The sequence below is a fragment of the Peribacillus sp. FSL K6-5616 genome (assembly GCF_038008245.1).
GTDB lineage: Bacteria > Bacillota > Bacilli > Bacillales > DSM-1321 > Peribacillus > Peribacillus frigoritolerans.
In genome coordinates this window covers 288358-332500 of record NZ_JBBOYT010000001.1, presented here as the reverse complement: position 1 = coordinate 332500, position 44143 = coordinate 288358, and the positions used below count along the sequence as shown (strand labels likewise).

Here is a 44143-nt window from a genome sequence, read left to right as displayed (position 1 = left end):
AATTCTTTATACAACTTGTAAATTTCAGGTTCCATATGCTTCACTTGGTTCCAGACAGTAACCTCCGGATAAAAGCCTTGTTCTATTATCTCCAAACGGGCCAAATGATGCAGGGAATGAACGATATGATTGTATGCCTCAAGATGATGGCCTTTTTCAAAGAAGCTTTTTCCATCCATGTACCTGCGAATTAACTTCGCGAACTCCATCCCCATCTTTAACTTCCTTCCATAGAAGGGGAACTCCCGGAGTTCGCTTTTCAATCGGTCCAAATATTCATTACGGTCAAAAAGGACCTTCCCGTTATATATCCAGTCAACCACTTTGCGGTTCGTGCCTAATAGGAGCCATTCTTTTAACTGGTCTTCCTTTACGATATGCAGGGCCGCCTTTTTATCCTGGTATGTGTAATGTTTTAAAAACACGGCCTCTTCTGCTTCGTCTGCAATTACAAAAAGGATGTAGTCAAACGTATCGGTAATCGGGCTATTATCATCTCTTTTTTCTACTAACAAGATTCCAAGTGTAGATTTTAAACTTGCTCGCTCTTGATAAATCGGGCGAAGGATATCTTCCATCATAAATTCCTCCAAAACCTTTTTTTTAGATTTTCGACAAAACTCTTCAAATTCCTGCTTAGTTCCCTTACAACCATTTCAATTCAAAAGTAATATGTATCCTTTATTTCTTTTTTGTTCCATCCATTGTTTATGTTATAGTTAAAGTTATATTTTAGGAGGGACAATCCATGGCTAAATATTCTAGCAAAATCAATAAAATACGCACTTTTGCTTTGAGTTTGATCTTCATTGGCTTTATCGTAATGTACCTTGGGCTTTTCTTCAAAACACATCCTGTTGTCATGACGATTTTCATGGGGCTGGGCCTTTTATTCATAATCGCAAGCACAGGGGTTTATTTCTGGATTGGAATGCTTTCTACAAAATCGATCCAGGTTGTCTGCCCTAACTGCAGCAAACCTACAAAAATACTAGGACGTGTAGATATTTGCATGCATTGTGAAGAACCATTGACACTTGACAAAAAGTTGGAAGGCGAAGAATTCAATGAGAAATATAACCGGAAAAGCCTGCATGACTAAGTCGATTAGCTGAATTCCCTTTCAAGAAGGCTTTAACAATTGTATCATTTCTTCATAACATGAAAAAAAGTTCCAACCAAGTGGAGGAACTTTTTTTAATGCGATTCTTTTTTCGCACAATCCATACAGTCGCCGTAGATTTCCATCCGATGGTGACTAACATTGAAACCAGTGACTTGTGCTGCGAAATGCTCGACTTCATCCAAAGCAGGATAATCGAAGTCAACAATTTTCCCGCAAGTTTGGCAAATTACATGATAATGATTCGTCGTCACAAAATCAAACCTTGCCGAAGAATCACCATACGTAAGTTCTTTTACCAAACCTACCTCACGGAACACACGCAGGTTGTTATAAACCGTTGCCACACTCATATTCGGAAACTTGCCTTCCAGCGCTTTATATATATCATCAGCGGTAGGGTGGGACATGCAGCTTATCAAATACTCAAGTATCGCATGGCGTTGAGGAGTTATTCTTACACCGGTATCTTTTAAGGAATCCAACGCTTCTTTTAACTGAACTTCAGACACCGTCATCCACCTCTTTTTCTCATTAAGTATGCATTCTTAAATTATAATGTTTATAAATAGTGTACCTTTTATACGTTGAATTTGTCAATAATTCAATGGCTTAACCATTTTTTTTAGTTTATTCATGAAGACTTTGATTCTTTCCCATTTTTGCATTGGGTTTAGTATCCCCTAGATAAGTCGATTACGTTGGTGAAGTCTTTTCCAGCTCTCAGGTATTCACGCATATTTTTTTCGAATATGGAAAAGGTCCTTGGTAAATATTCTCCGCTTTTACTTGAAAGATGCGGTGTGACTGTAACATTCTCCATCCTCCAAAACGGATGCCCTTTTCCTAAAGGTTCCGGATCAAATACATCCAAGATGGCATGAGACAATTCCCCGGCATCCAGGGCTTCGATCAGCACTTCATCGTTAATCAGGTCGCCGCGGCCAATATTCACGAATACTGCAGATTCTTTCATGGCTTTGAAGTGTTCTTTTTGCAGAAGGCCCTTCGTTTCATCCGTACTTGGCAGGACGGATACAATATAATCGGCTCCCGGTATGGCTTCCAATAAATGCTCCAGGTCATAAAGGTGATCGATGGATTCCACCGGTTTCCCGCTCCGGTTCATGCCTATCGTCTTCATCCCAAAGGCTTTCCCAAGTCGAGCCACTTCCCCTCCAATTGCACCCACACCCATTACGAGCATAGTCTTGCCATTCAATTCCCCGACTTCAATCTTTCTATCCCATAATTCTTCCTTTTCATTCTTCATAAGCAGCTTCAATTTCTTTTCATATTGCAAAAGCATCCCTATCGTATACTCGGCCATCGGGATTTTATGAATGCCTCTAGCGTTGGTCACCATAATGCCTCGTTCCTCGATGGCTTTAAATGGCATTAGTTCCATCCCTGCACTCATGACCATGATCCATTTCAAGTTCGCTGCTTTCCCAATGATTTCTTCAGTTAAATCTTCACCATATGTAATTAAGATTTCCGCTTCACGAAGCGGCCCATCCTTCCATCCTTTTTGATAAATGAAGTTCAAATCAGGAAAAGCTTTCATCATTTTCGTTTGGATACCTTCATTCGGAATGACAGTCGAAAGTACTAACATGTTTATCTCTCCCTTTTAATTAACATAAAAAAAACACGGGCTCTATGTGTCCCGCGCAACTTTCTCTGAGGAGGTATTCCCTTAATAAAGCATATTCGGGTGTCCCCTTTTTGAGTTGGACAAAAGCCTTACCCTTATTAAAAAAGGCTTTATTTTAAAGAATTTGGGTTTAATGCATGTAATTCCGGCAAAACAAAAAAGCCATCCCTTCTGATCAGGACGTCGTCGAAATAGATGTCACCGCCCCCATATTCCGGGCGCTGGATCAAGACCATATCCCAATGTATCGATGACCGGTTTCCATTATCCGCTTCATCATAGGCAATCCCAAGAGCCAAATGCAGACTCCCGCTTATTTTCTCATCGAACAAAATATCGTCCATAGGTTCCAATATGTATGGATTGATTCCAATAGCGAACTCCCCTATAAACCGGGACCCTTCATCAATATTCAGGATTTGGTTCATTTCAGGATCACGATTGGAAGTCGCTTTAATGATTTTCCCCTTTTTGAAGTTTAATTCTATGTCACTAAAGGTGATTCCTTCATAGGTTGTGGGTGTGTTGAAGGATATCCTTCCATTGAGACTATCTTTTATGGGTGCCGTAAATACTTCCCCATCCGGTAAATTCTTTTTTCCGGCACATATGACGGCTGGCATGCCTTTGATGGAAAAGGTCAAATCTGTCCTTGGTGAAACGATCCTGACTTTGTCAGTACGTTGCATCAATTGTTTTAACGGCTTCAAAGCCGCCTCCATTTTCCCGTAATCCATTGTGCAGACGTTCAAAAGAAAGTCTTCGTATCTATTGAAGGTCATGCCGGCTTTTTGCGCTGATGCCTTGGTGGGGTAATTAAGTAAGACCCAACGTCGGTTGTTTACATAAAAAAGTGTAGGGGAATTCATGGCCTCCCCTTGAAGACGGTGCCTCTCGATGGGAACATCAGTCATTTCCGCATTGTTTTCTTCCCCAGTGATGATGATGACCGCATCGATATCCGTATATTTCTTCAAGGCCCATTGTGAAGCTGTGTCAAGCTGCTCCTTCACATTCCCTAGTAACAGGTGGCGGCTTATCTCATCGTCCTCGAGTTCCACATATGGATAAGCACCCACTCTGTATATTTCATCAATCAACTCTTTCAATAATGGTTTCGTGTTGATATGCCCCCGTATGAGGATTCTCTCTTTAGGCTGTAATTGTATCGAATGATGAATCAGCCTGGCTGCAAGCTTCGTTATCCTCTCATCCTTCATCTGCCTATCCCTTATTTTTCGAGTTCGCGAAGAGTTTCAAGCGCTTCTTCGACGTGGCCTTTAACCTTTACTTTACGCCATTCTTTGACTACATTTCCAACCTTATCAATCAGGAAAGTTGAACGTTCAATGCCCATATACTCCTTGCCGAAGTTCTTTTTCAATTGCCAAACATCAAATGATTCAGCCGCTTCATGATTTTCGTCAGCCAGCAGCAGAAAAGGCAATCCATGTTTTTCGATGAATTTTTCATGACGTGCCGCTGGATCTGGGCTGATACCAAGGATTACCGCGTTCAATTCCTCGAATTGCTCATTATGGTCCCGGAAATTACAGGCCTCCGTCGTGCAACCTGGCGTCATGTCTTTTGGGTAAAAATATAAAACAATGTTTTTCCCCTTAAAATCCGATAGGGAAACCATTTCACCATTGTTTGCAGGGAGTTTGAAATCAGGTGCTTTTTCTCCAATTTTAACAGTCATATTGAACCCTCCATTTCTTTCATTATGGTAAGAGTACCCAATAATCGAAAGAAACACAACTTTCATTTATCCTTCCTATCTTTCTGCTCCAGATCGATCACCGTCCGAATCACGAACGCTGCCGGCAGTGTATACCCAATGAAGGCCTGAATGGTAGCTATCATCCTGCCCATGCCAATCGGGGCTATATCTCCATACCCTACAGAAAACATCGTCATCGCACTAAAATAAAAAGAAGTCTTCAATTGTTCATAGAAAGTCCCATCCAACCGATTGCCCATATCAAGAATCACCGAATGATTCTGAAGCTCGTATAATAAATATATCAGTGCAAATCCAACTAATATCGTCGCATATAAATTGCCAAGCCATAGCATATCCTCAAGAGAAAACTTCTTTCCTCCCGACTCAACAAGAAATAACGTACGAATGCTCATCACCATGCAAAAAATGATTCCTGCAATCAAGATGTAGAAAGTCATCCCCCACGCCCCATTTCAAAACGCCACTCCCTCTATACATACTCCCTGTCCAAACAATATATTCTTTTTTAGGAATCAGCCCTATCACCGACAAACTCATTAAACGGAAACTTTCCCGAATCTTTTTTCCATGTTGACCCTTTTGGTCGGATATGTTAAGATTGTCTAAATTTTTATAATAATTTTTATTTTATAAATATTTGACCTGCAAACAATTAACAAGGCAGGTTTTGCAAAATTTCATATGTGGAAATAGGTTCCTAATTTTCATTAGGATTAATAGGGAAGTCCGGTGTAATTCCGGCACGGTCCCGCCACTGTAATGGGAATGTTAGCGTCAATCAATATGCCACTGATCAACGGATCGGGAAGGCCAGCCGCTAATGATATTCCCTAAGTCAGGAGACCTGCCTATTTCGACAACACTGTTTTAACCTACGGGAGATAGGGAGGTGTTAGGGACCTTATAATTGTAAGGGGCATTTTGCATGCCTCTTTATTTTAAGCATTTCTAACTTTCTTTTTTGACGGTTAGGAATGCTTTTTTATTGTTCGATCAAATGAATGTAGGAGGATGGGAATTTTGAAAAGCAGCAGTTTGGGTTACCCTCGAATCGGGGAAGATCGTGAATGGAAACGTACATTGGAAGCTTACTGGTCCGGTAAAATCGATGAAGCGGAATTTACGTCACAACTAAAAGCCATCCGTTTAGGCAACTTACAAAAACAGAAGAAACAAGGCATTGATATCATCCCTGTCAACGACTTTACTTTTTATGATCAAATGCTCGATATGTCCGTCATGTTCGGTCTTGTTCCTGAACGTTATTCAGCATATGAAGGCGGAAGCGTCCCCCTTTCCGTTTATTATTCAATGGCCCGCGGAAACAATGATGAAGTCGCTTCCGAAATGACGAAATGGTTCAATACGAACTATCACTATATTGTCCCTGAATTAAAACTGGCACAGCTTACTTTAACAGAAAATAAACCACTTACAGCATATCGGGAAGCCAAGGAAAAGCTAGGGATCGAAACGAAGCCCGTTTTGATCGGACCTTATACTTTCCTCTCCCTTTCAAAAGGCTTCAATAAACAAGAAATCCCTGGCATCATCCTGAGCCTGCTTCCCCTATATACGCAAATCCTGCGGGAGTTGGAGCAAGAAGGCGTGAAGTGGGTTCAAATGGACGAACCTTCCCTTGTTTCATCCATTTCCAAGGATGATATGCAAACCGTTACTTACCTCTATGAAAAACTGAATGAAGCAGCACCAAACCTGAACATCATGCTACAAACATACTTTGATGCGGTGGAACATTACCAAGAAGTCATCGAATTACAAGTCCAAGGGATCGGTCTTGATTTTGTACATGATAAAGGGAGGAATTTAAGTAACCTTGAGGCATTCGGTTTCCCGAAGGACAAAGTGCTTGCAGCGGGTGTGATTGACGGAAAAAACATTTGGCTATCTGATTTATCCCAAAAAATCGAATTGATCGAGACACTTAAGAAACAGGTAGCCGAGGACCAAATCTGGCTACAGCCCTCTTGTTCCCTGCTTCATGTCCCGGTGACCGTTCGTAATGAAACCGCCCTTTCAAAAGAAGTGAAAGAGGCCCTTGCTTTCGCTGATGAGAAACTTGAGGAAATCACACTTTTGGTCAAAGGGAATAATCAAGGCATTGAAGCAATCGCCGAAAAAGTCGATGCCAATAAATTTACGATTCAAACGTTAGCCAATTCAAATGTCCGAAATCACGGGTCTGTACAATCCAATGTCGAAAAGGTTAAAACCAGGACCGCCGGCCGTCAGCTTCCATTTAAAGACCGTTACCAAAAACAACAGGAATTTTTCAAATTGCCTTTTCTCCCTTCGACTACGATCGGCAGCTTTCCGCAGACATTTGAAGTTAAACAAGCACGCGGGAAATTCAATAGAGGAGAATGGACAGCCCAGCAATATGAAACATACGTTAACGAAGAAATCGTTAGGTGGATCGAAGTCCAAGAAGAAATCGGTTTGGATGTTCTCGTTCACGGGGAATTCGAACGGACGGATATGGTTGAATACTTCGGCCATAAATTCGGCGGATTCGTCTTTTTAGAAAAGGGTTGGGTACAATCCTATGGATCCCGCTGTGTGAAACCTCCAGTCATCTACGGCGACATCCATTTCATCGAACCGATGACAGTCAAGGAAAGTGTATACGCACAATCACTGACGAAGAAGACGGTGAAGGGAATGCTGACAGGTCCTGTTACGATTTTGAACTGGTCATTTGTCCGTGATGATATTTCCAGGGAGAATGTTTGCTATCAGCTGGCGCTCGCTTTGGAAAAAGAAATCATTGCCTTGGAATCTGCTGGAATTAAAATGATTCAGGTTGATGAACCTGCACTTAGAGAAGGTCTGCCATTGAAAAAAAGCGATCGCGACGAGTATTTGAACTGGGCAGTGAATTCATTCTTGATATCCACATCAAGCGTGGAGGATACAACCCAAATTCACACGCATATGTGCTATTGCGACTTCAACAGTTTCATGGACGTCATCTCCTCCCTCGATGCCGATGTAATTTCCATCGAAACATCCCGCAGTCATGGGGAGCTCGCTTCCGCATTCGAGGAAAAAACATATGAAAAAGGCATTGGCCTGGGGGTGTATGATATTCACAGCCCGCGTGTGCCGGCAGTGGAAGAAATGGTCGATATGATTGAACGGGGCATAAAGGTATTGGATAAAGACCAGTTTTGGATCAATCCCGACTGCGGCCTGAAAACAAGGGGTATCCCGGAAACCGTCGCTTCCCTGAAAAACATGGTCGAAGCAGCAAAAATCGTCCGTGAAAACCTTTTAGTAAACCAACAGGCAAATGATTGAGAAGAACGTTGCCCATCCAACACGGCAGTCACGGACTTTTTTAACCGACCTTGTTTTTCCACCGGATACAAATCATCATAATACCATCTTTGGCGGAAAAGTAATGGCCTATGTAGATAAAATAGCTTGCATTTCCGCTATGCGCCATTGTCGAAAACCCGTTGTGACTGCTTCAAGCGACTCTTTTGATTTTTTGGCTCCCATCAAAACAGGGGACGCGATCAACCTTGAAGCTTATGTCACCTGTGCTCATCGCACATCAATGGAGGTATTCGTGAAAGTGGAACGTGAGAACCTATTAACAGGTGAAAAACAGCTAACGGCACGCGCTTTTTTAACGATGCTGGCCATTGATGAAGAAGGTAAGCCGACAAACGTCCCTCAGGTCATTCCGGAAACGGAAGAGGAAAAACAGCAATATGTTCAAGCCAAAGCTAGATATATCGAAAGAAAGAAAAAAAGGAACTAAACAAAAACCCCTTCAACATGAATGCTGTTGAAGGGGTTCTTTCAGTTCCCTGCCCCGCGGTACCTCTTCACTCCCTGATTCCATATGAAAACGGATATCACGAAAAAGGCAACCCCAATTACAGGTGTGGCAAATGCATAAACATACCACTCTTCTTTTCTTAGGAAATAAGATGCCGGATAGACACCGACAAACGCGAATGGCAGCACCCATGTAAGGACAAAACGGATGACCTTATTATAAATATCAACAGGATAGCGCCCGTAGTTCCCGATATTGTACATCATTGGCATGATGGATGTTTTCGCATCCGACCAGAACCCAATGCTTGCTATCGCAACGAATATGGCTGCATAGGCAAGGGCCCCACCTATTGCAAAAATGATGAAAAGAATCGGGTCATACCACGCAAGCTGCAAATCCAATGAAATCCCCGAATAGAATATGATGATCAAACCGGTCACAACACCAAATAACGCTTCAAGCTCGATTCTTTCTAAAATGACTTGAAACAGGCTATGGATCGGTCTTGTTAATATCCGGTCCATTTCACCTTTGACGATATAGCGGTCATTAAAGTCCCAGATGTTGAAAAAGGCTGAAAAAAGGGCGAATGGGATAAGGAAAAACCCATAAATGAATATAATTTCTTCACGGCTCCAGCCGCTTAAAAATTGGGTATGTCCAAAAACGACTAAGATAAATACCAGATTCACGACCTGATTGAGCAGGTCAGATAGGATTTCCATGAAGAAATCCGCTCTGTATTGCAATCTTGTTTTCATATATTGACTCACATATTGAAAAAACATCGATACATAAAACATCCCGTCAACCTCCTTGAATAATCAGCTGTTTTTTTGCGACTATCCATAAAAGCTGAATCGGTATTATGAGAATGATGCACCAAATTAACTGCTGTAAAAGCGCCATGCCAATTTCGCCTGAACTGTAACCGTTCGTAAAAATCATGCTTGGTACATAGCTGATCCCTTGAAAGGGTAAATATTTCATCACTTCCTGCGCCCATATCGGGTAGAAACTGATGGGCAGCAGCAGACCGGAAAATAAATCAATGATAACCCTTTTAGCGCGGATTAATCCGGCATTATTATATAAGAAAAAGGTAGTGATTCCCGTCAATAAGTTAATTTGTGTATTGATGATGAAGCTGAACAGCAAGGAAATGCCGAACATCCCCCACGTAACCGGCTCATGCGGCAATTCGATAGGAAAAATGAAAGCTACCAGCAGCATCCCCGGAATCGAGAAGAAGAAGAAACGGAATATCCCTTCCCCAAGTCCTTGCATCGTTTTCATGCCTAAATAGTTATAAGGCCGGATCATCTCAATGGCAACCTTGCCGTCTTTAATCTCAGTGGCGATTTCGCGGTCAATATTATTGAAATAAAAAGCGCGCGCCATCCATGCAACTGCGACATAGGTTGTCATCTGCATGCTTGAAAGTCCTTCGATGGAGCTTTTTTCTCCATATATCGCATTCCATAAGAAATAATAAGCACCGATATTAATGCTATAAATTAAAATGCCAGTATAATAATCCGTTCGATACGCAAGCATCATTAAAAAACGCATGCGGATCATGGCAAGATACTTCCCCATGGCCCTCCCCCTTCTTGATAGACACGTTGTTTCTTAATGATAAGAGAGTCAGACAGTGCCTTCTTCGTAAATATTGCGAACGATCTCTTCAATGGACGTTTCATGTATTTTGATGTCTTTTATTTTAAAATGAGATACGACAGCTGAAACAAGCTGTGAAATATGATCACCTTCTTCTTTCAACAAGGCAATGTAAGTTTGACTTTTCTCATCATAAACCCAGTTAGCGGTAAATGGGAGCGCTAATGATTGTAATTCCTTCAATGCGATCGGCTCGATGAATTGAAAATGGATCTGTTTTTCCTCAGCCCAGTTATCTTTCAAACTCTGCAATTCCCCATCATAGATGATTTGCCCTTCATCAAGCATGATTACACGCTCACATAATGCTTCAATGTCCCCCAAATCATGGGTGGTCAAAAGGATTGTCGTATTATATTTCTCATTGATTTCTTTCAGGAATTCACGAATCTTCATTTTCACGAGCACATCAAGTCCAATTGTCGGCTCATCCAGGAACAGCAAAGGCGGATTATGGATCAAGGCTGCCGCAAGTTCGCAGCGCATTCGCTGACCAAGCGATAGTTTACGCACTGGTTTGTCCAGCAAAGGACCGATATCAAGCGTCTTGATGACATGTTCCATATGATCGTTATATTGTTCATCCGTTACCTTATAGACCTTTTTTAGCAGCCTAAACGATTCTTGAACTGCAATATCCCACCAAAGCTGTGAGCGCTGACCGAATACGACTCCGATAGTCTGAGTGAACTTTTCCCTCTCTTTATGTGGATTCATGCCATTGACCGTGATTTCGCCTGCTGTCGGTTCCAAAATACCTGTCAGCATTTTGATCGTGGTCGATTTCCCTGCACCATTTTCCCCGATATAAGCTACCATCTCACCCTTTTTTACAGTAAAATTGATATCATTGACGGCAGGGACGACCTTATAATTTCTGGTAAGTAAATCCCGGAAGGCACCCTTTAGCCCTGAACGGCTTGATGCCGACTTAAATTCCTTCCGAAGCTGTTTCACTTGAATTGCATCACTCATCCTGTTACATCCTCCGTAATCTCTTGTCCTAATGAATTAGTTTATCCAAACCAACCTTTTTAGACAATTAAAATGCTTGGATGCCATCTACCATTTTCAGGGAGGAAATGGCCGTTGTACCAGATACATATATAAAGGAGACGAGTATGCTATGAATATCAAAAAATTATTACTATCCCAAATTGAAAAGGTCGTTTTCGACCTTCGATACGACTTCCTTTATGAAGATGAGTACGGTGAATTATTATGCCAGGTCATCCAAAGGGATTCCAGCGGGTCGATCGAAAGCACACCCATCAGTTTCCACCTTCGCATTAATGAAGAGAAAGGAACCGGGCAGCTAATCTATTACCAAGCCCAGGGCGAAATGAATCGCCAATCCTTCGACATCGAAAATCCTGACACCATCTTGGCCATCCTTACTTTCATAACAGGAGTTTTGGGATCCCCCAAAAAAGATGTTGGCCCGGAATCCTGATTCTTCTGGGGGTGTTGCGTTTCCACCAGGGTACGAATCACATTTCCTAGCCTTCCACCCCAGATTTCCGGAGAGAAAAGTGCTATGATTAAGGGGAAATATGTTTATATTTATAGGAGGTTTTAAGATTGGATTTTAGAAATTCGGAGCTTTTACATAAAGAGGCATTGGAACATATCGTTGGCGGGGTTAACAGCCCATCCCGTTCTTACAAAGCTGTAGGCGGCGGTTCGCCAGTTGCGATGGATCATGCCAAAGGGGCTTATTTCTGGGATGTTGATGGCAATAAATATATCGATTATTTAGCTGCATATGGCCCGATCATCACAGGGCATGCGCATCCACATATTACGGAGGCTATCGTTAAAGCAGCGGAATCCGGCGTTTTATACGGCACTCCGACAAAACATGAAGTCAAATTTGCCAAAATGCTGAAAGAAGCCATACCTTCCATGGATAAAGTCCGCTTCACCAATTCAGGCACCGAATCAGTCATGTCCACCATCCGTGTTGCCCGTGCTTACACAGGGCGCGATAAGATCATCAAATTTGCAGGCTGTTACCATGGACACTCCGACCTTGTTCTCGTCGCTGCAGGTTCCGGCCCGTCCACTCTAGGTACACCGGACTCTGCAGGCGTTCCAAAAAGCATTGCACAAGAAGTCATCACGGTACCTTTCAATGATATCGGTTCATTTAAAGAAGCACTTGATAAATGGGGCAATGAAATTGCAGGCGTGTTGGTAGAACCGATCGTCGGCAACTTTGGAATCGTGGAACCAAGTCCCGGCTTCCTGGAAGAAGTCATTTCATTATCTCACGAAGCCGGATCACTCGTCATTTTCGACGAGGTCATCACAGCGTTCCGATTCATGTATGGAGGGGCACAGGACTACTTGGGAATTCAACCCGATTTGACCGCGCTCGGAAAAATCATCGGGGGCGGGCTTCCCATTGGTGCCTATGGCGGTAAAAAAGAGATCATGGATTCTGTCGCACCTCTGGGACCAGCCTACCAAGCTGGTACGATGGCAGGAAATCCGGCTTCCATGCTTTCCGGGATAGCTTGCTTAGAAGTACTTAGAGAAGAGGGGCTTTACGAAGAGCTTGACCGCCTGGGGAAAATCCTTGAAGAAGGTATCCTGAAAGCGGCTGGCCAATATAATGTTCCGATCACCATCAACCGCCTTAAAGGGGCATTGACGATTTATTTCACGACAGAAAAAATTGAAAACTATGAGCAGGCGGAAAATACGGATGGCGAAATGTTCGCCAAGTTCTTCAAACTCATGCTCAATCAGGGAATCAATTTGGCACCGTCCAAATACGAAGCCTGGTTCTTGACAATCGCTCACACGGATGATGATATCGCTTATACTCTAAAAGCGGTTGAACATGCATTCAAAAACCTAATATAATAAATCGAATCAGCATAATTATGCATTTTTTATACACCCTCAGGATGTACATCTATCTTGAGGGTTTCTTATTTCCCTGTAATAAATCTTTAATATTAGTATTTGAAGCCAATCCTCACAAAAATCCCATCAATCACAGCATCCATCCCATTGTATAAAAAATTGATTTCTGAATATTTAAATGATATGATATGGATACATTTATACACTTTCTTTCAATCTATCAAAACTTGGACTATTGTTCGGGTTTACTAATATTTCCCCCATTAAACACATGCTACAGGAGGTGAAAGGCAGAGAATAAGGATAACCTTATTCAAGCCACAAATATGGCCCAACAATGGACACCTGCTACATTCAATGAATTTCACAAGGAAGAACATGATGCCTGCGGAATCGTTTCCTGCATCGAAAAAAAGAAGATCCCTACTAACGAAAACATCTTTGCCTGTATCGACGCCCTGGTTAAAATGAACCATCGCTGCGGCTTCATCAATGGTGAGGGCGATGGCGCCGGCATCCATATCGATATTCCCCGGGCTCTTTGGAAAAAGAAACTTGAAGCGGCAAATGTCGATTCAGGCATCGTCGATCAAGATACCTTCATAGTCGGCCACTTATTTCTAAGCAAAAAAACAGAAGCGAACGACTTAAAGATCGAAGTTAAGGAGAAACTGCTCCAACATGGTCTCTCATTGATATTCGAAACGGATAAAGCCTACCGTTCCGAGGCATTGGGACCGATTGCCATTCAAGAAGACCCAGTGTTCTGGCAATTTGCCTGTTCCTCAACCATCAATAACAACCAGGAGCTTTCAAATGTTCTTTTTGAGCTGACTTCCGACATCGAAAAAAGCGATTTCATCCATGTTGCCTCTTTAAGCCAGCATCATGCGGTATACAAAGTGATGGGTGCGGGGGATACGCTCCCTGCCTATTATCTTGATCTTGCCGATCCTTTGGCTGCCTCCACCATGACACTGGGACATAATCGGTTTTCAACCAATACTCTATCAAGCTTCTTCCGGGTCCAGCCTTTCAGCGTGCTTGGTCATAATGGCGAAATCAATACCATCGCCAAATTGCGTGATGAAGCGAAAATGATCGGAGTTCCCATCGCTAAAGATGGAAGCGACTCTCAGGATTTAAACAAGACGATCGAAACTTTCATCTGCCGTCATGGCTACTCTTTATTTGAAGCTGTCGATCTTATGTTTCCGCCAATCATCAACGAAATCAAGGAATATCCCGAGCACTTACAAGACTTATATACGTATTTAAGGGAAGCATGGGGTCATTTTGCACAAGGTCCGGCAGGCATCATCTCCCGTTTCGGCGATGAAGCCGTATTCTCTGTCGACTCTCTAGGCTTGCGCCCGTTATGGAATATTGAAACGGAATCATCCTATATGTTCACTTCCGAACCAGGAATCATCCCTTCCAGTGAATATACCGGAGATCCGAAGCCGATGGGTCCAGGGGAGAAAATCGGGTTGAAATGGAACGGCGACCGAATTGAATTGTACACATACAAGGATTACCAGGATAAAGTGTTTGAACTATTCAATGATCGTTTCGTCCTTTCCAATGACCGAGTCCGCTTACAGCCCCAGGCTTTTGAAAAGGTTGTCTCCATGACAAACACGCAAGCCATTCATAATGGTCAGTATAAAGCCTTTGGGTGGGAAAGGGAGCATGTCCAATTAGTGGAGCAGATGGCCGAAAAAGGCGCTGAGCCCATTCGTTCACTTGGTCATGATGCGCCGCTGGCAGCACTTAATCCCCAACGGACCAACATTGCTGATTTCATCAAGGAAAGCGTGGCCGTTGTAACCAACCCGGCGATCGACCGGGACCGGGAAACCGAGCACTTCTCAACAAGGACGATCATAGGAAAGCGCCCTTCCCTATTCGAAGCGAATAAGGCAGGAAAGGTGACGGAGCTGCTGACTCCCTTATTGATCGAAGGATCAACGGGTTATGAGTGCTCATCCATCGTATCGCAGCCAAGCTACGACCAGTTCATTAAATATAACCAAGATCAAAAACTCGTGCACATCATTTCAAGCACATTCAAAGAGGATGAAAACATCACGGATGCCCTGGCCAGGATTACGGATGAAAGTGTCAATGCTGTGGATGAAGGAAAAACGCTGCTCGTTCTGGATGATGCCCTTGCCCATCAAAACGGCAACCTTTGGCTTGATCCACACCTGGTCACTTCAGCCGTCGACCAAGCGTTGGTCCGTACAGGCAAGCGTCGTGATTGTTCCATCCTTTTACGTTCAGCATCGCTAAGGTCACTGCATGATATCATCGTTTCTTATGGTCTTGGGGCCAACTTAATCAGCCCCTATTATATGTTCCTTTCCTTATCTTCAGATGACCATAAGGGGGTTACCAATCTATATAACTCCTTGACGAAAGGGCTTGAGAAAGTCATCTCCACCATTGGCATTCATGAGCTGCGCGGCTATGGAAGACTTTTCTCAAGCATTGGTTTACATGAGGAAATTGCGAAATATCTAAATGTGGCTAATTTTTTCGGATCCAATGATCTGGACTATAATTTTGATAAAATCAAGGCAGATGCCATCCAGCGTGCAGAGGATTACGGCAATGAAAAAGAACGGATGGGCAAGACCTTCCATCTGTTCCCTAGAATCTGGAAATCCATCGGGGAAGTTGCTTCAACCGGGGACTACGATGCTTATCGCGAAAAGATCACTGAACAGGAAGAATCCAATCCGACGACGATCCGCCACTTGACATCATTAAAAACTTCAGATGCTTCCGTCCCTTCTGAAGAAGTCAGCCTTTCGGTCGGTGAACAGGAATTGCCGTTCGTCATAGCCTCCATGTCCTTTGGATCACAAAATGAGATTGCTTTCCGGGCCTATGCAGAAGCTGCCGAGAGGCTAGGCATGATTAGCATGAATGGCGAAGGCGGGGAAATAAAGGATATGCTGGGCAAGTACCCGAAATCCCGCGGACAGCAAATCGCTTCCGGACGTTTCGGTGTCAATGCAGAACTCCTGAACTCTTCAAATCTATTGGAAATTAAAATTGGTCAAGGGGCAAAACCCGGTGAAGGCGGTCACCTTCCCGGTTCCAAGGTCACAGCGAAAATCGCAGAAGCCCGAAATGCAACAATCGGTTCCGATTTGATCTCCCCTTCCAATAACCATGATATATACTCAATTGAAGATTTGGCCCAAATGATCCATGAGCTAAAAACGGCAAATGACAAGGCAAAAGTTGCCGTCAAAGTACCAGTCGTTCCAAACATCGGTACGATTGCTGTCGGTGTCGCAAAAGCCGGGGCCGATATCATAACGCTTTCCGGTTTTGATGGCGGAACGGGTGCTGCCAGGATCCATGCACTCTCACATGTCGGCCTACCGGTTGAGATCGGTGTGAAAGCGGCCCATAATGCACTGCTTGAATCAGGTATCCGGCAGAACGTTGAAATTTGGGCTGACGGTGGGTTAAAAAGCTCGCTGGATGTTTTGAAGGTGATGCTGCTTGGGGCAAATCGTGTAGGCTTTGGGACCCTTTCGATGATTGCAGTCGGCTGCACAACGTGCCGCGGATGTCACCTTGATACTTGCCATGTGGGCATCGCCACCCAAATTGAATCGGAAGCTCAGGCGAAAGAACACGGGCTGCGCCGTTTTGTTCCACGTAAATTTGATTTAGCCGTTCAGGGGTTAACGAATATGTTCAGTGCATTTGCAAAAGAACTCAAATCTTTGACCGGGTCACTTGGGGTGAAGAATCTTCAGGATATCGTCGGGCGTTCTGATTTGCTGCAGCAAGTTAAAGGTCAACAATCATTGGATTTAACCTATTTATTAAAAAATCTGGATATAACACCGTTCTCGCATAAGGAAGCGGCGGCATATTTGAATGAAGGCTCCATGCAGGTAGCCGTTGGCGCCGAATATCTTGATTCGCATGTAGATGACCTGCAGCAATCCCGCAGCTATAGCTCGATCACTTCCGAGCAGCGTGTACTCGGCAGCAGGGTCTCCTGTCACCGCGTTAGGGGCAGATTGGATGGATCATACAAAAAACTTCCTCCCGTTCACCTATCCTACCAGGATGGTTCCATTCCGGGTAATGGACTTGGGGCATACAATACGGAGGGAATTTCAATCAGCGTGAATGGCGGTGCCCAGGATGGTATCGGCAAAACATCGATTGGCGGTAACATTGCCATCTTTAAATCTCCAGGAAAAGATGGGAAGTTTTACAATGGCTCTGTCGGTAAGGGCTTTGGTTACGGTGCACAGCATGGTCTCCTCATTGCCCAGGGAGATGCCGATGCCAGGGCGGGAATCCGGCTTTCCGGTGCGGATATGATCATTGGCGGATTATTGAAACAACCGCTTCCTAAAAAGGAAAACGGTAATATTGCGGTAACATCCAATATTAAGGGATTCGCTTTTGAATACATGACAAATGGAAGAGGTTTAGTTCTTGGTGATCCCGGTCCATGGATTTGCGCAGGGATGACAGGCGGTGTCGTTTATTTACGGCAACAGCCTGAATCTGGATTAACCAAAGAGGTCATTAAGAAACGGGTTGCGAAAGGGGCAAAGATTTCCATTGAGTCCCTATCTGCAAAAGGCCTGCAGGATGTGGCCGAACTCCTTGGCAAATATACGGCCCTTTTGAAAGATCATGGCCAAACCGAAGAAGCGGCCTCTTTAGAGACACTGCTTCAGAATCCTGGAGAGCACTTCCTTCAGGTCGTTCCAGTTAAAGAACAGGCGGATCCTGCTGTATCCACGGAGTGATGCCGAAAATATATATTAAAAAAGGCTGATGCTCTTCAATTCGAGCATCAGCCTTTTCCCGTCATATACCTCTGGGCTCGTCTTCAAACGCTTGAAAAACAATGTTGAAAGCAATCAAGAAATTGCCTATCGTTTCTTTATATATTAAACTTGATTTTAACTATTGTAACTCTTAGGAAAATCCTGTATATTACTTTTTGTTTACATCATCTTATTTTAGTGTAAAGTACTAGCAAATAAGTTAGAATACAACTTTAAGCAAAGGCCTATATATTAATAGAGCCTTTTCTCGCCAGATCCATTACAACACAAAGAAAGGATTAACCCATATATGAAGTTTGGTGCCCGCATTCTCAAAACAGGAATAGCAATTGTTTTAGCGCTTTACCTATCGGAACTGCTTAACCTTCCTGCTCCTGTCCTTTCTGGGATTGCTGCAATTTTTGCAATACAGCCGACCATTTACCGTTCATATCAAACGGTATTGGAGCAAATTCAAGGAAATATCATTGGCGCATTGGTTGCTGTCTCCTTCGTTTTGTTGTTCGGAAATGATATTTTTATGATCGGTCTTGCCGTAATGGTTGTCATAACCATCAATTTAAAACTGAAAATGGATAAAACGATTGTCCTTTCCATCGTGACGGTCATTGCCATCATGGAAAGCCAGGACGGGGAATTCCTTAATTTTGCCTTTATTCGTCTCTCATCCGTTTTGCTTGGAATCGTTTCTTCGTTTATCGTGAATCTTGTTTTCATTCCTCCAAAGTACGAAGCAAAGCTTTATACACGCATTACAGATGTAACGGAAGACATCTTGAAATGGATCAGAATCAGCACAAGACATGCTACAGAACACACTTTATTGAAAAAGGACATCAGCCGATTGAAGGCGGAGTTGCTCGATTTGGAACATATCTATTCCATGTACAAAGAGGAACGGGAATATTTCAAGAAGAACAGTGTTGCTAAAGCACGAAAGCTTGTCGTTTATCGGCAAATGATCATAACGACGAAAAAAGCGTTTGAAACCTTGAAGAGAATCCATAAATTCGAGAATGAAGTATATCAAATGCCTGAAGATTTCCAACGGAGCATCCTACAGCAGCTTGATTCCTTGATTCGCAAGCATGAGCAGTTGATATTACTGCATATCGAAAAAATCAAGTCAATCGAGGAGATTGAAGATTGGGACCAGGATTGTTTAAGTCGTAAAGAGCTGCTCGCCCATTTTTTCGAACAGCAGAATCAAGTGGACGAAATGCATGATAACCTAGGCCACCTCTCTGCCCGCCTTGTTCCATTGATTTCTGCAGTCATAGAATATGACGAACAATTGGAACACCTTGAAAAGCTGATCGTCAGCTTCCAGTCCTTCCATAAGGAAGATAACGAAATATCTGTCCAGTATGAAGAAGATTAAAAAAAGACGGTTCCCGGGAACCGTCTCAGTTTGTCGACAAAAGGGGTTCGGAATTAAAAAATTCTGAACCCCTTTTGAAATTCCCTTTGAATTTTCGCCTAAAGTTTAGAGATTGGGGCTCTACGAGCCCACTATGTTAGGCCATTTTTGGACCTTGCCATGTCCAATTGGCCATCTTCTTTAAATTAATGGCAGCGAAAGTAAGCATCGCCTGCATCGACAATTTTTTAAGTCCCCTTAAAGTAGTCCAACGCATACCATGCTTTTCTTTTGCATCTGCGAATACACGCTCAATCGTTTCTTTACGTTTTGCATATATAGGTTTTACATCTTGATGATGACGCAGATGATCTGCTTCTTCCACATGTGTTTGCCAGATATGCCGTGTCACCACTTTTTGACAGTCTTTGCTTTCTGTACACCGAGATAAAAATGAGCATGTTGTACAAATTTGTTTTGGCGATTTGTACTCGCGATAGCCCTCTTTATTTGTTGTTGAGTACTTTAAAGTTTCGCCCGAAGGGCAAAGGTAACAATCAAAATGTTCATCGTATACATAGTCCTGTTTGCGGAAAAATCCTTCTTTGGTGCGAGGACGTGTATAAGGTAAAGCCGGTATGATTTCTTTGTTAAATAGGTAGCTTGTAATCGCTGGTGTTTTATAAGCTGCATCTGCGGCAACGGCTTCCGGTTTTCCAACTTTCTCAATCACTTGTTCAACTAGTGGCTCTAAGATCTGACTGTCATGTGTATTTCCAGGTGTTACAATCGTTCCCAATACAAAACCGTTGCGGTCTGCGGCCGCGTGGAATGAATAGGCAAACTGTTTTGTTCGTTCATCTTTCACATAGTAGCCACTCTCAGAATCCGTTGTACTTTCTTTAATCTCTTTGGTCTCTTCTTTATCAAATTTATCTGGTGGAAAAGGCTTTTTTCCATGGTTTTCACGATCTTGATTGATTTCTTCTTGAAGACGTCCTTGATACGCTCGTGTTTCTTTACGAACGATTTTCTTTTCAAATTTCCGTTTATTCGCACTGGCTTTCACATGTGTGGAATCCACGAAAACGTGTTCAGCACTTATTAACTTTTTATTAGCAGCTGTCATTAAAATGCGATAGAAAATCTGTTCAAACAGATCTGTATCTTTGAAGCGTCGCTCATAATTTTTCCCGAACGTAGAGAAATGAGGTACTTTATCATGGAAACCATAGCCTAAGAACCAACGGTAAGCCATATTGGTTTCAACTTCTTCAATCGTTTTACGCATGGAACGAATACCGAAGGTATATTGAATGAAAGTCAGTTTAACTAAAATAACTGGATCAATACTTGGGCGTCCTACCTCTGAATACATATCTTTCACCAAGTCATAAATGAAAGTGAAGTCAATGGCAGCCTCCATTTTACGAACCAAATGGTTCGGTGGTACCAGTTGATCTAAAGTAATCATTTCAAGTTGATCTCGCTGAATAGAATCATGTTTAGAAAGCATCCTCATCACCTCAAGTTTTAATACTTCTATTTTAAAACAAACATGACTCCAGGCAAAAGTGTTCTATCTAAAAGGTAAGACAAAGTTGATTGGAACGGAAGGTACGAGACTCCTGCGGGAAAAGCGCGTCTAGGGGAGACCCCGCAGGCGAAAGCCGAGGAGGCTCCCCGACCGCCCGCGGAAAGCGAGTGCCTGGAGTGGAAATCAACGTCCAAATTGTACAAGCCATAAAAATAGACAAACTCGATTTTCATCGAGTTTGTCTACAGTCTGAGACGGTTCCCGGGAACCGTCTTTTTTTCGTCTCTATTTAGAGCATGCCCTCATTCAATCATCCAAAAGGTTCTTATCAGCAGCCTTTTCAATCGTATCCAATTTCTTCAAAAGATCCTGAAGCTCGTCTTCCGAGAATGAATTGAAGTTCTTGCCCATCAATTTGTTATGATCCGCAAGGACTCTCCCCAAAATCGCTTCCCCAGCCTCTTTCAATTCAAGGTTGATGACCCTGCGATCCTTATCAGAGGGCTGCCGTTTCACATAATCCATTTCGACCAACTTATCTACAAAGACGGTAATCGCACTTGGCTTTACGGTTAAGAAGTCAGCCAGCTGGGTCGATTTAATCGACCCCTCTTTTTTCAATATCAATAAAATGAAAAACTGAGGCGATGTTAATCCATAAGGCTGAAGATTTTTTGCTACGATGGCCCTAAGCTTCTTCCTAATCCGAAAAATCTGCATCTCTATACTATTAGTTACTTCCCATTTAAATTCCAGCCTTCTCACTCCTTATATAGGACAATCCTACCTCTTAAATTTAATTAAATGGCATTCCAATGTCAACTTTACTTTCCATATATCCTTAAAACTAAAAAAAATTCAAATTTTTACTATTTCACTGTATTTATTTCCCACCATTATTCCGAATAAATTACATGACAAAAAATAATTAAACTGGTAAACTCTTTACTTAATAATATTAATACTTATAAAAATTAATATTTATTAAAATTAATAAATAACATTTAGAATAGGAGGCGATGTCATTTCTAGCTAATGAACGTAAATCAAAAAAAAGGAACACATCATCAATATATTTTTGGAGGCGAAACAAGTGAATAGAGGACGTTTAGTTTTAATCAATGTCATTGGTTTGATTATTATAATAGCGGCATTGGCCGGTGGGGCTTATTACTATTATGAAAGCACGAATTTCATTAAAACGGATGAAGCGAAAGTGTCAGGTGAGCTATATACCATCGTTGCCCCCGCTGCCGGTAAACTAGCAGATTGGGACTTACACGAAGGAGACAGTGTAAGTAAGGATGACAAAGTTGCCAATGTAACTACCTTAGACGGTAAAGAAGCGGTAAAAACCGCAGCACAAGGTACGATCGTTAAAACACAAGTGCATGATGAGCAGCTTGTTCAAGCAGGTCAAACGCTAGCTCAAACCATCAATATGGAAGATCTGTCCATAACGGCTAATATTGAAGAAAATAAATTGAAGGATATCGAAAAAGGTGACAGCGTCGATATTATCATCGATGGAGATCCCGATACGGTCTTCGAAGGTACATTGGAACAGATCGGTTATGCTACAACGTCTGTCTTTTCAGTGATGGGCAATCAAAACAGCAGCGGAAACTATACGAAAGTCACTCAAAAAGTACCAGTGAAAATTTCCATCAAAGCACCATCCGATAAAGTTCTGCCTGGAATGAACGCAGAAGTGAAAATTTCGACTAAATAAACCGGCTACACAGTTATACAGAAAGGAGGCTTTTCTTTAAATGGCTTCTCAAACCATCACAGTAAATGAAAACAAGGGAATGAAACAGTTTGCCCCCATGTTAATTATCCTAATGCTAGGTTTGTTCATGGTCATTTTGAATCAAACCCTGCTTAGTGTCGCCATGCCTAGGATGATGGCAGAATTCAATGTAGCCGCGACTACGATTCAATGGTTATCAACTGGATTCATGCTCGTGAATGGAGCCTTGATTCCACTTTCCGCTTTTTTAATAGAACGGTTTGGCACGCGCATTTTATTCCTGGCTGCCATGTTTCTATTCACCGTCGGGACATTCATCTGCGGCATCGCACCAAATTTCCCCGTCATCCTTACAGGCCGGCTGATTCAGGCCGCTGGCGGCGGAATCCTGCAGCCCTTGGTCATGACGATCATTCTTTTCATCTTCCCTCCGGAAATGCGCGGGAAAGGTATGGGGATCTTTGGACTTGCCATTATGTTTGCCCCTGCAATCGGCCCGACTTTATCAGGTTGGGTCATTCAGGAATATAGCTGGCGGGTCATGTTCTACGCAATGGTGCCATTAGGCATGATCGTCATGACACTCGCCTTTTTAAGTATGCGTAATGTAGCGGAACCAAAGAAAATCAAATTGGATTTGCTTGGTGCCTCTCTATCCTTGCTAGGTGTTGCATCATTACTATACGGTGTCAGTGAAGCAGGTTCCAAAAGCTGGACGGATCCAATCGTTCTGGGAACGATCATCATTGGGCTGATCCTTTTGACGCTTTTTGTGGTTCAACAGCTAAAATCGGAAACACCCATGCTCGACTTCCGTGTATTTAAGTATGACATGTTCGTATTATCCAATATCATTTCTGCAATCGTCACAGTGGCCATGTTTACCGGGATATTCTTATTGCCTATATATTTGCAGACTTTAAGAGGCTTCACACCAGTTCAATCCGGCCTGTTGATGCTACCCGGAGCCCTTGTGATGATGGTGATGTCACCCATTTCAGGAGCATTATTTGACAAAATCGGACCTCGTCCATTAGCACTGATTGGGTTGGCGATCACTGCCGTCACAACCTTCGAATTCGCTAAATTGACTACGGAAACAACCTATTCGACTTTGGTCATCATCTATGCCATCCGCGCACTTGGAATGTCTTTACTGATGATGCCGATCATGACTGCTGGGATGAATCAACTGCCTAAGCATTTGAATACACATGGTACGGCAATGAGCAATACGCTGAAACAAGTGACCGGTGCCATTGGTACGAGCTTCGTGACGACCATTTATACAACCCGTGCTTCTTTCCATGGAACTGCTTTAGGAACGGAAATGAGTACGAGTGATCCCGGTTTTGTTCAGAATTTCCAAACTATCGTTCAATCCATCATGACTTCGATGAATCAAACTAGTGAACAGGCACAGGAAACTGCCATGTCGCTGATTTCTTCTCAAATCCAGGGTCAAGCAAATGTGATGGGAATCAATGATGCATTCTTTTGGGCAACAGGCTTCGCAATTGCCGGCATCGTTCTCTCACTATTTTTGCGCGACGTTCGGAAGGATAAAGCAATGAAACAAGCTAAACAAGAACCTTTGGATGTACCTTTGCTTCCTTCGCCAGTAAAAAAATCGGTTTAATTGAATGGAGGATTTAAAATGAAGATCTATGTTGTTTACGACAGTGAAGGTAACCATACGAAAGCACTTGCCGAATCAATAGCTCAAGGAGCCGCTGCGGTTCCTGGGGCTGAGGTTCTCATTGACCATGTAAACGAGGCGGATGTTTATAAGCTTCAGGAAATGGATGCGATCATTTGGGGCTGTCCCGGTCATTTCGGAACCATCAGTTCGAGTTTGAAAACATGGATCGATAAACTTGGGTATCTATGGGCGGAAGGTGCGCTGATCAATAAAGTGGGGGCGGTGTTCTGTACCACGGCCACCGTACATGGCGGACTCGAGGCTACCATGCTGAACTTAATCACCCCTATGCTTCATCAGGGCATGATCATTGTCGGCTTGCCCGGCACTGTCCCGGAAAATGCCTTATATGGTTCCTACTATGGAGTAGGGATAAGCTGTCCGCCCGGTGTGGATGACAATATCGCCAAAAATGACTTGAAGCTTGGAGAAGCATTAGGAAAACGGGTAGCCCATGTCACCCGTTCATTTATAAACGGGCTCTAGGAGGCTTGATTCAATGGGCATAATTCTAATTATCATCGTTGCCATATTAGCGGTTACGGGCTTGATCACATTCAATATCAAAGCCCTATCACCTGAAGGTAAGCTGCCTGCAGTCGAGGAAGAGAATTCGTTGGAAGAGTCCGCTTTCCCGACTGCAGATGATTCCATTACCGAAATCATCTCCCCGACAGACAATGATGAATTGAAAATGAAAGATCAGGATTATCGTTTGGCTCTTTCCAAGCTTCATGAACAAAAACCAAATGATGAGCCAACTGCAGAAAAAAAGCCTGATATTCGCAAAATGAAAGACAAGGAATACCGTGGTACATTGGAGGACTTCCGACAGAATGGCGATTGAAATCCCCCCCCATTAGGCTAATTTGCCATTTGGGGGTTTTGTTTTATATGCCATTGAATGGATCTTCCCTTACCTCTGCCACCACCTTCAACTTAGTGATCGATGTTCAGGCTTTAACTTTATTTTCTGGTTGACAAATATTCACAAAGACTTTAAGCTAAGGTAATGCAACGCATACAATTTGTTAAACTCAGCTTTTGTTGAGAGACGGAATTTTAAAAGGATTTCCTTTTTTCGTTCGTCACTTGCCTTTTTGGCAGGTGGCGATTTTTATTTTTATAGGGGTGAAAATATGCAACTTTTGAAGTATTCCATAATGGTCTTAATCGGTTCGATTTCATATGGCACTTTATCCACCATGATGAAGTTTGGATTCATGGATGGCCATTCTTCTGGAGAACTGGTCGGCAGTCAATATCTTGTCGGTTGGCTGATTGTCTCCGTTATATTTCTCTTTTCGTTTAAATATAAAGTTTCATGGAAGAGTGCCGGATTACTTTTAATCACGGGCATGATGTCCACTTTCGTCGGAAAGGCATATGCCGTTTCCGTATCCGAGCTTCCCGCTTCGATTGCCGTTGTCTTTTTATTTCAATTTACCTGGATAGGCGTCCTTATTGAAAGCTTCTTAAATAAAAGACGCCCGGATAAAAATAAACTCATTGCCATTTTCGTTCTTTTCATCGGTACATTATTGGCAGGGGCGATCTTTGGTCAGCCTCTATCTGGCCTAAGCCTAAAAGGTGTATTGTTCGGACTATTGTCTGCATTGCTTTTTGCGCTGTATATGTACTGCAACTCTCAATTCGCTGTTGGGGAATCTTCCATGAAACGGCTGTTTTTCATTGCAACGGGTGGTATGCTGACTGCTGTATTCACGACTAACCCCGTCACACTTGTGACGAATCTTGTCCAGACGAACCTATGGTACTACGGTCTGCTGCTCGGCACATTGGGTGTTTTAGTTCCTTTCTTTTTCTTTGCTGTCAGTTTACCGAAAGTGGGGGTCGGGCTTGGAACGATTCTTTGTGCTGCGGAACTGCCTTCAGCGATGGTCGTTTCCGTCATCTTCTTGAATGAACAGGTTACGTCACTGCAATGGTTCGGGATGTGCTTGATCATCGTCGGCATCGCCTTGCCTGAGGGAATAAAGCATCTGCCGCATTTCCTTCCTGGAAAAAAAACGCTGCATGAAAAAAGGATTTCATAACGTGCATGCACAAGTTCGTTTCAGAATAAAAAAGAAGACCATTCCTTTAGCGGAATGGTCTCAGACTGTAGACAAACTCGATGAAAATCGAGTTTGTCTATTTTTATGGCTTGTACAATTTGGACGTTGATTTCCACTCCAGGCACTCGCTTTCCGCGGGCGGTCGGGGAGCCTCCTCGGCTTTCGCCTGCGGGGTCTCCCCTAGACGCGCTTTTCCCGCAGGAGTCTCGTACCTTCCGTTCCAATCAACTTTGTCTTACCTTTTAGATAGAACACTTTTGCCTGGAGTCATGTTTGTTTTAAAATAGAAGTATTAAAACTTGAGGTGATGAGGATGCTTTCTAAACATGATTCTATTCAGCGAGATCAACTTGAAATGATTACTTTAGATCAATTGGTGCCACCGAACCATTTGGTTCGTAAAATGGAGGCTGCCATTGACTTCACTTTCATTTATGACTTGGTGAAAGATATGTATTCAGAGGTAGGACGCCCAAGTATTGATCCAGTTATTTTAGTTAAACTGACTTTCATTCAATATACCTTCGGTATTCGTTCCATGCGTAAAACGATTGAAGAAGTTGAAACCAATATGGCTTACCGTTGGTTCTTAGGCTATGGTTTCCATGATAAAGTACCTCATTTCTCTACGTTCGGGAAAAATTATGAGCGACGCTTCAAAGATACAGATCTGTTTGAACAGATTTTCTATCGCATTTTAATGACAGCTGCTAATAAAAAGTTAATAAGTGCTGAACACGTTTTCGTGGATTCCACACATGTGAAAGCCAGTGCGAATAAACGGAAATTTGAAAAGAAAATCGTTCGTAAAGAAACACGAGCGTATCAAGGACGTCTTCAAGAAGAAATCAATCAAGATCGTGAAAACCATGGAAAAAAGCCTTTTCCACCAGATAAATTTGATAAAGAAGAGACCAAAGAGATTAAAGAAAGTACAACGGATTCTGAGAGTGGCTACTATGTGAAAGATGAACGAACAAAACAGTTTGCCTATTCATTCCACGCGGCCGCAGACCGCAACGGTTTTGTATTGGGAACGATTGTAACACCTGGAAATACACATGACAGTCAGATCTTAGAGCCACTAGTTGAACAAGTGATTGAGAAAGTTGGAAAACCGGAAGCCGTTGCCGCAGATGCAGCTTATAAAACACCAGCGATTACAAGCTACCTATTTAACAAAGAAATCATACCGGCTTTACCTTATACACGTCCTCGCACCAAAGAAGGATTTTTCCGCAAACAGGACTATGTATACGATGAACATTTTGATTGTTACCTTTGCCCTTCGGGCGAAACTTTAAAGTACTCAACAACAAATAAAGAGGGCTATCGCGAGTACAAATCGCCAAAACAAATTTGTACAACATGCTCATTTTTATCTCGGTGTACAGAAAGCAAAGACTGTCAAAAAGTGGTGACACGGCATATCTGGCAAACACATGTGGAAGAAGCAGATCATCTGCGTCATCATCAAGATGTAAAACCTATATATGCAAAACGTAAAGAAACGATTGAGCGTGTATTCGCAGATGCAAAAGAAAAGCATGGTATGCGTTGGACTACTTTAAGGGGACTTAAAAAATTGTCGATGCAGGCGATGCTTACTTTCGCTGCCATTAATTTAAAGAAGATGGCCAATTGGACATGGCAAGGTCCAAAAATGGCCTAACATAGTGGGCTCGTAGAGCCCCAATCTCTAAACTTTAGGCGAAAATTCAAAGGGAATTTCAAAAGGGGTTCAGAATTTTTTAATTCCGAACCCCTTTTGTCTACAAACTGAGACCATTCCTTTAGCGGAATGGTCTTCTTTTTTATCTTGTATTCCTTAAGAATCCAATTGTTGTACTTGAAATAGGTTGTAGTAATTCCCTTGCTTTTTCATAAGTTCTTCGTGTGTTCCCATTTCCGTAATTTCCCCATTATCGATATGAATGATCCGATCGGCATGGGTGATGGTTGATAACCGATGGGCGACGATGATCGTGGTCCGGTTTTTCGCCAAAATATCCAGCGCCTCCTGGATAAAGTGTTCACTTTCCAAATCCAATGCGGAGGTGGCTTCGTCAAGAACAAGGATTGGCGGGTTTTTCAAAAATACCCTCGCAATGGCCACCCGTTGCTTTTGGCCACCGGATAATTTAACTCCCCGCTCCCCGACTTTCGTTTCATATCCTTCTTTTAGACCCATGATGAAGTCATGGGCATTCGCCGCCTTTGCCGCTTCAAATACTTCTTCATCACTTGCATCAGGTCGTCCCATAAGGATGTTGGCCTTAACCGATTCACTAAATAAGATATTATCCTGTAGAACCATTCCTATTTTATCTCTTAGGCTGCGGACTTGATATTTACGGATATCCGTCCCATCCAATAATACCCTTCCCTCCGTTACATCATAGAAACGGGAAATCAAACTGACGATCGAGGATTTCCCGCCGCCGCTCATACCGACAAGTGCAATGGTCTCCCCTGGTTTAACATCCAAGTTTATATGTTTCAAAACGGGTGCCTCTTTCTCGTCATAAGCAAACGATACATCCTGAAAGGTTATTCGGCCATCTACATGCTTCAGCTCTTTCGCCCCTGGTTCGTCATCGATATCATACTTCTCATCCACAAACTCAAAAACCCTGTCCATGGACGCCAGTGTCTGGGTCATTGTCGTCGAAGAGTTAACTAAACGTCTGAGGGGATTATATAGCCGGTCAATGAAACCGACGAAAGCAACCATGGTACCCAGTGACAATTGTTCATGAATGACCTGATAACCGGCAAATCCTATCACGAGCAAGGGGGCAATATCCGTAATCGTATTCACGACAGCGAAGGACTTGGCATTCCAGCTCGTATGCTTTAGGGCCTTATCGAGGAAATTCTTGTTCTGCTTCGCAAACAATTCCTGTTCCCTGTCTTCTATCGCGAAGCTTTTGATGACTGACATCCCTGAAACCCGTTCATGAAGGTGACTCTGTACATCCGCTAAGGCTTGGGACCGAATCCTTGTATAGGTTCTCAGCTTGCCAAAGAAATGCTTAATCGAAAATGCGTAAAATGGAAGCATGATGATGGATACAATGGTTAATTTCACGTCCATCGTAAACATGATGACTATCACTATGATGATCGTTGCGATATCGAGCCAAAGGTTCATCAAACCCGTGATGACAAAGTTCTTCGTTTGTTCCACGTCCGTGATCATCCTTGAAATGACCTCGCCCACCCTTGTATTGGAATAATATTTAAAACTCAGTTTCTGTATATGAGTAAATAAATCATTACGAATATCATATAAGATTTTCGTTCCGGTCCATTGAGCGAAATATTGTCTGTAATACTCAATCGGCGGTCTAACTGCAACAAAAATGAATATCATGATAGCCATCGCCCATATAAGGCGTTCGGACTTCACGGCTTTGGACAGATCACCGTTTCCAATGATGTCATCCACTATATACTTACTGAGCAATGGAAGCAAAAGCGGAATCGCGAACTTTAGCAATCCAATCAGTACCGTTCCGATTATCTGCCATTTATATGGTTTGACGAATTGCAAATATCTCTTAATGCTCCCCACGGAATTCCTCCTTTTCTTAATCAACAAATGCTAAAAAAAGCCCATAACGGTCAATTGGGAATCTTATATGCACTATTCAATTATATTTTCCTTTTCGGTAATTAACTATCAAAAGGATCACTTTCATAAACATTTGTAGGAGGTTAAATGGTTCCTGCGTATTGAAAGATTGAATCAGATGATGTAGGTACGATACACAATGAAAAAGCCTGCCAATTATGCAGCAGGCCTTTTCTATCATCGATAGGTTAAAAAACGTTCATACCAACTATCAATAAACTCTGCGGAGAATGGTCCTTTTCGCTGGCGTATCATATAAATCAAATAGTCTACGTTCTGTTTCAATATTGAATCGATGGCATCCGGGTAATTCATTTCTTTCCGATGCCTTTCATATTCATCCTCATCCAGCAAATTAAACGTCATATCTGGGAATACTTTAATGTCCAGGTCATAATCAATGTATTTCAATGCTCCCGAATCGTATGTGAACGGCGAACTGATATTGCAATAATAATAAACCCCGTCCTCTCTCAACATACCAATAACATTAAACCAATACTTTGAATGAAAATAGCAAATCGCCGGCTCTCTCGTAATCCAGGTCCTTCCATCTGATTCCGTTACCATAGTACGGTCATTCGCTGCTATCACCAGATTTTGGGTCCCTTTTAAAACGGTTGTCTCTTCCCAGATACGATGGATATGTCCATTATGTTTATAGCTATGGATTTGGATTTTTCCTCCTTCGGCAGGAACAATCCCCATTTATCTCTCCCTACTTTCTATAGACACCCTGACAGCGTACTGTGCCCTATTCCGTTTGCAGTTGTTGTGTGTATTTAAAATATATACTTTTTTCCATTTACCCTATATTCCTATATTATAGCGATTTATTCATAAATTTAAAACAAAAGTGGCTAATCTCCCAGTGAAAATGTGTAAATAAGTCGAAAAAGTCTGACCATCCACCCATTTCATCTAAGAAATTAGCCGGTTATTTATCGTATGGCTGCCTGTCCTTGCTGAAAATAACGGATGACTTCTTCCGTTTGCTTTTCGAACATTTCATGGATACTTTTCAATTCCTGCTTTTTTAGTTGAATCTCTTCCTGAATGGTCACCGCTTCACTCTCCTCTTCAAGGGCAAGGAGTTGCTTCTCTATATCTTGGCATCTTTCGATTTCGGATTGTAAAAGTAAAAGCTTATCCATCGTTTTCAACTGGTTGTTTATAAGCCGGTTAAATTCCTCCATGAATGCACCTTCCTAATCTGTATTTTTTCTATAGTATGTATATTCTATTTTTATCAGCTTTCTCCTTTGACATAAAATGTAAACACGACGAAACATTTGTCGAATCCAATGGAAGGCAAAAAAAAGCACCCTTCATAAGAAGGATGCTTTTCATCGGCAATTAGCCTTGGTTTTTATTGCTTTGAGATTTTTGGTTTTGTTGTTTCACTTCTTGAACGTTAGTTTCAGAAGCAAACTCTGTACCGAATTGGCCTTGTGCTTGACCTTGGCCTTTTCTTTGTTGAGATTGCGCGTTTTGTTGTCTTACTTCTTGAACGTTAGTTTCAGAAGCAAATTCTGTACCGAATTGGCCTTGGCCTTGCTGAGATTGCGCGTTTTGTTGTCTTACTTGTTGAACGTCAGTACCTGCTTGTGATTTATTCATGTTGTTTTTAGCCATTGATATCACCTCCACGATAATAAGATAACCATTATCCCGGAGTGCTATCCAACAAAAATCATTTAAATTTTTCCAGTTACATTAAACAAGCAATGAAATGCCTCCATCAACTATTACGGTTTGTCCACGAATCATCCTGGCCCCATCGGAAATTAAAAACAGGATGGTATTCACCATATCTTCCACCTCGACCATGCGTCCAGCGGGAGTCTGTTCTGCCGCCTCAGCAAGCATTTCATCCCGATTCGGGAAAGACTTCAGGGCATCCGTATCGATCACACCGCCTGAAACGGCATTGACACAAATGTTTTTAGCAGCCAATTCGACCGCTAAATATCTTGTCAGGGCTTCAAGCGCAGCTTTGGAAACTCCAACAGCTGTATAATTTTTCAAATAGCGAATGGACCCTAGTGAACTGATGCTGACGATTTTCCCCCCGCCGTTCCTCTCCATTAATTTCGCCGCTTCCTGTGCGCAGAAAAGGAGGGCTTTTGTATTGATGTCCATGGTCCAATTCCAATGGGATTCCTCCAGCTCCATCAATGGACGCTGCACGCCTGAGGCCGCATTATTGATGAAGATATCCAAACGTCCATAATAAGCATCGATTTCCTCGAACATGCTTTTCACTTTCGCAACATCACCGACATTTGCCTTGACTACAAGGGCTTTTCGCCCCAACGCTTCAATTTCGGCTGCCACTTCTAATGCTTTCGACTTGCTCCGGGCATAATTAATAACGAGGTCGTAACCCTCCTCTGCAAGCCTTATTGCCGTGCTTCTGCCTAAACCTTTACTGCTACCTGTAACGAGTGCCACTTTTTGTTCCATTCGTTTATTCATCCTTTCTGAGTAAACACCGAGTAATAAAAATCTTTTTTAAGGAGTGTTACTGTTATGTATGTTGGACGTGATATGACTGAGTTGTCGATGATGAAAAAATCGGATTGGGAAAATAGTGAACTTGCCTATTTTCATCACTCCCTTCAACAAATGGTACCTTATTTAAACCAAGAAGGACAGAGTATCCATAGCGAAATCGTCAAAGAAATTGAAAATAGAGGCGGACTTAACAGGCAAGAAGCCGATTATACTCATGGAACGAAAACCAGTTACGAATGATTTTATACGGATATTGCTTTGAAAATCAACAAAAGGAAGAGGATATCTTATCGGATATCCTCTTTCTATGCATATATCACGGTTTCATTATAAGGCATTATCGCCATGGCACAATCAGGGCTGTCCCCCAATAATGTTAACGAACATCTCATCGCACTCCCAAAATTGAATGAACCTAATTACTCAGCTTATTCAATGCACTCTTTTTCTTTATACGCCTTCATCATTTTTTGGTGGGAGACCGGAAATGCCAACTCCTCCATCTCTGCTTCACTCACCCACTTAAGTTGCTGTTCTTTTAGCGTCTCTTCACCGATGTCCTCTTTGACCACACCGATATACGTGTCCACTTTCCAAACGAGATGTGAGAAAACATGTTCAATTCTCACAAGTGATTCAGTGATTTCCGGTTTGACGCCATACATTTCCTTAAACCGACTCTCGAAGAATTCCCTCTTATGCAAGAGGGATGTATGGTTTTCGAAATTCGGATATTCCCAAAGATTAGCTAGCAATCCTTCTGACGCTCGCTTGTGAATTAAAAATTCACCTTTTTCATTCGTTAAAACTGCAGCTACAATTGGTACATCCCTTGTTTTTTTCTTTTGGATTTTTACCGGCAATTCCGACTGAACCCCTGCTTCAAATGCTAGACAATGACTTTGAACGGGGCATAATAGGCAGGCAGGCTTACCAGGTGTGCAGATTAATGCTCCAAGTTCCATCAAGGCTTGATTGAAGGCAGAGGTATGTTCATGATCGATCAGCTTCCTGACGGCAGCTTCGAATGTTTTTCTTGTCTTTGGCTTTGCTATGTCTTCATATATCATTAATATCCTTGATAAAACACGCATGACGTTTCCATCAACGGCTGGCTCCGGCTTGCCGTATGCGATACTTAGAATCGCACCGGCAGTATATGGGCCGACACCTTTCAATTTGGAGATTTCCTCGGGATCATCCGGTACAATCCCATTGTAGGATGCCTTCACTTCCTGAACGGCACTATGCAGATTCCTTACACGCGAGTAATATCCCAGCCCTTCCCAAGCTTTCAGGACCTTCTCTTCATCTGCATTGGCAAAGTCCTCGAGTGTCGGGAACCATTCGATGAACCGGTTGAAATAAGGAATCACCGTATCCACTCTCGTTTGCTGCAGCATTATTTCAGAAACCCAAACGCGGTAAGGGTCCTTATTTTCCCTCCATGGCAATTCTCTTTGTTCTTCGAGAAACCAGGAAACCAAATCCTTTTGAAATTCATCGATTTTTATTTTTTCTATTGTCGGGATCGTTATTTCTTTCACATCAGTTCCTCCAAAGATGTTACACTCTAATCAAAATTGGGAATACCTATAGTAGGCCATTCTTTTTTTAATATCATGTTCATATCCATTTATTTGTAACGGGTCACTTGAAATAAATCAAAATTATATTCATTTGATGGTTAATATATAAATACGGTATGATGAAAGAAGACCATTTTTTTCAAATTGTGGCAAGGAGGTTAGTTTTTTGGATACAGGTACTCACTTTGTCATGGGAATTGCTCTTGGAGGTCTTGCCACATTAGATCCCGTCATTGCGCAGAGCCCAGTTACTGCAAGTGCAGTCATAGCAGGTACGATATTGGGATCACAAGCTCCGGACATTGACACCGTTTTAAAATTAAGGAATAACGCTGTATATATACGTAACCACCGTGGAATCACGCATTCCATTCCCGCTGTTTTACTTTGGCCCTTGATTATCAGCGGAGCAATTTTCGCCATCATACCTGAAGCAAATTACCTTCATCTTTGGCTTTGGACCTTTTTAGCCGTATTCCTTCACGTATTCGTGGATATATTCAATGCTTATGGGACCCAGGCTCTTAGGCCGATTTCGTCAAAATGGGTAGCTTTAGGGGTCATCAATACATTCGATCCATTCATTTTTGGAATACATGTTGCAGGCCTGATATTATGGGGCTTCGGATTTCCTCCAGGCTATTTATTTCTTTCCATTTACGGGATACTCGTCATTTATTACATTTCCAGGTTCAGGGAACAAGCTTTTATAAAAAGAGTGGTCAAACAGCAAATTCCTGGAGCAAGGAAAATTCTTTTATCACCGACGATGCGTTTTCATCGCTGGAAAATTGCGGTGATTACCGAAAAGAATTATTATGTGGCACGAGCCGATAATGGATATGTGAAGATTCTTGATACGTTCGATCGAGTGCCCTTGCCTGAAAGTGAAATTCTCGAAGCCGCCAAGAAGGATATCAACTTGGCAGCCTTTCTGTCCTTTTCTCCGGTTTATCGCTTCGAAATCGAACAGATAAAGGAATATTACGAAGTCCGTTTTATCGATCTAAGATATCGCAGCAATGGATATTACCCGTTTGTGGCAGTGGTCCATTTAGACAGCGAATTGAATATCTTGAATTCTTATACCGGCTGGATCTTTAGCGAAGCGAAGCTGCAGAAGAAATTGAATATTATTTTGTAGTATATTGAAAAAGAGCTGATTCCAGGGAACTCCTCTGGAATCAGCTTTTTTAATGCAGTCGATTCTGCTGATTTAATAACTGCTGATATTTAGGGTTCTTTGCAATGAATTCGTGGAATTGCTCACCGTAGTTATCAATCCAGGTCCTTACAACGCGCGATGTCATTTCTTCACCGGCATATTCATGCCCAGCCTTTGCATAGGTCGCTTCGAAATCTTCCCATAATAATTCCACCCAAGTCAAAGCTTGCTCATACGTGATGTGTTCATTTTTCTCAAGCAGTATCTTGGTTAATCTTTCATGGTAATCATTCATTAGAACCACCTCATTGCCAATATTTTTACAGAATGAACTATACTGTCCCATACCCATACTAGTTGTAAGCGGAAACGCTTCTTTCTTAATCTGATGCTTGGAGGAGAAAAAATTTGCGAAATAAACAAAAAGGATTCCCCAACCAAAACAATAACAAATTCCAAGGCGAGCCCCGTGCAAAGGCAAGATATGCTTCAAAGCGTGCAGATGGAAGTATTAATACACACCCTCAAGAAAGAATGAAAGCTTCAAACGAGCGATCTAATTAAAAGGTACATCAGAAGGAACCGGGTACTTCCCCGGTTCCTTTTTATTTCAGCATTGAAATCGGGAGTGCTTCTTCCTTACCGCTACCGCCCAAGCGGTAACCCCAAGCGAATACGCCGTTCATATAATCAATTTTGAAATAGACACCGGGATCTCCGTCAATTTGATATATTTCACCTTTTTTGAAATCATCAGGATTTAACAAATAGGCCTTGGCCATCGTCACTTTTCGTTCCAATACTGAATATTCATTAACCATTCCCAATTGCTCTGCTTTTCTCGCTTTTTCAGTCAACGCTGCGATTTCCTGTTGTAGTTCATAGGCAGACAGCTTGCTGTATCTTACGTCGCTCATATATATGACTCCTCAAATGAATTATTAAATTACTTCTATATTAAACAAAATTTTGTGATTTGGCTATTGATGCACTTAATCACCATCAGGATTGGAAAGATAACGCTCAATCAATTCTATTGGAAAACCTTTTCGGTATAATGCCTGCTTCATTTTTTGTTCATATTCGAAGCCTTCATGGTTTTTATATCGGCGTTGCATTTTTTCGGCATGGTGGCAAAGGGAATCCCATTGTTCATCCTCATCCTTTTCAACCGTCACATCTTCAAGTGCTTCATGGATGACATCTCTTGGGAAACCTTTCCGTAACAAGGTTTGTTCAACCTTCAGCCTTAAAGCTCGTTCGGAAATGTTTTTTTCCTTTTTGACCGCTTTTCCAGCCAGATTCCTTGCATGTTCAATTTGAATATCATAAGGGTATTCCTTCAATGCCTCGACAATCAACTTATCTTGCACCCCCTTTTCCTTAAGCTCAAGCTTAAGGGTAGTGGGCCCTTTATTCCCTCCATTCACATGGGTCCGCACGTAAGCCTTGGAAAATTCAAGGTCGTCTAAATAGTTAAAACTGTATAGTTTATGTATCGCTTCCTTAATGATCGGCTCTTCCGTTTCCTTCTTTTTTAAATAAAGGCGAATTTCCGATTCCGAGCGCATCCGGTATGATAAATAATTAAGTGCATCGGTAAATGCTTTTTGGATTTCATCATGGAATTGTATTTCGGCCAAAAGCAGGTCATCAAGTTCCATACCCTTTTTCAACTGAAATTTCAATAGCACTTCTTCGTCTACACTGAAGGCATATTTTTCGTCGACGAAGATGTTATAACGATCTTTACGTTTCTTTTGGGTTGTTATTTTTGTTATGTTTGGCATAAATCCACCCCCCACACCTACTTTACCCCTTTACGTTTACCATTTCTATATATAGCATGCCTAAAAATGAAAAAAGAACATGGGCATGTTAAAGTGAAGGAAAGACAGGGAAAGGAAGTGGTTTTCATGAAAATAGCCATTGCTGGTGGAAGCGGTTTTGTCGGCACAGCCCTAATTGATGAATTATCAAAAGAGAATCATGATATATATATTTTGACCCGTCATCCCGAAAAATTTAAAAAACAGACTAATTTGACATATATCGGCTGGTTGACCAAGGAGGCAACGCCGGAAATGCACTTGGAGGGGCTCGATGTGTTCATTAACCTTGCTGGTGAATCTCTGAACAGCGGCCGTTGGACACCTGAACGAAAGCGCCGGATTGTCGAAAGCAGGATCGAGGCTTCCAAAGAGATGAACCGGATCATTTCCATACTGCCCTCTAAAGTGTCCGTCATCATTAATGCAAGTGCAATCGGATATTATGGTATTTCGGACGATGAGACCTTTACCGAAACCTCTGAATCCATTGGTGATGATTTCTTGGCCCGTACTGTTCAACTATGGGAAAAGGAAGCGGCTAAATCACGCTCTTACAGTAAAAGGTTGATCTTTACAAGATTCGGGGTGATTCTTGGAGAAAAAGACGGAGCCCTGCCAATGATGGCCTTCCCCTATAAACTATTTGGCGGAGGAAAGATTGGCAAAGGGAATCAGTGGCTTTCCTGGATTCATATCCATGACGCGGTCCGTGCAATCATCTTTTGCATGAATGATGCTAGGATAGAAGGTCCAGTCAATTTTACGGCACCGAACCCCGTTCAGATGGATACATTCGGAAAAACGATAGGAACTGTCCTGCACCGGCCCCATTGGATAACTGTCCCCCCCTTCTTCCTCAAGAAATTGTTGGGGGAAATGAGCATCCTTGTACTTGAAGGGCAAAATGTCCTTCCCACTAAACTTAAAGAGGAAGGATTCACCTTCTCCTTTCCAACCCTTAAAGAAGCCTTACAAAATATCTTAAAAGAAGATTCCCACGTATGAAAGGGTCATTTTAGGAAAAAATAGGGATATTAAGTGAATGGAGATGATCTAATTGCTCAAAAAACACGATAAAGAAAAAAGTAACTTAACTAGTACACAAGCGATTCTTTATGCCCGCGAATTTAAAAAAGCAGATCGAGCTGGTGGATATACCGAGAAGAAATCCCGTCGTTAGGTTTGGAGTTTTTTCCCTTACATTTTGAACAGCCACTCAACACAAAATAAGCTGGAGATGAAGTGAATTCATCTCCAGCTTATTCTATATTCCAGGGGGCGATAACATGGGACGAAATAACATACACCATAATCGAGATAAGAACAAACAGAAACTTCCTCAGGTTCCCAAAAACCTGAAAAGTGACGGACTTGACGTTGAATATTCTTCCGAACTGGCTGATCAGGAAGATATCGAGGCACAAGCCCGTGCAAATGCGGCTGACCGCCGTGCTCATAATCGCCGATAAGCAGAATAAACCAACTCAAGGGGCTATAAATCAGCCCCTTGGTTCTCTTTATTTACATAGCTTATCCACAACCCTGTGTATATTGTGGATATATTCTGAAAATACTGACAAAAAACAAGTCCAATAACTCACCTTATCAACATGAAAATAATGTTATTTCTGGATAACCCTGTGGATTATGTGGATAAAGGAGAGATTGGGCTAATCACGCTGCATTTTCGTTGTGGATAACTATTCTCTCTCCTTCATTTGTTCCATAAGATTATTATTTATAAAATAATTCATCCATATCTGTTTCCAGAAATTCTAAATTCCACCCCTAACTTGGTATTGCATGGCTGCTGCCCCCGGCATTTAAAGAAGGTTCCCCAAACCTTTGCCATCAACATTTTCTTCCAACTGTTTACGAAGCAAGAACTTTTGTATCTTCCCACTTGCATTCCGAGGCAGCTCATTACAGAAGATATATCTCCTTGGACGTTTATAGTTCGCCAAACTATTACTGTTCTTACACCAAGTTTCTAAATCGCTTTCGGCAAGCATTGGGTCTTTGGCTACGATGAATGCAGTTACCGTTTCCCCCCATTGATCATCTGGCTGACCAAGTACCGCACAGTCGAGAACTCCTTGATGCTCATATAGTGTATCTTCCACTTCACGCGGATAAATATTTTCCCCTCCAGAAATAATCATGTCGTCCACACGGTCCTTGACCCACAGATATCCATCTTCATCTAGGAAACCGATGTCACCGGAATGGTACCAGCCTTTGTAAAGCGCCTTTTCGGTCTCTCTATCTTTTTGAAAGTAACCCTGCATGATACACGGACCCTTTACAAGGATTTCCCCTGTTTCCCCAGGTTCCAGCATATCCTCGGGATCGGATGGCCCTTCGTCATTCGGACGGGCAATGATGATTTCATGTTCGGAACATGCCTTGCCGGCAGAACCCGCTTTCCTAATTTGATCTTCCTCCAATAGGAGAGTTATGGCCGGCCCCATTTCAGTCATTCCATAGGCTTGGATGAACTGGATGCCGAGTTTCTCCTGACAGGCACGTACAAGGGATGGAGCCATCGGGGCTGCTCCATAAAGCCCTAACTTCAAGCTCTGGAATTTATACTCCTCCAATTTTTCCTGAATGAGCATGTTCCACATCGTAGGTGCAGCAAAAAACTTGGTGACCCCCTCGGATTCAATCAGTTCCATGACCTTTTGGGGATGAAACTGATGTAATATGACATTAGCTGCACCGACCTGTACACGAGGTAAAAAAGAGCAGTGCAATTCAGCACAATGAAACATCGGTGCAGTAATCAAACCGATATCAGAGCGTTCATACTTCATGGCCTCTATTAAAATCTCGGTTTGTTTGACCATGTCTTTATGAAGGTGAATGACCCCTTTGGGACGTCCGGTAGTTCCGCTCGTATACATGATGGCATAAATATCATCTTCGTGAACTTCCACTTCATCTGGCTTTGAGGAGATACTGGCCAATTTTTGGCGGTAACCTTTGGCATACCCAGGCACATCGTCATCAATATACCAGAAGGCCATTTCCGGAAATCGCTTTTCAACCGCGGCAACGTTCGTTTCCAATTCTCGTTCGAATAGAACGACCTTTGGAGCAGCGTCGTTCAAGATGAAGGCCAACTCTTCCGGCATTAAACGGAAGTTGATCGGATTAAAGATTGCACCGATTTTTGCACAGGCAAAGAACGCTGTTGCAAGCTCTTCATTGTTGTAAAGGTATGTAGATACCCTGTCCCCTTTTCGCACCCCTTCCACTTGAAGGGCCGCCGCCAACCTATTCACCTGTTCATTCCATTGGATGTACGTATAGCGGATATTTCTTCTCACGTCGTAGATAGCTTCTTTAATGGGGAATTTCTGAACCGTCTGATCAAAGATATTTTTAATCGTTACTGACAAATCATTCTCCTCCTCAAGTAACCACCATCAACAGGAAGAATTCAGCAAAGCCTGCCGATGGTCGACTTCATCCCTTTTTCAGCTTTTACTTTCGTGCGAATTACGAATATTCATAAATGGATAGTCCAGCTTCAGTCCATTCTTTCAATGATGGTGGCATTCGCCATGCCGTGGCCTTCACACATTGTTTGCAGCCCATAACGGCCGCCCGTCCTTTCTAATTCATGGATCATGGACACCATCAATCGGGCCCCGCTGCCGCCAAGAGGATGCCCCAATGCAATCGCCCCGCCATTTGGATTCAGCTTCTTGGGGTCTGCCCCCGTTTCTTTTAGCCAGGCAATCGGTACAGGAGCGAAAGCCTCGTTCACTTCAAAGATATCTATATCATCAATTGTAAGACCCGCTTTTTCCAAAGCTTTTTGGGTGGCGGGAATCGGTCCCGTTAGCATCAGGGTGGGATCTGAACCGACAACAACCCGTGTATGCACTTTAAAGCGCGGTTTCAATCCAAGTTCTTCTGCTTTACTGCGTTCCATCAATAATAAAGCGGCAGCACCGTCACTGATCTGACTAGAGTTCCCTGCATGGATTAAACCGCCTTCTTGAAATGCCGGTTTCAATCCAGCCAGCACTTCAAGCGTAGTTCCGCTCCTTGGGCCTTGATCTTCCGTAACTTCGATTTGATTTCCTTCTTTATCAGTACCCGTTACTGATATCATTTCACGGTTAAAATGTCCTTCTTTTTGAGCACGTATTGCCTTGGCATGACTTTCAACGGAAAACCGATCACAATCTTCACGTGTTATTCCCCACTTATCTGCGATTCTTTCAGCTGATAAACCTTGGTTGATCACCTCGTAAAGGTCCATATACTTTTGGCTTGTTACAGCACCTTGAAGATTTGACCCCATGGGAACTCGTGACATGTTTTCCACTCCGCCTGCCACTACCACATCCATATCACCCGACAGGATGGCCTGGGAAGCAAAATGGACTGCCTGCTGACTTGATCCGCATTGACGGTCAATCGTCGTTCCCGGCACTTCAATCGGAAATCCGGCTATCAGTGCGGCAACCCTTGCTATATCACCAGCCTGTTCGCCCGACTGTGAAACACAACCTAAAATGACATCATCGACAATGGCAGGTTCGATGCCCGCCTTTTCAATCAGCTTCTTCAATACTTCCCCTGCCAGGTCATCAGGGCGAACATCTTTCAAGACACCGTTCCTTCTGCCTACCGGCGTGCGAATTCCTTCAACGATAACCACTTCCCGCATATACTCTCTCCCCTTCTGATCTTTATTATAGGCCCAGATTCTTAGCGATGATTTTCTTCATGATTTCATTTGTGCCGGCATAGATGCTTGCTACCGGAACATCCCGATACCTTCTGGCAATTTTGTATTCCTCCATATATCCATAACCGCCATGGAGCTGCATGCATTCAATGGATATTTTTCTGGCAGTCTCCGTCAAACGCCATTTCGCCATCGAAACTTCCGTTACAACCTGTTCACCAGCCATATGTTTGGTGATCAATTGATCTAGGAAGGCACGCCCCATTTTAATCTCCGTGGCCATTTCCGCGATTTTGAATTGAGTATTTTGAAACTGACTTACAGATTTTCCGAACGCTTCCCTGCCCTTCACATACTCAATCGTATCGTCCAGCATATCCTCAGACGCTGTTTGAGCACAAATTGCCACCACAAGGCGTTCCTGCTGCAGTTTTTCCATTAAATAAATAAACCCCTTGCCTTCTTCACCAAGCAGGTTTTCCTTTGGAACACGGCAATCCTCGAAGATGAGTTCTGCTGTATCCTGACTGTGCAAGCCAAGTTTCTTCAGTTTCCTCCCCCTGGAAAACCCGGGTGTATCCCTTTCGACCACGACTAAGCTAACGCCTTTATGTTTCGGAACGGCGCTGGGATCCGTTTTACAGGCAACAATGATCAAATCCGAATGAATGCCATTTGTGATGAATGTCTTTTGACCATTTAATATGTAATGATCTCCATCCAAAATGGCAGTCGTTTTAATATTGGCCAAATCCGAACCTGTACCAGGCTCTGTCATGGCAATGGCTGTAATGATTTCCCCTGTCGTGCATTTAGGAAGCCAGCGCTGTTTCTGCGACTCATTTCCGTAGGCGGAAATATACGGTACCGTGATGTCACTGTGAAGTCCGAAACCAATGAACCCAGAACCAACTCTTTCCAATTCTTCATTAATTATAACGGCAAAGCCCCAATCTACCCCGGAACCCCCATAATCTTCTTCAAGGTCCGGACATAGAAAACCCTGTTCCCCCATTTTCACCCAAAAAGACCGGGGAATGATCCTCTCTTCTTCCCATCGTTCATAGTGGGGAACTGCTTCTTTCTCTAAAAACTTTCGGAAGGACATACGGAAAATTTCATGTTCTTCACTTAGGTATGGATGCTTCATCTGTTTTATCTCCTCTCCATTCCTTTGTCGGAGGCTCTTTTTCTAGATTTACAATGGTTTGCCCTGAAGGGATTGACAACTTACCTTGGTGACATTCTAATGGCCCCATCCAGTCTGATGGTTTCCCCATTCAGCATTGGATTCGTTATGATGCTTTCCGTTAGTTTAGCGTACTCTTCTGGATACCCGAGCCTTGATGGGAATGGCACGGTTTTCCCTAATGACGTCCTGGCTTCTTCAGGTAATGAATCGAACATCGGTGTATGGAATAGACCCGGTGCAATCGATACGACACGTATCCCTTTGATGGCAAGCTCCCTCGCGATTGGCAGAGTCATGCCGACAATCCCTCCCTTTGAGGCACTATATGCGGCTTGTCCGATTTGTCCTTCAAAGGCTGCGACCGAAGCTGTATTGATGAAGACTCCTCGCTCCCCCTCTTGATTCGGTTCATTTTCGACCATTTTTTCCGCTGCAAGCCGGATTACATTAAATGTACCGACCAAATTGATTTGCACGACTTTTGAGAACGCTTTCAATTCATGTATGCCTTTCCTGCCTATGACCTTCTCTGCAATGGCAATGCCTGCACAGTTGATGACAGTATTGATGCTACCGAATTTTTTTATTCCTTCATCCAATGCTACCGATACGCTATCTTCACTAGTTACATCCGTTTTAATAAACAGGACCGAATCTCCCAACTCCTGAGCCATTTTAGCGCCATTTTCCTCCGAGAGGTCAAATATGACCGCTTTTCCACCTTTTTTAATGATGTTTCTTACTGTCGCCGCTCCCAGACCTGAAGCACCGCCTGTCACAACTGCAATGGTTTCTTGAATTTCCAAATTCTCACCCCATCTGTTTCTAGAATATATATTCATCTTTCACTATCATCAAAACCTATTTTCAAGATTAATTTCACCGCTTACCTGTTTTATCGTTTATTTTCAACTCATGAAGGGTTTCGGTAAAGCTTTTGATTACCTGTTCAAAATCCTGCTTCAACCCATTCAGCTCTTTAATTCGTTCATTAAGTTCGTTTAACTTCTGTCCTGCAGTTTCAATCGTTTTTTCCAATTGCTTAATGCCTGTCCTATCCTTATCGAATAAAAGGACTATATCCTTTATTTCCACTAACGAAAAACCATACTTCTTACCGCGCATTATGATTTTGAGCTGTGCATATTCTTTCTTTCCATAAACTCTTTTTCCCGTTTCGGTACGCATTGGCCTAAGCATACCCAGTTCCTCATAATAACGGAGTGTCCTTGTCGTCAATCCGAATTCTTTTGCTAACTCAGAAATGGTGTACATGTTAAAACCACACTTTGCAAAGGGATTATTTACCTTTATTTTAACATTAACGTTAACGTAAA

The 44143-nt window shown here is 42.6% G+C and carries 44 protein-coding genes and 1 riboswitch (1 of these 45 cut by a window edge); of the genes, 19 read left to right on the top strand and 25 right to left on the bottom strand.

Translation table 11 applies throughout. From position 1 onward, the window contains the following. Window positions 1-578, bottom strand: the 5' portion of a protein-coding gene (locus tag MHB45_RS01520) for a nucleotidyltransferase-like protein (RefSeq protein ID WP_048678280.1). The gene continues 298 nt to the left of window position 1, outside the view; 578 of the gene's 876 nt are visible here — the first part of the coding sequence; it begins with the start codon at window positions 576-578; its stop codon lies off the left edge, out of view. Window positions 579-748: 170 nt separating this feature from the next. Here MHB45_RS01520 and MHB45_RS01515 point away from each other — a divergent pair, with 170 nt between their 5' ends. Beyond that, window positions 749-1102 (top strand): YgzB family protein, encoded by a 354-nt coding sequence (locus MHB45_RS01515; RefSeq protein ID WP_034305326.1) that lies wholly within the window; start codon window positions 749-751, stop codon window positions 1100-1102. 95 nt (window positions 1103-1197) lie between these two features. Here the strand turns inward: MHB45_RS01515 and perR are convergent, their stop codons facing one another. The 5 genes from perR to MHB45_RS01490 form a co-directional block, all read right to left on the bottom strand. Then, the gene (gene perR, locus MHB45_RS01510; RefSeq protein ID WP_034305329.1) at window positions 1198-1641 is read right to left on the bottom strand and encodes a peroxide-responsive transcriptional repressor PerR; all 444 of its coding nucleotides are present in this window, start codon (window positions 1639-1641) and stop codon (window positions 1198-1200) included. 155 nt (window positions 1642-1796) lie between these two features. Then, on the bottom strand, window positions 1797-2741 hold the full coding sequence (locus MHB45_RS01505; protein ID WP_048678284.1) for a D-2-hydroxyacid dehydrogenase: 945 nt from the start codon (window positions 2739-2741) through the stop codon (window positions 1797-1799). Window positions 2742-2890: 149 nt separating this feature from the next. Next, window positions 2891-4000, bottom strand: a complete 1110-nt coding sequence (locus MHB45_RS01500; RefSeq protein ID WP_048678286.1) for an aminopeptidase — start codon at window positions 3998-4000, stop codon at window positions 2891-2893. An 11-nt stretch (window positions 4001-4011) separates the two neighbouring features. Then, window positions 4012-4482, bottom strand: a complete 471-nt coding sequence (gene bcp, locus MHB45_RS01495) for a thioredoxin-dependent thiol peroxidase (RefSeq protein WP_340907233.1) — start codon at window positions 4480-4482, stop codon at window positions 4012-4014. Between the two features lie 62 nt (window positions 4483-4544). After that, complete coding sequence (locus tag MHB45_RS01490) at window positions 4545-4964, bottom strand: potassium channel family protein (RefSeq protein WP_034305333.1); 420 nt, start codon at window positions 4962-4964, stop codon at window positions 4545-4547. 237 nt (window positions 4965-5201) lie between these two features. Further along, a riboswitch (cobalamin riboswitch) is annotated at window positions 5202-5393 on the top strand. 145 nt (window positions 5394-5538) lie between these two features. On the opposite strand from MHB45_RS01490, the gene metE reads away from it, so the two are divergent. Then, the gene (gene metE / locus MHB45_RS01485) at window positions 5539-7848 is read left to right on the top strand and encodes a 5-methyltetrahydropteroyltriglutamate--homocysteine S-methyltransferase (RefSeq protein ID WP_340907232.1); all 2310 of its coding nucleotides are present in this window, start codon (window positions 5539-5541) and stop codon (window positions 7846-7848) included. Next, window positions 7841-8317 carry an acyl-CoA thioesterase gene (locus MHB45_RS01480; protein WP_202187226.1) on the top strand — a complete coding sequence of 159 codons (477 nt, stop codon included), beginning with the start codon at window positions 7841-7843 and terminating at the stop codon, window positions 8315-8317. Before metE ends, MHB45_RS01480 begins: the two co-directional genes overlap by 8 nt. Window positions 8318-8358: 41 nt before the next feature. Here the strand turns inward: MHB45_RS01480 and MHB45_RS01475 are convergent, their stop codons facing one another. Genes MHB45_RS01475 through MHB45_RS01465 form a run of 3 tightly spaced genes read right to left on the bottom strand, consistent with a single transcriptional unit; the run spans window position 8359 to window position 10996 of the window. Further along, window positions 8359-9144, bottom strand: coding sequence for an ABC transporter permease (locus tag MHB45_RS01475; RefSeq protein ID WP_072272422.1), 786 nt, complete (start codon window positions 9142-9144; stop codon window positions 8359-8361). A gap of 4 nt (window positions 9145-9148) precedes the next feature. Next, a complete protein-coding gene (locus tag MHB45_RS01470; RefSeq protein ID WP_048678296.1) occupies window positions 9149-9940 on the bottom strand; it encodes an ABC transporter permease in 792 nt (263 codons plus the stop codon). Between the two features lie 48 nt (window positions 9941-9988). After that, on the bottom strand, window positions 9989-10996 hold the full coding sequence (locus MHB45_RS01465; protein WP_072272420.1) for an ABC transporter ATP-binding protein: 1008 nt from the start codon (window positions 10994-10996) through the stop codon (window positions 9989-9991). A 151-nt stretch (window positions 10997-11147) separates the two neighbouring features. Here MHB45_RS01465 and MHB45_RS01460 point away from each other — a divergent pair, with 151 nt between their 5' ends. From MHB45_RS01460 to MHB45_RS01445, 4 genes are all read left to right on the top strand, one after another. Next, window positions 11148-11474, top strand: coding sequence for a hypothetical protein (locus MHB45_RS01460; protein WP_048678301.1), 327 nt, complete (start codon window positions 11148-11150; stop codon window positions 11472-11474). Between the two features lie 128 nt (window positions 11475-11602). Further along, complete coding sequence (locus MHB45_RS01455; protein ID WP_034305346.1) at window positions 11603-12892, top strand: glutamate-1-semialdehyde 2,1-aminomutase; 1290 nt, start codon at window positions 11603-11605, stop codon at window positions 12890-12892. Window positions 12893-13221: 329 nt separating this feature from the next. Further along, entirely contained in the window at window positions 13222-17694 is a 4473-nt protein-coding gene (locus MHB45_RS01450; protein WP_072272418.1) for a glutamate synthase-related protein, read from the top strand. A 331-nt stretch (window positions 17695-18025) separates the two neighbouring features. After that, window positions 18026-19117 (top strand): FUSC family protein, encoded by a 1092-nt coding sequence (locus tag MHB45_RS01445; RefSeq protein ID WP_048678310.1) that lies wholly within the window; start codon window positions 18026-18028, stop codon window positions 19115-19117. Window positions 19118-19253: 136 nt separating this feature from the next. Here MHB45_RS01445 and MHB45_RS01440 read toward each other — a convergent pair whose 3' ends face one another. Then, the gene (locus MHB45_RS01440) at window positions 19254-20612 is read right to left on the bottom strand and encodes an IS1182 family transposase (RefSeq protein ID WP_072272405.1); all 1359 of its coding nucleotides are present in this window, start codon (window positions 20610-20612) and stop codon (window positions 19254-19256) included. Between the two features lie 327 nt (window positions 20613-20939). Then, window positions 20940-21398, bottom strand: a complete 459-nt coding sequence (locus MHB45_RS01435) for a MarR family winged helix-turn-helix transcriptional regulator (RefSeq protein WP_082196714.1) — start codon at window positions 21396-21398, stop codon at window positions 20940-20942. A gap of 328 nt (window positions 21399-21726) precedes the next feature. On the opposite strand from MHB45_RS01435, the gene MHB45_RS01430 reads away from it, so the two are divergent. From MHB45_RS01430 to MHB45_RS01405, 6 genes are all read left to right on the top strand, one after another. Continuing rightward, on the top strand, window positions 21727-22365 hold the full coding sequence (locus tag MHB45_RS01430; protein WP_048678315.1) for an HlyD family efflux transporter periplasmic adaptor subunit: 639 nt from the start codon (window positions 21727-21729) through the stop codon (window positions 22363-22365). A 55-nt stretch (window positions 22366-22420) separates the two neighbouring features. Continuing rightward, window positions 22421-24025 carry a DHA2 family efflux MFS transporter permease subunit gene (locus MHB45_RS01425; protein ID WP_370023600.1) on the top strand — a complete coding sequence of 535 codons (1605 nt, stop codon included), beginning with the start codon at window positions 22421-22423 and terminating at the stop codon, window positions 24023-24025. Window positions 24026-24043: 18 nt separating this feature from the next. Further along, window positions 24044-24574, top strand: coding sequence for an NAD(P)H-dependent oxidoreductase (locus tag MHB45_RS01420; RefSeq protein WP_048678319.1), 531 nt, complete (start codon window positions 24044-24046; stop codon window positions 24572-24574). A 13-nt stretch (window positions 24575-24587) separates the two neighbouring features. Then, entirely contained in the window at window positions 24588-24935 is a 348-nt protein-coding gene (locus MHB45_RS01415) for a hypothetical protein (protein ID WP_048678321.1), read from the top strand. A 292-nt stretch (window positions 24936-25227) separates the two neighbouring features. Further along, a complete protein-coding gene (locus MHB45_RS01410; protein WP_048678324.1) occupies window positions 25228-26145 on the top strand; it encodes an EamA family transporter in 918 nt (305 codons plus the stop codon). 334 nt (window positions 26146-26479) lie between these two features. Continuing rightward, on the top strand, window positions 26480-27838 hold the full coding sequence (locus MHB45_RS01405) for an IS1182 family transposase (protein ID WP_072272405.1): 1359 nt from the start codon (window positions 26480-26482) through the stop codon (window positions 27836-27838). Window positions 27839-27994: 156 nt separating this feature from the next. Here the strand turns inward: MHB45_RS01405 and MHB45_RS01400 are convergent, their stop codons facing one another. The 5 genes from MHB45_RS01400 to fabL form a co-directional block, all read right to left on the bottom strand. Then, window positions 27995-29743 carry an ABC transporter ATP-binding protein gene (locus MHB45_RS01400; RefSeq protein WP_034305364.1) on the bottom strand — a complete coding sequence of 583 codons (1749 nt, stop codon included), beginning with the start codon at window positions 29741-29743 and terminating at the stop codon, window positions 27995-27997. 237 nt (window positions 29744-29980) lie between these two features. Then, entirely contained in the window at window positions 29981-30511 is a 531-nt protein-coding gene (gene ntdP / locus MHB45_RS01395) for a nucleoside tri-diphosphate phosphatase (protein ID WP_048685440.1), read from the bottom strand. Between the two features lie 233 nt (window positions 30512-30744). Then, entirely contained in the window at window positions 30745-30999 is a 255-nt protein-coding gene (locus MHB45_RS01390) for a YgaB family protein (protein WP_048685443.1), read from the bottom strand. Between the two features lie 160 nt (window positions 31000-31159). Beyond that, on the bottom strand, window positions 31160-31438 hold the full coding sequence (locus MHB45_RS01385; protein ID WP_048685445.1) for a gamma-type small acid-soluble spore protein: 279 nt from the start codon (window positions 31436-31438) through the stop codon (window positions 31160-31162). 81 nt (window positions 31439-31519) lie between these two features. Then, the gene (gene fabL, locus MHB45_RS01380; protein WP_048685448.1) at window positions 31520-32269 is read right to left on the bottom strand and encodes an enoyl-[acyl-carrier-protein] reductase FabL; all 750 of its coding nucleotides are present in this window, start codon (window positions 32267-32269) and stop codon (window positions 31520-31522) included. 66 nt (window positions 32270-32335) lie between these two features. Between fabL and MHB45_RS01375 the strand changes: the two genes are divergently transcribed. Continuing rightward, window positions 32336-32560 (top strand): hypothetical protein, encoded by a 225-nt coding sequence (locus tag MHB45_RS01375; protein WP_034305377.1) that lies wholly within the window; start codon window positions 32336-32338, stop codon window positions 32558-32560. Window positions 32561-32748: 188 nt separating this feature from the next. Here MHB45_RS01375 and mutY read toward each other — a convergent pair whose 3' ends face one another. Continuing rightward, window positions 32749-33867, bottom strand: coding sequence for an A/G-specific adenine glycosylase (gene mutY, locus MHB45_RS01370; protein WP_048685451.1), 1119 nt, complete (start codon window positions 33865-33867; stop codon window positions 32749-32751). 208 nt (window positions 33868-34075) lie between these two features. Between mutY and MHB45_RS01365 the strand changes: the two genes are divergently transcribed. Further along, window positions 34076-35053, top strand: coding sequence for a metal-dependent hydrolase (locus MHB45_RS01365; protein WP_048685454.1), 978 nt, complete (start codon window positions 34076-34078; stop codon window positions 35051-35053). Window positions 35054-35102: 49 nt separating this feature from the next. Here the strand turns inward: MHB45_RS01365 and MHB45_RS01360 are convergent, their stop codons facing one another. Next, complete coding sequence (locus tag MHB45_RS01360; protein WP_034305384.1) at window positions 35103-35369, bottom strand: YfhJ family protein; 267 nt, start codon at window positions 35367-35369, stop codon at window positions 35103-35105. A 113-nt stretch (window positions 35370-35482) separates the two neighbouring features. Here MHB45_RS01360 and MHB45_RS01355 point away from each other — a divergent pair, with 113 nt between their 5' ends. After that, on the top strand, window positions 35483-35638 hold the full coding sequence (locus MHB45_RS01355) for a small, acid-soluble spore protein K (protein ID WP_034305387.1): 156 nt from the start codon (window positions 35483-35485) through the stop codon (window positions 35636-35638). A gap of 41 nt (window positions 35639-35679) precedes the next feature. Here the strand turns inward: MHB45_RS01355 and MHB45_RS01350 are convergent, their stop codons facing one another. Together MHB45_RS01350 and recX are read right to left on the bottom strand one after the other, a co-directional pair. Then, window positions 35680-35991 (bottom strand): YfhH family protein, encoded by a 312-nt coding sequence (locus tag MHB45_RS01350; RefSeq protein WP_034305394.1) that lies wholly within the window; start codon window positions 35989-35991, stop codon window positions 35680-35682. Window positions 35992-36066: 75 nt separating this feature from the next. Continuing rightward, complete coding sequence (recX, locus tag MHB45_RS01345; RefSeq protein WP_048685457.1) at window positions 36067-36864, bottom strand: recombination regulator RecX; 798 nt, start codon at window positions 36862-36864, stop codon at window positions 36067-36069. A gap of 126 nt (window positions 36865-36990) precedes the next feature. On the opposite strand from recX, the gene MHB45_RS01340 reads away from it, so the two are divergent. The 3 genes from MHB45_RS01340 (at window position 36991) to MHB45_RS01330 (ending at window position 38375) form a co-directional block, all read left to right on the top strand. Next, complete coding sequence (locus tag MHB45_RS01340) at window positions 36991-37911, top strand: TIGR01777 family oxidoreductase (RefSeq protein ID WP_048685501.1); 921 nt, start codon at window positions 36991-36993, stop codon at window positions 37909-37911. Between the two features lie 52 nt (window positions 37912-37963). Further along, window positions 37964-38086: a YfhE family protein gene (locus MHB45_RS01335; protein WP_081088510.1), complete on the top strand. Its 123-nt coding sequence runs from the start codon at window positions 37964-37966 to the stop codon at window positions 38084-38086. A 106-nt stretch (window positions 38087-38192) separates the two neighbouring features. Continuing rightward, window positions 38193-38375: a YfhD family protein gene (locus MHB45_RS01330; protein ID WP_034306455.1), complete on the top strand. Its 183-nt coding sequence runs from the start codon at window positions 38193-38195 to the stop codon at window positions 38373-38375. A 354-nt stretch (window positions 38376-38729) separates the two neighbouring features. On the opposite strand, the gene MHB45_RS01325 is transcribed toward MHB45_RS01330, so the two are convergent. The 5 genes from MHB45_RS01325 to MHB45_RS01305 all read right to left on the bottom strand — a co-directional run bounded on the left by MHB45_RS01325 (window position 38730) and on the right by MHB45_RS01305 (window position 44081). Further along, window positions 38730-40310: a fatty acid--CoA ligase gene (locus MHB45_RS01325; RefSeq protein ID WP_340907228.1), complete on the bottom strand. Its 1581-nt coding sequence runs from the start codon at window positions 40308-40310 to the stop codon at window positions 38730-38732. Between the two features lie 131 nt (window positions 40311-40441). Then, window positions 40442-41593, bottom strand: a complete 1152-nt coding sequence (locus tag MHB45_RS01320; RefSeq protein ID WP_048685462.1) for a thiolase family protein — start codon at window positions 41591-41593, stop codon at window positions 40442-40444. 25 nt (window positions 41594-41618) lie between these two features. Next, a complete protein-coding gene (locus tag MHB45_RS01315) occupies window positions 41619-42764 on the bottom strand; it encodes an acyl-CoA dehydrogenase family protein (RefSeq protein WP_202187269.1) in 1146 nt (381 codons plus the stop codon). A gap of 80 nt (window positions 42765-42844) precedes the next feature. Further along, complete coding sequence (locus MHB45_RS01310; protein WP_161921977.1) at window positions 42845-43612, bottom strand: SDR family NAD(P)-dependent oxidoreductase; 768 nt, start codon at window positions 43610-43612, stop codon at window positions 42845-42847. A 73-nt stretch (window positions 43613-43685) separates the two neighbouring features. Beyond that, the gene (locus MHB45_RS01305) at window positions 43686-44081 is read right to left on the bottom strand and encodes a MerR family transcriptional regulator (RefSeq protein ID WP_161921978.1); all 396 of its coding nucleotides are present in this window, start codon (window positions 44079-44081) and stop codon (window positions 43686-43688) included. Window positions 44082-44143 lie beyond the last annotated feature (62 nt).

Bases quoted from the DNA above. Each gene is read 5' to 3' on its own strand.
- MHB45_RS01415 (WP_048678321.1), top strand. From the start codon at position 24,588: ATGGGCATAATTCTAATTATCATCGTTGCCATATTAGCGGTTACGGGC.
- MHB45_RS01330 (WP_034306455.1), top strand. From the start codon at position 38,193: ATGGGACGAAATAACATACACCATAATCGAGATAAGAACAAACAGAAA.
- MHB45_RS01500 (WP_048678286.1), bottom strand. From the start codon at position 4,000: ATGAAGGATGAGAGGATAACGAAGCTTGCAGCCAGGCTGATTCATCAT.
- MHB45_RS01480 (WP_202187226.1), top strand. From the start codon at position 7,841: ATGATTGAGAAGAACGTTGCCCATCCAACACGGCAGTCACGGACTTTT.
- metE (WP_340907232.1), top strand. From the start codon at position 5,539: ATGGGAATTTTGAAAAGCAGCAGTTTGGGTTACCCTCGAATCGGGGAA.
- MHB45_RS01385 (WP_048685445.1), bottom strand. From the start codon at position 31,438: ATGGCTAAAAACAACATGAATAAATCACAAGCAGGTACTGACGTTCAA.
- MHB45_RS01460 (WP_048678301.1), top strand. From the start codon at position 11,148: ATGAATATCAAAAAATTATTACTATCCCAAATTGAAAAGGTCGTTTTC.
- ntdP (WP_048685440.1), bottom strand. From the start codon at position 30,511: ATGGGGATTGTTCCTGCCGAAGGAGGAAAAATCCAAATCCATAGCTAT.
- MHB45_RS01360 (WP_034305384.1), bottom strand. From the start codon at position 35,369: ATGAATGATTACCATGAAAGATTAACCAAGATACTGCTTGAGAAAAAT.
- MHB45_RS01490 (WP_034305333.1), bottom strand. From the start codon at position 4,964: ATGACTTTCTACATCTTGATTGCAGGAATCATTTTTTGCATGGTGATG.
- MHB45_RS01465 (WP_072272420.1), bottom strand. From the start codon at position 10,996: ATGAGTGATGCAATTCAAGTGAAACAGCTTCGGAAGGAATTTAAGTCG.
- MHB45_RS01315 (WP_202187269.1), bottom strand. From the start codon at position 42,764: ATGAAGCATCCATACCTAAGTGAAGAACATGAAATTTTCCGTATGTCC.
- fabL (WP_048685448.1), bottom strand. From the start codon at position 32,269: ATGGAACAAAAAGTGGCACTCGTTACAGGTAGCAGTAAAGGTTTAGGC.
- MHB45_RS01445 (WP_048678310.1), top strand. From the start codon at position 18,026: ATGAAGTTTGGTGCCCGCATTCTCAAAACAGGAATAGCAATTGTTTTA.
- MHB45_RS01450 (WP_072272418.1), top strand. From the start codon at position 13,222: ATGGCCCAACAATGGACACCTGCTACATTCAATGAATTTCACAAGGAA.
- MHB45_RS01405 (WP_072272405.1), top strand. From the start codon at position 26,480: ATGCTTTCTAAACATGATTCTATTCAGCGAGATCAACTTGAAATGATT.
- MHB45_RS01420 (WP_048678319.1), top strand. From the start codon at position 24,044: ATGAAGATCTATGTTGTTTACGACAGTGAAGGTAACCATACGAAAGCA.
- MHB45_RS01505 (WP_048678284.1), bottom strand. From the start codon at position 2,741: ATGTTAGTACTTTCGACTGTCATTCCGAATGAAGGTATCCAAACGAAA.
- MHB45_RS01375 (WP_034305377.1), top strand. From the start codon at position 32,336: ATGTATGTTGGACGTGATATGACTGAGTTGTCGATGATGAAAAAATCG.
- MHB45_RS01305 (WP_161921978.1), bottom strand. From the start codon at position 44,081: ATGTACACCATTTCTGAGTTAGCAAAAGAATTCGGATTGACGACAAGG.
- MHB45_RS01320 (WP_048685462.1), bottom strand. From the start codon at position 41,593: ATGCGGGAAGTGGTTATCGTTGAAGGAATTCGCACGCCGGTAGGCAGA.
- MHB45_RS01390 (WP_048685443.1), bottom strand. From the start codon at position 30,999: ATGGAGGAATTTAACCGGCTTATAAACAACCAGTTGAAAACGATGGAT.
- MHB45_RS01475 (WP_072272422.1), bottom strand. From the start codon at position 9,144: ATGTTTTATGTATCGATGTTTTTTCAATATGTGAGTCAATATATGAAA.
- perR (WP_034305329.1), bottom strand. From the start codon at position 1,641: ATGACGGTGTCTGAAGTTCAGTTAAAAGAAGCGTTGGATTCCTTAAAA.
- recX (WP_048685457.1), bottom strand. From the start codon at position 36,864: ATGCCAAACATAACAAAAATAACAACCCAAAAGAAACGTAAAGATCGT.
- bcp (WP_340907233.1), bottom strand. From the start codon at position 4,482: ATGACTGTTAAAATTGGAGAAAAAGCACCTGATTTCAAACTCCCTGCA.
- MHB45_RS01515 (WP_034305326.1), top strand. From the start codon at position 749: ATGGCTAAATATTCTAGCAAAATCAATAAAATACGCACTTTTGCTTTG.
- MHB45_RS01350 (WP_034305394.1), bottom strand. From the start codon at position 35,991: ATGAGCGACGTAAGATACAGCAAGCTGTCTGCCTATGAACTACAACAG.
- MHB45_RS01340 (WP_048685501.1), top strand. From the start codon at position 36,991: ATGAAAATAGCCATTGCTGGTGGAAGCGGTTTTGTCGGCACAGCCCTA.
- MHB45_RS01470 (WP_048678296.1), bottom strand. From the start codon at position 9,940: ATGGGGAAGTATCTTGCCATGATCCGCATGCGTTTTTTAATGATGCTT.
- MHB45_RS01410 (WP_048678324.1), top strand. From the start codon at position 25,228: ATGCAACTTTTGAAGTATTCCATAATGGTCTTAATCGGTTCGATTTCA.
- MHB45_RS01440 (WP_072272405.1), bottom strand. From the start codon at position 20,612: ATGCTTTCTAAACATGATTCTATTCAGCGAGATCAACTTGAAATGATT.